This is a genomic window from Microvirga zambiensis WSM3693, assembly GCF_016735695.1.
Classification (GTDB): domain Bacteria; phylum Pseudomonadota; class Alphaproteobacteria; order Rhizobiales; family Beijerinckiaceae; genus Microvirga; species Microvirga zambiensis.
Window position 1 is genome coordinate 55097 of sequence record NZ_JAERQD010000022.1, and the last position, 57318, is coordinate 112414.

The window sequence follows — 57318 nt, forward strand, 5'->3', positions numbered from 1 at the left end:
GTAGTAGCGGTGCGACAGACGCGGATAGGCCTCGCGCACGGCTAAGACCATGGCCTCGACCACCTCGCGCTCGACCCGGTTCGCCAGATGGCGGGAATCGGCCACATCCTCGAAGCCGCGCCAGCGGTCCGAGATCTCCTTGTCCTTGGCGAGCGTGTTGGTGATGAGCGTGAAAGTGCGAAGATTGGCCTTGAAGGTCTTCGCTAGCGCGTCCGACGCGTCCTTGCGCACGCTCTCGTCCGGATCCTGCAGCTTGTTCAGGGTCGGCTCGATGGGCAGCTCCTCGCCGCGCACCGTGAAACGCAGGGACGCGATGGTCTCGTCGAACAGGCGGTTCCAGGCTGAGCGCCCGGTCACCGACTTCTCGTGGAAGAGCTGCTCGATCTTGTCCTCGAGCTGGAAGGGCTTGTCCTTGCGCAGGTCCTCGATCCAGGGCCTGTAATGGGCGAGCGGCCCATCGCTCATGGCCTTGTTCATGACCTCGTCGTCGAGGCGGTTGAGCTCGAGCGCGAAGAACAGCAGTTCGGTCGAGGCGGCGGTCAGGCGCTCCTGGGTGTCGCCATAAAACTTCGCCCGCACCGGATCGGTGGTGTCGCCGGAATAGACGAGGCCCGCATAGGACATGAGGCGGCCGAGAAGATCTTCGAGCGCCTCGTAGCGCTTCACCACCTCGTCGAGCCGCTCCGAGGCCTGCTCGCCCCGCGCCATCTCATCGAGCTTGCCGCGATAGGCGGCGGCAAAGGCCTTGCATTCGGCCTCGGCCTTCGCGAGATCGCTCTTGTACGCCTCGCTGTCCATGCCGGGGTAGAGATGGGACAGGTTCCATTCGGGCAGGGCCCCGAGTTCGGCCTGCGCAGTGCCGGCACTGGTCGGATGGTAGAAGGGAGAGGCTGTCTGAGTGGTCACGGGCGAATGCCTGCCTGAGGTCGATGGGAAAATCGTTCCACACATATTGGCCGTCGCGCTCTCCGGATCAACCCATTCCCGCAGAAGGCGGGCAGGCCGCGTTAACGGACGGTTTACCCTTTCCCGACCAGCATCGTCCGACCGATTCCCGAAAGCGTCCCACGGCCCCATACCCCTCCCATGGGGCTTTTGCAGACGATCACCACCGCATCTGGGGATCGGACGCTCGCCCCTTTACAGAAAATTGAAAGAACTTGGCCTAGACGATGAAGCCGCATGGCCGTTTCGCGCGTTAAGCGTAACAGAACGTGCGCGCGAACACTGACGACATTCATTTGATGGAGGAATCTCCTGTCCTCCACTTTCATTGCGATGAGGAGCAAGGTCATGCGTGACTTGCGCAAGGCGGCCATTTGGCTCGGTTTGTTTGGGTCGGTCTCCCTCCTTCCCCTTTCTGCCCTCGCGGAAGATGCCGGCATCCCGAAGACCGATTCCTCTGCACCCGTCCTTGCCGATGCGCCCGCGGAGCCTTCCTTCCACGACGTCGCCGTCGAGACGCCCGCACGGGCCGACCTCGCCTCCGATGCGATCCCGGCGATCGACCCTGCCCCTGTCGCCATCGATGCGGCGGCGGTGAAGCCGGCTCCGGCGATTCAGCTTCCTCTGCCGGAGGCCGCGCCGGTAACGGCGCTGATGCAGGCGGACGTCTTCCGCATCGCGGTCGACGGGCTTTTCGCGGACGACGCCGCCATGCGCGAAATGCGCGTGAGCGGCAAGGACCGGGAAGCGCTCTCCGCCTATTATGCGAAAGCCGAGCGCCCGCTGGTCTGGGCGCAGGGTGGTGTCTGGTCGCCTGCCGCCTCCGGCGCGATGGAGCGTTTGAGAGCCGCCGACGATGATGGCCTCGATCCCGCCGATTATCCCCTACCCGACCGGGGCCTGCGCAAGGAGGCCTCGCCCGCGCAATGGGCCAAGGCCGACGTGAAGCTCTCCCTGTCGGTGATCCGCTATGCCCGCGATGCCCGCGGGGCGCGCATCGATCTGCCCCGGCTTTCCGCGCTGGTGACTCCGAAGCTCGATCTGCCGGCGGCCGACGAGGTGCTGAGCAAGGTCGCCGCCGCCGGCGATGCCGGCGGAGCGCTCGAATCCTACAACCCGCAGCATGCCGGCTATCGCGCCCTGAAGGAGCGCCTGGCGAAACTGCGCGAGACCCATCCCTCGCAGCCGAGCGTGCGCCTGCCCAAGGGCCCGACCCTGCGTGTGGGCATGACGGATCCGCGCGTGCCGCTGATCCGCGCGCGCTTCAACCTCGCGAAGGATTCGAAAAACCAGACCGTCTATGACGAGCGCGTGGCCTCCGCGGTCGCCGCCTTCCAGAAGGAGAAGGGCCTTCCGAATACCGGAATCCTGAATCCCCAGACGGTGGCGGCTCTCTCGGGCCCGTCCGTGGCCCAGCGTCAGTCGGAGCTGATCGCCAACATGGAGCGCTGGCGCTGGTTGCCGGCCGATCTGGGGCAGCGTCACATCATGGTGAACGTGCCGGAGTTCCGCCTGCAGGTGGTCGAGGGCCGCAATGTGGTGCATCAGGCCCGGGTGATCGTCGGCAAGGAGCAGTCTCAGACGCCGATCTTCTCCGAGAACATGAAATATCTCGTGGTGAACCCGTCCTGGACGATCCCGCCTTCGATCATGAAGAAGGAGATCCTGCCGGCGCTCGCGACCGACCCCTATTACGCCGCGCGCAAGGGCTACAAGATCATCCGCCGCGGCGACCGGATCACGGTGCAGCAGCCGCCCGGCGAGCGCAATGCGCTCGGCTTCGTGAAGTTCATGTTCCCGAACCAGCATGCGGTCTATCTGCACGACACGCCGAACCGCAATCTGTTCTCGGCCAGCAAGCGCGCCTTCAGCCATGGCTGCGTGCGCGTCGACAAGCCCTTCGAGCTCGCAGAGGAGATCATGGGCAAGGACGGCAAATGGACCGAGGAGAAGTTGCGCGGGCTCATCGGCAAGGGCGAGCGCTATGTGAACCTCACCAATCCCCTGCCCGTCCACCTGACCTACTTCACCCTCGCTGTCGACGACAAGGGCGAGGTGAAGCATTTCGACGATATCTACGGCCTCGACCGCAAGGTCCGCGCCGCCCTGAACCTGTCCGAATAGTCTCCTCGTCCCACCGCATTTTCAGCCGATTTCTTATCCCCACTTAACGCGAAGGTAACCGTCTTCGGCAAAGATCCTTTCACTATAAGGATTTGCCGCATCTGTACGATGCGGACCGGTAAAGACGAGTATCACAGTGAGAGTATTGCGTACGGGCCGCGCGGCGCAGGGCGTCGGCATTGGTCTTGCGGCCTTTCTGGCCGTCATGATGGGCGGGGCACGCGGCACGCAGGATGCCGTCGCCAATGGCGATACCCGCACGCTCAGTCTCTACAACAACAACACCAAGGAAAGCCTCACGGTCACGTTCAGGCGCAACGGGCAATACGACTCAGGCGGCCTGCAGCAGCTGAACTGGTTCCTGCGCGACTGGCGGCGCGACGAGCCGACGCGCATGGATCCGCGCCTGTTCGATACGGTTTGGGAGGTCTACCGCGAATCCGGATCGAGCGAGCCGATCCGCGTGAATTCGGGCTACCGCTCGCCGAATACCAATTCCATGCTCAGGCGGCGCTCCAGCGCGGTGGCGAAGAACAGCCAGCACATGCAGGGCAAGGCGATGGACTTCTACCTGCCCGACGTGTCCACCGTGCGCCTGCGCGCCATCGGCATGCGGATCCAGAACGGTGGCGTCGGCTATTACCCCAACGCCTACACGCCCTTCGTCCATCTCGACGTGGGCAGCGTGCGCGCCTGGCCGCGCATGACCCGCGCTCAGCTCGCCAACATTTTCCCGGACGGCAAGACCGTCCATATCCCGTCCGACGGCCGTCCTCTGCCGGGCTATGACGAGGCGCGGGCCGAGGTGCTTGCCAAGGGCGGCACGGTTGCCGGCTACTCGACCTATGCGGAGGCCGAAGAGGCCGTATCGCAGCCGCGCCGCAGGAGCTTCTGGGCCACCCTGTTCGGCATCGGCGAGGACGAGGAAGAGGATGCGGAGGAGATCAGGGTCGCCTCGCGTCCCGGCCGCGCGCTCATGGCCTCCCGTCAGCAGGCGCCGCAGCCGGCCTCGAACTATTACGCCAGCGATTCGAACTCGACGGTGTTCGCCGCGCTCCAGCCAAACCAGGCTCCCGAGCCGGCGCGCCGGGCGCCCGTCGCGATCCAGCCACGGCCTGAGCCGCCGGCACCCGCCGTGGTGGCCGCCATCGCCCCTGCCCTGCGTGAGGATCTGACGCCCCCTCAGGCCGCTCCGCTGCCCCCGACCCGGATCAACGGCGCACCGAGCACGGTCCAGACCGCGTCCGGACCGGCCCTTGCCTGGCAGCAGGGACCGGAAGCGCGTGATTCCGACCTCTCCATCGCCAAGGGCATGGCCTTCGCGCCGATGCCGCCCCGCCGTCCGGATGCGGACGACGCGGACACCGAAGTCGTCGCCGGCACCGTCGCCCTCGCCTATGCGCCGCTGCCGCCGGCCCGCCCCGGCTCGCTTGCGGCCACGAACCCGATCCCGGGAATTGCGGAGCTGCGCGGCTCCACGGAGGTGGCAGCGATCCAGCACCCGCTGCCGCCGCCGAGGCCGGACCTGCGCCCCGTGGTGGTGGCCTCGGCCGCGCCCATCGACATCCCGGTCACGGGCTCGACGCCGAAGGATCTTGGGAAGGCGAAGCCCGCCCCGGAGACCAAGGCCCCGCCTGCAGCGAAGAAGCCTCCGGCCACGGCCCTGAGTGCCATGATGTCGGCGGAGCCGAGCCTGCATATGGGGTTTTCGAGCAAACCCGTAGGCGATCTGGCCACAAACCGCTTCACCGGGCCGGCGGTCAAACCGCTGAACGTGGTGAGATAGAAGAAGGGCTCCTTTCGGAGCCCTTCTTGTTTTTAGTCCTCGTGCCTGCGGCTGTAGCCGTTGCGCGCGGGCGAGGCCCATCCCAGCGGCGCCGCCTTCGGCCTGTAGATCTCGACCAGCAGCGGATGGCAGACGGCCACATCGCTTGAATGCTCGGCGCTGCAATCGCCGCCGGGGCAGGCGGAGAGCGCGCCTAAGAGATCGATCTCGGCGAAGAATTCCAGGTAATCGCCCGGCCGCACCGGGCTCGCCTTCATGAAGTACTGGCCCGTATCGCGGGTGAAACCGGTGCACATGAACACGTTGAGCACATCGTGCACCGCAGGCTCGACCTCGCCCTTGGGACGCTGCAGGCGATGCGCCAGCGCACGGGTCAGGTTCGAGTGGCAGCAATGATGATATTCGTCGCCCGAGAGGAGCTTGTGGGTATAGGGATCGCACCGGGTGCCGATCACGTCATGGACCGAGCCGCCATAGTCATCGAAGCCGTACCAGTCGAGGGTGTCGTGGGTGATCGTCGCCATCGGCCGGAGGTAAGGCAGGCATGACCAGAGCTGGTCGCCGGTCGACAGATGCGTGCCGTGCAGGGCCCGCGTCTTGCCGGAGAAGAAGCGCTCGCCGATGTCTTCCGCAGCCCAGAGATTGAGGTCGCCCACCTGCGGGCCGTCGATGCTGACGATCCTGAAAAAGCAGCCGGCCGGCACGTTGAAGCTGCGCGCATCCCGGGGCGGCACGATCACCTCGTCCACCTTCTGCCAGCCGTCGCGCGCGGCGCGATAGGAGGCAAGATCCGGCCGCGGCAGGGTCTCGACGGGATAGCAGATGACGGGAGCGACCGTCCGGCGCGCGTCGGCATCGGCAGGTTCGGAGACTTGGTCCCGGGCGAGCTTCATGAATCTCTCCAGCGTTTCGCAATCGGGTCCTTATAGGAAACCGGATCGCTCAGGGCGAGCGGGGCCCACGTCTTTTCGCTTGAGAGCTGCGTCGCAACGTATTCTATGGCCGCATCGCAAGGACGGCCCGATGAAAGACCTGAGTACTCGACGCATTCTGGAGGACTACCCGAGCCGCACCTCCACCGATATCCGCTTCGCGGATCTCGACCGGCAGGGTCATGTCAACAACGCCGTCTTCGCCACGTTTTCCGAAGTGGGCCGCGTCGCCTTCATGTACGATCCGGAAAGGCCCCTGGTGAGCGAGGGCCGGAGCTTCGTGATCGCGCGCCTGCTGATCGATTTCCGTGCGGAGGTGTTCTGGCCCGGCACGGTGGATATCGGCACGGGCGTCGTGCGCGTGGGACGCAGCTCCTTCACCCTGGCGCAAGGCATCTTCAACGACGGGCGTCTCGTGGCAACCGCCGAGGCCACGATCGTCATGGTGGACAAGGAGAGCCGGCGCGCCACTCCCTTGCCGTCCGAGACGCTTGATATTTTGCAGGGGCTGATGCTCGCGGACGTGTCCGACTGCCTGCGAGATACAAACTAAGCCCTCATCCTGAGGGCCGCCGAAGGCGGCGTCTCGAAGGACGAGGGCGTCTCCAGTGCTCTCTGGAGCCTCCTTCGAGACGGCCGCTCCGCGACCTCCTCAGGATGAGGCTAAGAGTGAAGCCCAGCACCCAAATAGAAAAGGCCTCGCAGCATCACGCTGCAAGGCCTTTGAAACCTCCGACGGGCAGACGCTTCGCGTTATCCCACCATCCCGAGCGCCTGCATGTAGAGCTCGAGGATCGCCTCCTCTTCCTGGCGCTCGGCGTAGTCGCGCTTGCGCAGGGAAATGATCTTGCGCAGGACCTTGGTGTCGAAGCCGTTGCCCTTGGCCTCGGCATAGACGTCCTTGATGTCGCCGGCGATGCCGGCCTTTTCCTCCTCGAGGCGCTCGATGCGCTCGATGAAGGCCTTCAGCTGGTCGGCTGCGACGGATTCGGTGTTGAAAGCTGCGTCATCCATGAAGGAAGCCCCTTAAATTGTGGCGTTGGCGCCAGTGTTATGGCCATTTGGTTGAAGCCGTTTTAATGCCCTGGCTTCGATTTCTCAAAATCGGCGAGCTGCGATGGAGAGGCCTCGCCCTGATGAAGCGCCTTCCATTCCTCGTAGGGCATGCCGTAGACATGCTCCCGGCTGTCCTCCTTGGAGAGGGGAATGCCACGCTCGTCGGCGGCCTCCTTCAGCCAGTTGGACAGGCAGTTCCGGCAGAAGCCCGCCAAATTCATGAGGTCGATGTTCTGGACGTCCGCGCGCTCGCGCAGATGGCCGACGAGCCTGCGGAAGGCAGCAGCCTCCAGCTCGACTTCGGTCTTGTCGTCAATGTCCTTCATCGGCTTGATCCTCCGTGCTGACGCAGACGGTCGCGGGTGCGGGTGCCGAAGATTGCCGGCTGGCGTAAGTTCGCTCGGGCGGCCAAGGGCTCGAGGAGCCGGGCGAAGCGCTCGGCCCATTCCTCGGCGCCCTCCTCCGAGTCGATCAGGTCCTGCCGGATCTCGATGAGAGCATTGGCGAGCCCGCGGGTCGTGGCATGCCGGTCGACCGTATCGCCGGCGAGTGCCCCATCATAGGGCTCGTTGTCCCCGACGACGAGTCCGTCCTCGGCCTGCAGGGCCTCCAGGAGCGGTACCGCAAAGCGGTCGTCCGCGTCCCACAGGATTCCCACATGCCAGGGCCGCGGCCAGCCGCGCCAGACCGGTGTGAAGGAGTGCAGCGCCACGATGACGGGCGGGTGGCCGGCTACCATCGCCCTGTGGATCGCGTCCGCGATGGCGTCGTCGTAAGGGTCGTAGAACCGGGCGATCCGCCGCTCCACCTCCGCCTCGTCCGCCCTGGCATTGCCCGGCACGACGGCGCCATCGGAGAGGCGCATGGCGAGCGTCGGATCGTCCCGGCCCCGGTTGGGATCGATGATGAGCCGCGAGAACCGGGTGAGAATCGCCGGAGCCCCGAGGCGTCTGGCGAGCGACCGGGTCACGGCCGCCGCGCCGATGTCATAGGCGATGTGGCGCTCGAACTCGGCTTCCGGCAGCCCGAGATCCCCCAGATCCGGCGGCACCGCATTGGAAGCATGGTCGCACAGGATCAGGGTGCCCGATTCGACCGGTCCGGGAACGATCTCGACGGGACAGGGCTCAAGGGAAGGGTCGTCGAGCTTGAGCGCGGCGGAAGCGGACATGGGCTAGAATTTCAGGGGATTGGGATTTCAGGACGGATGGATTGAACGACGGAGGAAAAGCCTTACCCTGCCCCTCCGACCCTGACAACGCGACGTTACGCGCAACAGACTTTCACGACCGACATGTCCCCGACATCCACCACGGCCCGCACCGATTCGGGCTTCGCCTCCGCTTTTGCTGCGCTGTGCCTCGGCGCCGTGGCCATGGGAATTTCCCCGATTTTCGTGCGTTTCGCCTCCGCCGACATGGCCGGGGCGCCGGCCGATGTGGGTCCCTTCGCCAGCGCCTTCTGGCGCGTCTCGCTCTGCCTGCCCCTGCTCTATGCCTGGATGCGAATCGAGGAGAAGCGCGCACCCGCCGGCACTGTGAGAGTGCGTTTTTCCAAAGCCAGCATCGTCGGCGGCATCGTCTTTGCCGGGGATCTGTTCTTCTGGCACCTGGCGATCCTCAAGACGACGGTGGCCAACGCCACCTTCTTCGCCACCATGGCGCCCCTCTTCGTGGTGCTGACCGTCTGGCTCGTGTTCAGGCAGCAGGTCGCGCGGGCCACCTTCATGGGCCTCGCCCTCTGCCTTCTCGGCGGCGCGGCGCTGATCGGCCAGAGCATGCAGGCCGATCCCGGCCGGATCGTGGGCGATCTCTACGGGATCGCCACCGCCTTCTTCTTCGGCATGTATTTTCTGGCGGCGAGCCGGGCCCGCAAGACGGCCGGCGCCGCGCGGGTCACCTTCGAGGCGGGCCTGATCACCTCGGCGATCCTGCTCGTGATCGCGGTTCTCTTCGACACGCGGGTGGTTCCGCATACCGCTCAAGGCATCGCGGCTTTGCTCGCCATGTCCTACGTCAGCCATGCGGGCGGCCAGGGGCTTCTCGCCATCGCGCTCGGACGCCTGCCGGCGACTTTCTCGTCCCTGGTGATCTTTCTCGAGGCCATCGCTGCGGCCTTGTTCGGCTGGGCGATCCTCGGCGAGGAGCTGACGCTGATCCAGAGCCTGGGCGGAGCACTCATCCTCTTCGGCATCTGGATCGCCCGACCGAGGGCCGATCAGGCCCCGATGCACTCCTCGAACGGAGAGTGAAAGCCGCGCAAGAGCGCTGCTTTTGCGTGGGAGAGACCATGCGGAGCGCAAATTCTGCAACGGGCGTGCTGGAAAGCCTTGCTCCGGGCACGCTTCTGACCGACAAGGATTCGCCAAAGTTGTCCCGGCATTGTGCGATTTCATTCCTCCGAATTGACCAAACCATATCCATGAGCGCCGCATTTCTCACATCGTCTGCATTTCGGCGGCGAAGCCTTGCAGTCGCGACGTTTCTCGTCGGCGGGCTCCTGCTGGCAGCCTCGCCTGCCAAGGCGGACCTGCGCCTGTGCAACATGACGTCGAGCAGGGTCGGCATCGCTCTCGGCTATCGGGATGCTCAAGGGTGGGTGACGGAAGGCTGGTGGAACCTCACCTCCCGCGGCTGCGAGACCTTGCTCAAGGGCCAGCTCGGCGGGCGCTTCTATTATATCTACGCCATCGATTACGACCGGGGCGGCGAATGGAGCGGACGCTCCTTCATGTGCACCCGGGAGCGCGAATTCACGATCCGTGGAACGGAAGATTGCCTCGCCCGAGGCTTCGACCGCAGCGGCTTCTTCGAAGTCGACACGGGTGAACAGAAGAGCTGGACGATCCAGCTCACCGAAACGAACCGGCCAGGGGGCCCATGATGATGAGACGCGCACGGCGCACGAAGATTCTAGCAACCTTGGGACCGGCTTCCGAGAACCCGGAGATGATCGCCAAGCTGTTCCAGGCCGGCGCCGACGTCTTCCGCCTCAACATGAGCCATCTGCCCCGCGAGCGCCTGAAGGAGCGGGTCGAGATGATCCGCGCCGTCGAGGCCAAGTTCAAGCGCCCGATCGCCATCCTCGCCGACCTGCAGGGCCCGAAGCTGCGCGTCGGCACGTTCGACGGCGACAGCGCCATGCTGACGCCGGGACAGACCTTCGTCCTCGACGCCGACAAGGCACCCGGCAACACGGAGCGCGTGCACCTGCCGCATCCCGAAATCCTCTCCTCGCTCGAGCCCGGCCATACGGTGCTGATCGACGACGGCAAGCTGCGGCTGCGCGTGAAGAGCGTGAAGGAAGGCTCGGCCACCACCATCGTCGAGGTCGCCGGCAAGATCTCCAACCGCAAGGGCGTGAGCCTGCCGGATACGGTGATCCCCGTCGCCGCCATGACCGACAAGGACCGCTCTGATCTGGAAGCCGCACTCGATGCCGGCGTGGACTGGATCGCGCTGTCCTTCGTGCAGCGTCCCGAGGACGTGGCCGAGGTGAAGAAGGTCGCCCGTGGCCGGGCGCTCGTGATGTCGAAGCTCGAGAAGCCGCAGGCCATCACCCGCCTCGACGAGATCGTCGAGATCTCCGACGCGGTCATGGTCGCCCGCGGCGATCTCGGCGTGGAGATGCCGCTCGAGAAGGTGCCCGGCATCCAGAAGCGCATCGTCCGCACCGCGCGTCAGCTCGGCAAGCCGGTGGTCGTGGCAACCCAGATGCTGGAATCGATGATCACGTCGCCGGTGCCGACCCGCGCCGAGGTCTCGGACGTGGCAACCGCGGTCTATGACGGCGCCGATGCGGTGATGCTCTCGGCCGAGAGCGCCTCCGGCCAGTACCCGATCGATGCGGTCGCCACCATGAGCCGGATCGCGGAGGAGGTCGAGCAGGACCAGAATTACTGGTCGATCATGCGCACGCTCAATCCGGAACCGGAAGCGACGGGATCGGACGCGATTGCGGCCGCCTCGCACCAGATCGCCGATACGCTCAACCTGAAGACCGTCGCGGCCTGGACCTTCTCGGGCTCGACCGCGTTCCGCATCGCCCGCGAGCGGCCGAACTCGACGGTCATCGCGCTCACCCCCAGCATCAACACCGCCCGCCGACTGGCGCTGGTCTGGGGCGTGCACTCGATCCGCACCAAGGATGCGAGCGACATCGACGACATGGCGTTCCGCGCCTGCAAATTCGCCCTGCGCGAAGGCTTCTCGAAGGTGGGCGAGCGCATCATCATCGTCGCCGGCATGCCCTTCGGCACGCCCGGCGCCACCAACATGGTGCGCATCGCCTTCGTCAATCAGGAGCACGCCGCTCAGGCGTGATGAACAGAACCACAAGGCTCGGCATTCGCCTCGATGAAGGTGCCGAGGCCTTCCCTCCCCCTTATGGGGAGGGATTTGAGGGTGGGGTCGCAAAGTCCGGGCGATGTGTTTCGTAAATCTCTCGACGTCATCACCGGCCCTGTGCCGGTGATCTCGATCGGGAGAGCGCAGCGTTTCACAGTATCGGGATGGCCGGCACAAGCCCGGCCATGACGTGGCGGGTTTGACGGTCCTGTGCCACCCGGTCGAACCACCCCGCCCCTAACCCCTCCCCGCAAGGGGGAGGGAATCCATAGGCGAAACACTTTCCGCCAGGGCCTCGATGGCGGAGAGGACCTTCTCCCCCTCGGCATATTGTGGCATGTGGCCGATGCCCGGCAGCAAGATCAGCTCGGCGCCAGGCACCTCGCGGGCGAAGGCGCGGCTGTGAAGATCCGTCCAGACGATCTGGTCCTCGTCACCCGCGATCACGATCGTCGGCAGACCGATATCCCCGTAGCGCGCGCTCTGCTTCACCACCGCGTCGTACATGACGGCGAAGTCCTGCATGTTGGCCTCAAAAGTTTCGGGCCGGAAGGCCAGCGGGATCGAAGCCTTCTTCACGATGCCCCGCGGGGCGGCCTGAGGCCGGAACGTCTTCGTCTTGATCCAAGGACGAAGCATGAGAAGGACCGGCACTGCGAGAGTGCGGAACATCAGCCAGCCTATCCATGAATCGATCAGGCGCCTGTACCAGCCGATGGTGCCGCCCGGCCAGGGCGAAGTGATGCCGGAGAGCACGACGATCGCCCCCGTCACGTCGGCATGATCGAGGGCGAGGTTGGGAACCACGGTTCCAGCCCAGGAATGTCCCACGACGACCGCGTTGCGAACGCCCAATTGCCTCAAGGCACCCGCGATGAGCGCAGCCTGCCGGGCGGGCTCCGCCTCTCTCAATCCGGGCCTGCGCTCGCTCCAGCCATGACCCGGGCGGTCGAAGGCGATGATCCGATAGCGTTTCGAGAGTTTGGAGCCGAGGCCCAGCATGGATTCGACGAGATTGGACGAGGCCCCATGCAGCAGGACGATCGTCCCGCGCGGTTCCCGGCGCTCGGGCCCGTCCTCACGGTAATGGATCCGGCAGCCCTCGACCGCGACGAACAGGCCGGACGGCGGGAAGCGCCGCTCGATGCACCAGGCATAAAGATAGGTGAACGCCGCTCCCGAGCCGAGAACGAGGAGCAGGACGACGATGGTGGAAAGCAGCAGGGACATCCCTGCAACGTGGATTTAGAGATCCTGGCCGTCAACCTCGGGGCTGAGGCGGTTCACGATGGTCTTCACGTCGGACATCTGCGGATTGATCGTGAGCACCCGGCGATAGGCCTGCAAGGCCCGCGCCTTGTCGTCCGAGGCCATCAGGATGTGGCCGAGGCCGGTCCAGGCATTGAAATGCCGCGGCTCGATCTTGAGCGCCCGGCTCAGGTCGGCCATGGCGGCGACCGGATCGTCGAGCTGGTAGAACACGGTCGCGCGCTTGTACCAGGCCTCGGCCCAGTTGGGCTGGAGCGCCAGAACCCGGTCGATCAGCTCGATGGCGAGGGGAAAGTCCTTCTTTCCGTAAGCCTCGGCCGCCCGGTTCAGGAGAAGGTCGGCCGTATCGGAGCCGGAGCGGGCGAAGCGCCGCTCGATCAGGGAGGCAACGCCCTCTGCCTCCCGTTCCGTCTGGGCCTTGCCGAGACGCTCGAAGAGTTCATCCAGGGTGGATGCACGGGGTCGGGCCTGGGGCGGAGCGGCCTGCTCCTTCGGATCCTTCGGCCGCGCGCGCTCCTGCGCCTGAAGCGGGAGGGCGGCAAAGCTCAAGGTGAGGGCCAGCAGGCACGCGAAAAAACGCATGCCGGGATTTTAGGGTCCCGGCATGCGCGGTCAATTCAGATTATCGTGTGCGGCAACGCCGCAGCGCGACTCTAGGGTCGCATCGCTTTTTCCGGGGAACCGGTATCCACTTCCCCGCGCGATGCTTTAGCCCTGGCGAGCCTTGTAGCGCTTCTGGGTCTTGTTGATGATGTAGACCCGGCCCTTGCGACGAACCAGCTGGTTGTCGCGGTGACGGCCGCGGATCGACTTCAACGAGTTACGGATCTTCATATCCGGTCTCCTGCGGCCCTTCGGGAAGGCCGGAAAAAGAAAATGGTGGGCGCGGCTGGGATCGAACCAGCGACCCCTACGATGTCAACGTAGTGCTCTCCCGCTGAGCTACGCGCCCGGGAAACGGTGATTTTGACGTCCCGCTTCGGCTGTGGGGGCGATATACCCACAAGCGGGCCCTGGCGCAAGCCTTGAGGCGCCCTTTTTTAGGCCGCCATCATTTTATCGACTTCGCTCACCAGGTCCCGCAGGTGGAACGGCTTCGACAGAACCTTGGCGTCCCGCGGAGCCTGGGAATCCGGATTGAGCGCGACGGCGGCAAAGCCGGTGATGAACATCACCTTGATGTCCGGATCGAGCTCGGTGGCCTTGCGGGCGAGCTCGATGCCGTCCATTTCCGGCATGACGATGTCCGTCAGGAGGAGCTCGAACGGCTCCTCGCGCAGGCGGTTATAGGCAGAAAGCCCGTTGTCGAACGAGGCGACGTCGTAGCCCGCGTTCTCCAGCGCCTTCACGAGGAAGCGGCGCATGTCGTTGTCATCTTCGGCAAGTAGGATCTTCATCGGTTGCCAGCCCCGAATCGTGGCGAAAGTGTTCACACCTTCATGAGGGATCGGGGTAAACAAGCCGTGAAAGAACGACGCAGCTTTGCTACGATATTGTCATGGACAGTGAACTGCCCATCCTTACACTGATCCGAAGACCTGCTTCGTTTTTCCAAGACAGCCAATATCCTGATGCGGCCAGCCATCGTCGATGAGTTCGACCCTCCCTTCACCGTCACCGAACCTTCGGCGCAGACGATCCCCTTCGTCTTCAACGTGCCGCATGCGGGAGCGGTCTATCCAGCCTCCTTTCTGGCGTCGTCGCGGCTCGATGCCGTCGCGCTCCGGCGTTCCGAGGATGCCTTCGTGGATGAGCTCTTCGGCTCCGTGATGGATCTGGGCGCGCCACTCATGACCGCCCGCTTCCCGCGCGCCTATCTGGATCTGAACCGGGAGCCCTATGAGCTCGATTCCCGCATGTTCGACGGTCGCCTGCCGCCCTTCGCCAATACCCGCTCCATGCGGGTGGCCGGCGGGCTCGGCACGGTGCCGCGGATCGTGGCCGACGGGCAGGAGATCTACCGCTCCCGCCTCCCCGTCGACGAGGCGCTCCACCGGATCGAATGGCTCTACAAGCCCTACCACCGGGCGCTTCGCCTTCTCGTCCGCCGCACGGCCCAGATCTTCGGTCATGCGGTCCTGATCGATTGCCATTCCATGCCCTCCACGAGCGTCAGCCGGGAAGATGGCACCAAGGCGGACATCGTCTTGGGCGACCGCTACGGGACAAGCTGCGCGCCCCTCCTGATCGATCTCGTGGAAGCGGCCCTGCGCGGACGCGGTTACACGGTGATCCGCAACAAGCCCTATGCCGGCGGCTTCATCACCGAGCATTACGGCGAGCCTGCCTTCGGGCGGCATGCGCTCCAGATCGAGATCAATCGCTCGCTCTACATGGACGAGCGGAGCATGCAGAAAAAGCCCGCCTTTGCGGTGCTGGCGGCGGACCTGACCCGCACCTTCGCGCAGGTGATCTCCGATCTCGACGGCGAGTGGGTGACGAGGCCGATCGCGGCGGAATAAGCCCTAAAGCATCGGACCCAAAAGTGGACTTGCGCTTTTGGGATGAATCCGATGCTTTCTGCTTAGAATGAGAGCAACCCTTAAACATGGCCGGGGACCGGGCCATTGTCCCGATCGGCCTCAGGCAAGAAAAAAGGCCACTGTTGCCAGCGGCCCGAAGTTTAGGGAGGAAACGCCCAAGAAGGGCTGCGATAAGGCGACGCCATCGCCATATCGCAATGCAATAATTACACCGCATCGCACAAATTGCAAGACCATTCGTTCGAATTTCTTATGCTTTAGTTGCATGCCTGCCCGGATGAGGGTCGATAGCCCTGACATAAAACGCAAGGCTGAGGAGCAGCCACCCGGCCAGGGCCGCAAAAACGAGGCGATAGCCCTCCGGCCGGTAGAGACCCTGGTCCGAGCGTCCCGCAAGATCGATCAGCATCCCGGTCACGCTTTGCGACAGGAAGGCGCCTCCCATGGTGCCGATATTCATGAGCGTGATCCCGCGCCCGGTGAGCGCCGCTGGAAAGAGCGACTTGCCGTGGCTGGTCAGGATCGGCGTATAGGCGACGCTCAGGCCGAACAGGGGGAACCAGACCATGGCGGAGGTCTGGTCGATGGGCATGGTGACGATGATGACCAGAAGCAGGATCGTGGCCGTGCTGCCGATCAGGACAGGCTTCTTGTAGCTGAGAAAGAAGCGGTCCATCGCTCCCCAGAGCAACATGCCGCAGATCTGGGCGGTCGCCCCGAGCAGTAGGACCTGTCCCCGCGTTCCGATATCGGCCCCGTGCACGTCGGACAGCCATGGTCCGCCCCAGAGCCCGATCACCGAGGCGAAGCAGCCATAGGTGGTCAGGTGCATGAAGAAGATCGGCCAGAAGGACCGCACGCGCAAGGCCTCTGCCACGCCCTGGAATGTGGCGGCCCAGGTTTCCTTAGGCTTTCCCGAGCCCAGATCCCGCGGCACCACGAAGACGATTGCGAGCGCGACGACGATCGTCAGAAGGGCGACGGCAAAGAACGATGCCCGCCAGCCGAAGGCGGCGGCAGAGGCGGCAAGCGGCGCGGTCGCGGCGAGCGTGCCGATATTGGCGAGCCCCATCTGCAGGCTGGTGAGGCTCGCGAAGCGCTCCGGCGGAAAGCGCCGGGCATAGATCACCAGCGGCGCCATGAAGAAGGTGGAGCAGCCGAGCCCCATCAGCGCCCGCGCGGCAATCAGCATGGTGGCGGACGACGCCAGCGAGAAGAGAACGGTGCCGAGGACCGTCAGCACCGCCGTGCCCAGCATGGTGCGTTTGGGACCGTAGCGGTCGATCAGGATGCCGATGGGGATCTGAACCGCCGCGAAGGCGAAGAAGAAGGCGCTCGACAACAATCCCGTCTGGGTCGCGGTGAGGCCGAGCTCGCGGGCGAGATCGTTGGCGATGACGCCGATGGAGTTGCGCAGGAACTGGCTGACCGCATAGATCGCGACCAGCGCCGCGACGAGAACGAGGGCCGCCTCGGAGCGGGTGGTGCCAAGCTTGGACGCAACGTTCATCGGCTCATGGTCCTTCGAAGTCTGTCGAACGGGCCGCTTCGAAAAATTGCGACCCACCGCTATTCCGGCGCCGCTCTCTTGCCGCACGTGAAGCGCTTGATAAAAGCTCATGGCACGCGGGCCAAGGCTGCCCGCATTAGTCTTTCAGGGGATTCGCACATCATGGGGCTCATCGACTTCACGCATTTCGTCAACGAGCTCGCAACCCAGTCAGGCCAGGCGATCCTACCCTTCTTCCGCACCGCCATCGCCACCGAGGACAAATCCCGCGGCGGCTCCTTCGACCCCGTCACCGAGGCCGACCGAGCGAGCGAGGCGACCATGCGCCACCTCATCAAGCGCAGCTTCCCCACCCATGGGATCGTGGGCGAGGAATTCGGCGCCGAGAACCCGGATGCGGATTACGTCTGGGTGCTCGATCCGATCGACGGCACCAGGGCCTTCATCGCCGGCCTGCCCACCTGGGGCACCCTGATCGGCCTGACCTACAAGCGCCAGCCGGTCTTCGGGATGATGCACCAGCCCTTCACCAGCGAGCGCTTTTTCGGCGACGGCGGCAGCGCGACCTACCGGGGACCGGGCGGCGAGCGCAAGCTCAGGACGCGCCGCTGTACCTCGCTCAAGGAAGCGGTGATCTCCACCACGAGCCCGAGACTCTTCGCCGGCGACGAGCTGCGCGCCTATGACCGGGTCGAGAGCGTCGCCCGGCTCGCCCGCTACGGCTGCGATTGCTATGCCTATTGCATGCTGGCGGCGGGCCATATCGACCTGGTGGTCGAGTCCGGCCTCAAATCCTACGATATCGCCGCCCTGGTGCCGATCATCGAAGGGGCCGGAGGCATCGTCACCACCTGGGAGGGCGGCTCAGCGGCCGATGGCGGGCGCATCGTCGCCGCCGGCGACCGCCGGGTCCATGCCGCCGCCATCGAACTGCTCAGTCGCTAGATCCCTGCGTGCCCCTGGCACCGGATCGGGCGTGCCGGGAATGAAGGCGTCGAAGGCGGCCCAGAACTGCTCCCGGATCGCATCGCGCTCCATCAGGATCTCGTGCCGGGCGCCGGGGATGACGATCACCGAGCCGGCCTTCAGGCGGGAGGCGAAGCGTTCGGTTGCGGGCGTCGCGCAGACGGGATCGGCCCCGGCCGCCACGATGAGCGTCGGCAGGCGAATTTCGATCGCATAGCGCGGATCGGCGAAGCGCTTCATCATGCGGAAGGCGCCGTCGAGCCAGGCGACCGTCGGAGCGCCGATCGCGCCGGCGCCGATGGCATGAGCGACTTCGGCATTGCGGGCGTAGCGCTTAGGGTCGCTCGTGAGACGATTGCCCTTGAACGGCATGGTGGAAATGGAAGTCTCCCCGCCGCCGGGGACGAACATGCCGCCCATCCCGAGAAAGCGCAGAATCCGCGCCAGAATGGCGGAGGCCCGCGTGCGCTTGATGATGCAGAGCGCAATCATCGGCGTGGTCGTCACGAGCCGGCGGAAGGGCAGCCAGGTCTCGTAGGCGGCGTTCAGGGCAATCGCGCCGCCCATGGAATGGGCGAGGCCGAAATGCGGCTCCGGCATATGCGGCACCAGGATCCGGTCGCGGATCGCCTCCAGATCGTGCCGGAAATCGGAAAAGCGCCGGACATGGCCCTTGCGCCGGTTGCTCACCTGCCGCCCCGAGAGCCCTTGCCCGCGCCAGTCGAAGGTAACGACGGCAAAGCCGCGGTCCAGCAGTTCGCCCACCGTCTCGAAATACTTCTCGATGAACTCCGCCCTCCCCTGCAGGACGCAGACGGTGCCAAGCGGCGCCTCGGTCTCGGGCATCCAATAGGCGGCCCGGAGCGGAATGCCGTCGCGGGTCGTGACGCTCAGCAACGTGGGATTGCCGGGCACAGGGTTGTCGGGGGTGGTGATGAATTCCACAGGAGCGGTCCAGGGTCGAAGAATTGCAACTCAATATAGGGCAAATTCCACGCTGTGAACGACCCTCTTGAAAGGTCCCGCGCCGCTTCCCAAATCGAGTTCGTGCCGGCCATGACGGCGGCACGCTAACCGGGATCCAGCCTCTCCAGGTGGATCCTCACTTCAAGCATGTTGCTTCTATCGGAGGATATGCCATGCGACAGTACGATCTTGCTCCCCTCTACCGCAACACGGTCGGTTTCGACCGTCTCTTCTCGATGCTCGACCAGCTCGTCAGCGTCGATGCGGCCCCGAGCTACCCGCCCTACAACATCGAGCGCACCGGCGAGAATGCCTATCGCATCTCGATCGCGGTTGCCGGCTTCACCGATCGCGACCTGACCATCGAGGTCAAGGAGAACACCCTCTCCGTCCGCGGTGAGCGCAAGCCCTCTGACGAGCGCAAAGTCGACGTTCTCCATCAGGGCATCGCTGCCCGCAGCTTCGACCGGCGCTTCCAGCTGGCCGACGGCGTGCAGGTGATGGGCGCAGCCCTCGAGAACGGCCTGCTCCATCTCGACCTCGTGAGGGAGATCCCCGAGGCGAAGAAGCCGAAGCTCATCCCGATTTCCGCAAGCAGCGTACAGACCATCGAAGCCAAGCAGGCTGCGTAACGGTCTCTGAAAACCTATCCCAAACGAAGAGCGCCCCGGTTCATGCCGGGGCGCTTTTTTAATTCTGGATCCTGGTCCTTGGTCGGTCCCGCTGGGGCTGGAGGGGCCCCGTTGGTTGGGTCAAGGGTCTCTGGAGATGATCAATCGCGGGTGATTGCGGCAGGGTTAGGGCAATTCACTCGGCCGCTTGGCGCGATAATCCCGAAGAGACAGCCTGCAGCAGCCTCTGCACATCGTCCTCGCGGGTCGCCCAGGAGGTGACGAGACGGATCAAGATCTCGTGATCCCCCACCTGCTCGGTCTCCGGCAAGCTCAGTTCCGTCCAGGGACTGTAGAGAATGCCGGCTGCTTTCAGGGCATGGTCGAGAGCTTTGGGGATGATCGGGAACACCTCGTTGGCTTCCGTCGGCCAAGCGAGCCGGATGCCCGGAAGCTGCGTGAGCCCGTTCGAGAGCATCGTTGCCATGCGGTTGGCATGGCGCGCATTGTCGAGCCAGTGATCGCTGCCGAAATAGCCCTCGAACTGCGCGGCGATGAGCCGGCCTTTCGAAATGATCTGGCCGGCGCGCTTTGCCCGATAGCCGAGCGATTCCGCCAGTTCCGGCCGGAACACCACGATGGCCTCGGCCATCAGGCCGCCGTTCTTGGTGGCGCCGAAGGACAGGATGTCGACACCCCGCTTCCAGGTCATCTCCGCAGGCGTGCAGCCGAGCGCCATCAGCGCATTGACGAAGCGGGCGCCGTCCATGTGGAAGGCCATGCCGTGATCACTGCAGACCTGGCCCAGGGCTTCGATCTCGTCGAGCCCGTAGACCATGCCGCACTCGCTGACCTGCGAGATCGAGAGCGCCTTCGGCGGCATCTGCTTCACCGCCTTGGGCAGGCCGCGCAGATAGGCATCGACGTCTTCGGGTTTCAGCTTGGCGCCGACGCCCGGGAGACCCGCGAGCTTCGCCCCGTGCATGAAGAACTCCGGCGCGCCGCATTCATCGTCGATGATGTGCGCTTCCCGGTGGCAGACGCAGAGCCCGTAGGGCGGCACGGCGGCGGAGAGAGCGAGCGCATTGGCGGCCGTTCCCGTCGTGACGAAGAAAACGGATACCTCGCGCTCGAAGAGCTCGTCGAAGCGCGCCCTGACCCGGTTCGAGATCTCGTCGTTGCCGTAGGCCGTCATCGCGCCGGCATTGGCGCCGAGGATAGCCTGGAGAACGGGAGCGCTGCCCCCGACGATGTTGTCGCTCGCGAAGTTCATGCCCTGTCTCGTAGACCATCGGCCCTGAAAGGGGAATGGCTCCCAGGCTCGGGTGCCATGCTTCCGCATCGGAAGAGCCAGTTGCGAGAGCCGGGCAACATGTCAAGATCATTGACCCATCGGCGGAGACTTTCGTTCCTAAGGCAAAAAAGCTGCTTTTGTTACATTCGGAGTCGCCGGCTTGTAACTTTTGTCTAAAATTTTTCTAAACCCTCTTGTGCAGTGCGGAGATCTCTGGCACTTTGCCCTCATTAGGACAGCGATGCTGTCCCTTTTGGGGTGCCTACACCCTGTCCTACGCCCTGGGGTTTTCTTGATGCTTCGCGCGACGCGAACGAAACGAGATACCACGAAAGCCGCCCGCAAAACGTGGGCGGGACGGGCGACTCTGGGCTGACGACAGCCCAAGGTGCCCGCGAGGTGCGGGCTCCCCTGCCGGACCCAACCCTCGAAAGCCTTAAAGAAGCGGCGGGCACTCCGGACGATCCGATCATCCGGCGGGCCCAAAAGCCGCCTCAAATGAACCTGAATACGCGTTCGGATGTGAGGATCTGCCATGAGCGACGAGCCGACCAAGAGCCTGGAAATCGAAGTGCCGAGCCGCACGGCCACGATGGCTGACAAAGTCCGCTTCGTGCGCGATCCAGGCCTGCCGGCCGCCCAGGGCCTCTACGATCCAGGCAACGAGCAGGATTCCTGCGGCGTCGGCTTCATCGCCGACATGAAGAACCGCAAGTCGCACGACATCGTCGAGCAGGGCCTGTCGATCCTGCACAATCTCGACCATCGCGGCGCCGTGGGCGCGGACCCGAAGATGGGCGACGGCTGTGGCATCCTGGTTCAGATCCCGCACAAGTTCTTCGCGGCTGAGTGCGCCAAGGTCGGCATCTGGCTGCCCGAGGAAGGCCAGTACGGCGTCGGCCATCTGTTCATGCCCCGCGATCCGGAAGGCTTCCAGCTCGTCGAGGAGATCGTCACCAAGGCGATCACGGACGAGGGCCTGCAGGTTCTCGGCTGGCGCGAAGTGCCGGTGGATTCGAGCGATCTCGGCGAGAGCGTGAAGGCGACCGAGCCGCAGCACCGCCAGATCTTCATCGGCAAGGGCAAGGGCATGGACGAGCCTGAGACCTTCGAGCGCCGCCTGTTCATCGCCCGCAAGGTGATCTCCAACGCCGTCTACGACATGAAGGACGCGCGGACCGCCGGCTATTACCCGGTGAGTCTCTCCTCGCGCACCATCGTCTACAAGGGCATGGTGCTGGTCACCCAGCTGCGCGACTACTATCTCGACCTGCAGGACGAGCGCTTCGAGAGCGCCATCGCCCTCGTGCACCAGCGCTTCGCCACCAACACCTTCCCGACCTGGCAGCTCGCGCATCCCTACCGCATGGTCGCCCATAACGGCGAGATCAACACGCTTCGCGGCAACGTGAACTGGATGGCCGCGCGCCAGGCCTCCGTCGATTCCGAACTCTTCGGCAACGACATCTCGAAGCTCTGGCCGATCTCCTATGAGGGCCAGTCCGACACCGCCTGCTTCGACAACGCGCTCGAATTCCTGGTCCGCGGCGGCTATTCGCTGTCGCATGCCATGATGATGCTGATCCCGGAGGCCTGGGCCGGCAACCCGCTCATGAACGACGACCGGCGTGCTTTCTACGAGTATCACGCCGCCCTCATGGAGCCGTGGGACGGCCCCGCCGCCGTGTGCTTCACCGACGGCAAGCAGATCGGCGCGACGCTCGACCGCAACGGCCTGCGCCCCGCGCGCTATCTCGTGACCGACGACGGCCTCGTGGTGCTCGCCTCCGAAATGGGCGTGCTGCCGATCCCGGAAGAGAAGATCGTCGAGAAGTGGCGCCTGCAGCCGGGCAAGATGCTGCTCATCGATTTGGAAGAAGGCCGCATCGTTTCCGACGACGAGATCAAGCAGCAGCTCTCGAACGCCCATCCCTACAAGGATTGGCTGAAGCGCACGCAGATCGTGCTCGAGGATCTGAAGCCCGTGCAGGCGCGCGAGTCGCGCACGGACGTATCGCTCCTCGACCGCCAGCAGGCCTTCGGCTATTCGGCGGAGGACCTCAAGCTGCTCATGCAGCCCATGGCCGTGACCGGCCAGGAGGCGGTCGGTTCCATGGGTTCGGACACGCCGATCTCCGCGCTCTCCGACAAGTCGAAGCTGCTCTATACCTATTTCAAGCAGAACTTCGCCCAGGTGACGAACCCGCCGATCGATCCGATCCGCGAAGAGCTCGTCATGAGCCTCGTGTCGTTCATCGGCCCGCGCCCGAACATCCTCGATCTCGAAGGCACCTCGCGCCGCAAGCGCCTCGAAGTGCGCCAGCCGATCCTCACCAACGAGGATCTGGAAAAGATCCGCTGCATCGGCCATTTCGAGGACCGCTTCGACACTAAGACCCTCGACATCACCTATGATGCCGAACTTGGCGCCTCAGCCCTCGACGGCGCCCTCGACCGCCTCTGCGATCGCGCGGAAGCGGCGGTCCATGGCGGCTACAACATCATCATCCTGACCGACCGCATGGTGGGACCTGACCGCATTCCGATCCCGGCGCTGCTCGCCACTGCCGCTGTGCACAATTACCTGATCCGCAAAGGGCTTCGCACCTCGGTCGGTCTTGTCGTCGAGAGCGGCGAGCCGCGCGAGATCCATCATTTCGCCTGCCTTGCCGGCTATGGCGCCGAGGCGATCAATCCCTATCTCGCCTTCGAGACCATCGAGGCGATGCTCGAAAACGGCGAGTTGCCGGAGGAAGTCGACGCGGACGAGGCGATCAAGCGCTACATCAAGTCCATCGGCAAGGGCCTGCTCAAGGTGATGTCCAAGATGGGCATCTCCACCTACCAATCCTATTGCGGTGCGCAGATCTTCGATGCTGTCGGCCTCAAGTCCGAGTTCGTGGCCCGCGACTTCTTCGGCACGGCGACCACCATCGAAGGCATCGGCATGGACGAGGTGGCGGAGGAGAACGTGCGCCGCCATCGCGACGCCTTCGGCGACGCGCCGATCTACCGCAACGCGCTCGATGTCGGCGGCGAATACGCCTATCGCCAGCGCGGCGAGGTGCATGCCTGGAACCCCGACACGGTCGCGACGCTGCAGCATGCCGTGCGCCTCAACGCCGAGGAGCGCTATCGCGAATTCGCGCGCCTCGTGAACGAGCAGGACAACGAGCTGAAGACCATCCGCGGCCTCTTCCGCATCAAGAATGCCGAGGAAGCGGGACGTGCGCCCGTCGATCTGAGCGAGGTCGAGACGGCGCAGGAGATCGTGAAGCGCTTCTCCACCGGCGCCATGTCCTTCGGCTCGATCTCGAAGGAAGCGCACGAGACCCTGGCGCTCGCCATGAACGCCATCGGCGGCAAGTCCAACACCGGTGAGGGCGGCGAGGAGCCTGAGCGCTTCCGCGTTCTGCCGAACGGCATGTCGAAGCGCTCCGCCATCAAGCAGGTGGCCTCCGGCCGCTTCGGCGTGACGACGGAATATCTCGTCAATGCCGACATGATGCAGATCAAGGTCGCGCAGGGCGCCAAGCCCGGCGAGGGCGGCCAGCTGCCGGGCCACAAGGTCGACGCGAAGATCGCCCGCGTGCGCCACTCGACTCCGGGCGTCGGCCTCATCTCGCCGCCGCCGCACCATGACATCTACTCCATCGAGGATCTGGCGCAGCTTATCTTCGACCTGAAGAACGTGAACCCGGGAGCCGATGTCTCCGTGAAGCTCGTCGCGGAAGTCGGCGTCGGGACTGTTGCGGCAGGCGTCGCCAAGGCGCGCGCCGACCACATCACGATCTCGGGCTTCGAGGGCGGCACGGGTGCGTCTCCCCTCACCTCGCTGAAACATGCGGGCTCGCCCTGGGAGATCGGCCTTGCCGAGACGCAGCAGACCCTCGTGCTCAACCGCCTGCGCGGCCGCGTGGCGCTCCAGGCGGACGGTGGCCTGCGCACGGGCCGCGACGTGGTGATCGCAGCTTTGCTCGGTGCCGACGAATACGGCTTCTCGACCGCGCCGTTGATCGCAGCCGGCTGCATCATGATGCGCAAGTGCCATCTCAACACCTGTCCTGTCGGCGTCGCCACGCAGGACCCGGTGCTGCGCAAGCGCTTCAAGGGCCTGCCCGAGCACGTGGTCAACTACTTCTTCTTCGTCGCCGAGGAAGTGCGCGAACTGATGGCTCGGATGGGCTTCCGTACCTTCGACGAGATGATCGGCCAGTCCGACCTTCTCGACAAGAACGCGGCTATCGACCACTGGAAGGCGAAGGGCCTCGACTTCACCAAGCTGTTCCATAAGCCGGAGGCCGGCCCGAACGTGGCGATCCGCCACCAGGAGCGACAGGCCCACCCGATCGATAAGGTGCTCGACCGCGAATTCATCGCGCAGGCTGGTTCCGCGCTGGAGAACGGCGAGAGCATCGCCATTGAATCGAAGGTGAAAAGCTCCGACCGCACGGTCGGCGCCATGCTCTCCGGCGAGGTCGCCAAGCGCTACGGCCACGAGGGCCTTCCCGACGACACGATCACCGTGAATCTGAAGGGCACCGCGGGCCAGAGCTTCGGCGCGTGGCTTGCGGCAGGCGTCACGCTCAACCTCGAGGGCGAGGCCAACGACTATGTCGGCAAGGGCTTGTCGGGCGGCAAGATCATCATCGCGCCGTCGCCGAACTCGCAGGCCGCCCCTGAGCACTCCATCGTCGTCGGCAATACGGTGATGTACGGCGCCATCGCGGGCGAAGCTTATTTCCGCGGCGTTGCGGGCGAGCGCTTCGCCGTGCGCAACTCCGGCGCCATCGCAGTGGTCGAAGGCACGGGCGATCACGGCTGCGAATACATGACCGGCGGCCTCGTGGTCGTGCTCGGTCAGACGGGGCGCAACTTCGCGGCCGGCATGTCGGGCGGCATCGCCTATGTGCTCGACGAGGACGGCACCTTCACCAAGCGCTGCAACCTGTCCATGGTCGATCTCGAACCGGTCGAGGAGGAGGAGGACCTGATGCGCCGCCTCCACCATCACGGCGGCGATCTGGAGACCAAGGGCCGCATCGACATCATGGCCAACATGTCCGGCCCCGATGAAGAGCGCCTGATGCAGCTCATCACCAATCACCACACCTATACGGGCTCGACGCGCGCCAAGGAGATCCTCGACAACTGGACGACCTACCGCACGAAGTTCGTGAAGGTCATGCCGGTCGAGTATCGCCGTGCGCTCCAGGAGATGGATCGTCTCCGGACCCTGCAGGCAGCGGAATAAGGAATTTTAAGGCAAACCCATGGGCAAGGTCACAGGCTTTCTCGAATACGACCGGCAGGAGCAGAAGTATCAGCTCGCCGGAGAACGTGTGCGCCACTTCCGCGAGTTCACGCTGCCGCTCGACGACAACGACCTGAAGAAGCAGGCGGGACGCTGCATGGATTGCGGCATCCCCTTCTGCCACGGTCCGACGGGCTGTCCCGTGCACAACCAGATCCCCGATTGGAACGATCTGGTCTGGTCCGACGACTGGGAGGAGGCTGCGCGCAATCTCCACACCACCAACAACTTTCCGGAATTCACCGGCCGCATCTGCCCGGCGCCGTGCGAGGAAGCGTGCACGCTCAACCTCGAGAACCAGCCGGTCACGATCAAGACCATCGAGCAGGCCATCGCCGACAAGGCCTGGGAAATGGGCTTCATCAAGCCCGAGCCGGCCGAGGTCTCGACCGGCAAGCGGGTTGCGGTGATCGGTTCCGGCCCTGCCGGCATGGCGGCCGCCCAGCAGCTCGCCCGCGCCGGCCACGAGGTGCATGTGTTCGAGCGCCAGGCGAAGCCCGGCGGGCTGCTGCGCTACGGCATCCCGGACTTCAAGATGGAGAAGTACCACATCGACCGGCGCGTGAAGCAGATGGAGGCCGAGGGCGTGGTCTTCCATTGCGGCGTCAACGTTGGTGTCGACAAGAGCTTCGCCTCGCTCCACAACGAGTTCGATGCGGTGCTCTTTGCCGGCGGCGCCGAGGATCCGCGCAATCCGAACCTGCCGGGACAGGACCTTGCGGGCGTGTATTACGCGATGCCCTATCTCACCCAGGCCAACCAGCGCATGGGCAGCGAGGAGGTCACCGCTGATCCGATTCTCGCGAGCGGCAAGCACGTGGTGGTGATCGGCGGCGGCGACACGGCCTCCGACTGCGTCGGCACGGCCTTCCGCCAGGGTGCGCTCTCCGTGACCCAGCTCGACATCCGTCCGAAGCCGCCGGAGCGCGAGGACAAGCTGACCGTGTGGCCATACTGGCCGACCAAGATGCGCACCTCCTCGTCCCAGGCCGAAGGCGCCGAGCGCGAGTTCCAGGCTGCGACGCTCGGGCTGGAGGGCAAGAAGGGCCGCGTCACGGGTGTTCTGTGCTCCCGCGTCGACGAGAAGCGGCAGCCGATTGCCGGATCCGAATTCGTCCTCAAGGCCGATCTCGTCTTCCTCGCCATCGGCTTTGCCGGCTCGGTGAAGGCAGGTCTGCTGGAGGAATCCGGCGTTGCCATGGACCGGCGCGGCAACGTGGTCGCCGACGACAGGAGCTACCGCACGTCGAGCGAAAAAGTGTTCGTCGCGGGCGACATGCGCCGCGGCCAGTCGCTTGTCGTCTGGGCGATCCGCGAAGGCCGTCAGGCCGCCCGCTCCATCGACATCTTCCTGACGGGCGCCAGCATCCTGCCGGCGTAGGGACGACGATAGCCCGTCAAGATGTGGCGCGTAATTGCCTCTCCCCGGCGGGGAGAGGTCGAGCGCAGCGAGGGTGAGGGGGCACAGTTCCATCCGGAGAGGGCGCAACCCCTCACCCGCGCCTCCGGCGCGACCTTTCCCTCAAGGAGAGGTTAAACAGCGCATCATCTTTTCAGGTGATCACTCATCCGGTCGGGCATTGGGTTGGCGCTTGGTCTAAGGATTGGGCCAGCGATAATCGTCGGCCCGGCCGGGCCGCGAGCCGGGCGCGATCCCGACCCTTAAGGCGCGCTGGATCGGATAGGCGTTCTCACCTGTCAGCTTGGGCGGCGCGGTGACCAGCGTCCCGCTCGGTGTCACATCCTGGCGGGTGAGCGGCAGGACCGGCCCGATCAGCGGCTTCGAAGGCAGCGATATGGGGGCTGCGGCATCAGGCGGGGACGGAATCGCCGCCTCGACGGCGGGTGTGGCCGACCCGTCCGCGGGCGTGATGTTGGCGGGGCTGGGAGCGGCAGCCGTGGCCGTTCCGCCCTGACCCAGGATGCGTTTGATTTCGGTGTCGGCGAAGAAGGCGACCTTCCGTGAACCGGCCCGCGTGAAGAAGATGCCCTCGTTGGTGCGCAGCTTGGCGGGCTCGCCGTCCACATCGGGGCCGTCGGGCGTGTAGCGGTTCTCGTCGTCCACGAAGCCCGGCCAGATATCCACATAGGCGCCGCCGTTGCGCTGGACGCTCTCCTTGTAGATCTCGTTCATGGCGACGAGGTCGTCGGAGATCTTGCTGTTCTTCATGGGCGGCAGGCCGATCCAGACCAGAGGCACCCCGCGTTCCTTGAAAACGGCCGTGATCGCATCGACCCGCTTGCGATAGAGATCCTTCCAGCGGTCGGACAGGGGCTCGATCGTCTCGTCGCCCTCGCGGATCGACTGACGGTCGCTCGTCCCGAGCATCATGACGGCAACGGAGGTCTTCTGTCCGCCATCCAGGGACGTCTTCACGAAATTCGGCCAATCGGCCGGGTCGGCGCGCACAAGGTTGACGTCACCTCTCACCTTCGCAACCACTTCCACGTCCGGGTTCTCGGCGAAATGGGCGTCGAGCCCCTGGCGGGCGAAACCTGCGAGCGAATCGCCGAACACCACCACATGCGTGCTCGGGTCGACCTTCGGCTTCTCCTGCCTGGCGACGGCCGTCGCCGGCGGGGCGGTCCGGCGCGGCCGCACGACCGGCACCTGCGCGGGCGGCGGCGGAGTGTCCGGAACGCCGAAGAAGCGCCTCAGGCTGAAGCCCTGCTGCTGCTGCGGTGCCGGCTGCACCAGCTTGCCGGGATAATAGCCAGGCGGATAGGCCCGCAGATCGCGCCGCGGCTGCTGCTGTTGCTGGTATTGCTGCGGGGAATAGCCCGACTGAGCCAGGGCCGCACCGCTTCCCAGGCCGGCGAGCAGCACGGCCAGCGTCAATCCGCGAATATTCGGCATCAGGGTCATAGGCGGTTCCAAGCAGATCCGGACCAGCCTGGATTATAGAGCCTTGCGGAAGCTCCGTCAGCGGGTCGCACGCAATTCGCGCAAGACCGCATAATCGGCATAGCCGTCGGGGATCAAGCCACGGCGCAGCTGGAAGTTCCGCACGGCGTCGCGGGTCTTGGAGCCGAGTTTGCCGTCCGTGGTGCCCTCGTAGTAGCCGAGGCCGGCGAGGCGCTCCTGCAGCTCCTGGCGCTGATCCTTGTCCAGCATCGGCTGATCCTTCGGCCAGGCCCCCTGGATCGGCATGCCGCCGAGGAGCCGGTCGCCGAGATGGGCGACGCCCATGGCATAGGCGTCGGAGGAGTTGTAGGCCTTGATCACGTCGTAGTTGCGGGTCACCAGGAAGGCCGGTCCGCCGGCGCCGCCGGGCAGGAACAGGCTGGCCTCGCCGGAGCGCGGCATGGCCCCGCCATCGACGCGGCGCAGGCCCACCGCCTGCCAGCGGGCGAAATCCTGCCGCAGGTGACGGAAGTCGAAGCCTTTCGGCAATGCCACCTCGAAGCCCCAGGGCAGGCCCGGCTGCCAGCCATGCTGGCGCAGGTAATTGGCCGTCGATGCCATGGCATCCGGCACCGACGACCAGATGTCCCGCACCCCGTCGCGGTTGCCGTCGACGGCGAATTTCATGAAGCTCGAGGGCATGAACTGGGTCTGCCCCATGGCGCCGGCCCAGGAGCCCAGCATCTTGGAGCGGTCGATATGCTCCCCTTCCAGGATCTGCAGCGCGGTCAGCAGCTCCTCTTTGAAGAAATCGCCGCGGTAGCCGGTATAGGCGAGCGTCGCCAGGGCCCGCACCGCATAGATCGAGCCGGTGAAGCTGCCGAAATTGGTCTCCATGCCCCAGACGCCGAGCACCACGGATCGCGGTACCCCGTAGGTGCGCTCCACCGAGGCCAGGGTCTTCGACCATTCCGCCGCCATCTCCTGGCCGCGCTTCAGGCGCTGGGCCGAGATGGCGCCGTTGATGTAGTCCCAGATCGGCCGGACGAATTCCGATTGTTTTTTCGTGAGCGCGATGATCTTGGCGTCTGGCTCGACGCCGCGGAAGGCTTCCTCGAAGGTCGCCCGCGACACGCCCCGCGCCTTGGCCGCCGGCCAGAGTCCCTGGACGAAGCGCTGGAACCCGGCCTGCGACACCTCCTGCGCCAGCGCGGGAGAGGGCATGGCCCCCACGCCGGCTGTGAGGCTCAAACCGAGAAGGAGTGCGCCGGAGAGGCGGCGCACCAGGGACAGCTTCTGGCGCATGGAAGTCGCTCACGGAAACAGGACAGATCTGTTCTGCTATTGCGACACTATGCAGGTTAACAGGCGGTTGACAGCTAGCCTTGTTGCTACTGCGTCGTTATGTGCCGCGCCCGATCGATCGGTTTCGAATTCGGCCTGTGTCGCAAAACTGCCGTTGTTCCCGGCTTAACCGCAATGGCCGGGCGGGATGTTCAGGAAACCGAAGCTTGACAGTTATCGGTTTCCTTTTCCCGGACCTGGCTTAGATTACCCTTCCCTTCCGATGCTCAATCATGGCCCCATCAATGAAGCGTATCCGCAAAGCAGTCCTGCCCGTCGCCGGTCTCGGCACCCGGTTCCTGCCGGCCACCAAGGCCGTTCCCAAGGAGATGCTGTGCGTCGTCGACCGCCCCGTCGTGCAGCACGTTGTTGATGAGGCGCGCGCCGCCGGCATTGAGCATTTCATTTTCGTCACCGGCCGTAACAAGGCGGTGATCGAGGACCATTTCGACATCGCCTACGAGCTCAACCGCACGCTCGAGGGCCGCAACAAGACCAAGGAGCTGGAACTGCTCGCCAAGGACCAGCCCCAGGCCGGCCAGACGAGCTTCACGCGCCAGCAGGAGCCTCTCGGCCTCGGCCACGCGGTCTGGTGCGCCCGGGAACTGGTCGGCGACGAGCCCTTCGCCGTGATCCTGCCCGACATGCTCAGCCGCGGCTCCATGGAGCAGATGATCGCGGCTTACGACAAGCATGGCGGCAACATCATCGCCGTCGAAGAGGTGCCCGCGGACCAGACGCACCAATACGGCATCGTTTCGGTGGGCCAGGAATTCGGCCAGACCTTCGAAATCACCGGCATGGTCGAAAAGCCGCCGAAGGGCACCGCGCCCTCGAACTACATCATCTCCGGCCGCTACATCCTGCAGCCGGAGGTCTTCGACCTGCTCTCGACCCAGGAGCGCGGCGCAGGCAACGAGATCCAGCTGACGGATTCGATGATCCGCCTGATGAAGGACCAGCCCTTCTTCGGCATGAAATATGAGGGCAGGACCTACGACACCGGCTCCAAGATCGGCTTCCTCATGGCCAACGTGGCCTATGCCCTGGAGCGCGAGGAGCTTTCGGCCGAGTTCCGCCGCGAGCTCGAAGCCCTGCTGCGGCAGAAGTAGGTAGCGACTTAAGTTTTGGCCCCACGCTGTCATTCCGGGGCGCCGTAGGCGAGCCCGGAACTCATAACCGCTGAGGATGCAGAAAGAGGCGCAACGCCGCTCATCTCTATCCTGAGCTGTCGTGGCTATGGGTTCCGGGTTCCGCTGCGCGGCCCCGGAATGACAGTCTGCCGGGGCCATCAGCACTCAACTGAGTCACTACCCAGAAGTAAAGTGGGTTCCTCGTGGCCGCCTCTCCGTGCTAGAGGGGCGGTCATGGCACTTGCACAACAAGCCCCCCATTCGCTCGACGCTTCCGTCGAATCGGCCCTGCGCACCCTCGAAACCGAGCGCGACGGCCTGACGATCCTGATGGAAGCCATCGGCAACGGCCTCGGCTCCTATTTCACGGCTGCGGTCGAAACCCTGGCCGCCGCCAAGGGCCGTGTCATCGTGACCGGCATGGGCAAGTCGGGCCATGTGGGCCGCAAGATCACCGCCACCTTCGCCTCGACCGGCACCCCCGCCCATTATGTCCACCCGGCGGAGGCGAGCCACGGCGATCTGGGCATGATCCAGACCGACGACGTGATCATCGCCCTGTCCTGGTCGGGCGAGACGGCGGAGCTCGCCGACATCATCGCCTATTCCCGCCGCTTCCGGGTGCCGCTGATCGCGCTGACCTCTAATGCCGGCTCGACCCTCGGCCGCGCGGCCGATATCTGCCTGACGCTGCCGAAGGCCAAGGAAGCCTGCCCGAACGGGCTTGCCCCCACCACGTCCACCACGATCCAGCTGGCGCTCGGCGATGCTCTCGCGGTTGCGCTGCTGGAAAAGCGCGGCTTCACGGCGGAGCACTTCAAGGTGTTCCACCCGGGCGGCAAGCTCGGCGCGCGCCTCAAGCTCGTGCGCGACATCATGCATACGGCTGAGCGCCTGCCCGTCGTCGGCGTCGAGGCCCGCATGGACGAGGCCATCGTCGAGATCGGCCGCAAGGGCTTTGGCGCCGTGATCGTGATCAATCCGGACGGCACGCTCGCCGGCATCGTCACCGACGGGGATCTTCGCCGCAACCTGACGTCGGACCTCATGACCCTGCCGGTGACGGCGATCATGACCAAGACCCCGCGCACCATCGCGCCGGATGCCCTGGTCGCCTCCGCCCTGGAAATGGAAGAGGCCTCGCGGATTACAGCCCTCATCGTGGTCGAGAACAGCCGCCCCGTCGGCCTCGTGCACTACCTCGACCTGCTGCGCGCCGGCGCTGCATGAAGATCTTCGCCTGAGAAGTCTGGCTCGAAAAGGGTTTTTGCCCCCTAGCCCTCATCCTGAGGAGCGAAGCGTCTCGAAGGACGAGGGCGTCTCCAGTGCTCTCTGGAGCCTCCTTCGAGACGCCACTTCGTGGCTCCTCAGGATGAGGCGAGAGATTGACGAGCCAGGCTCCGAGGCATGCTCAGGGATCATCCACCACCAGCGTCGATCCCTCGACCCGCACGACGCGGACCTTGGCTCCGGCGAAGCGGTCGGCACCGGTGACGCGCCAGGAGCTGTCGTCGACGCGGATGCGCCCCTCTCCGTCCTTGATCGGCGTCTCGAGGGTGAAGACCCGTCCGACGAGGGATTGTCCGCGCTGATTGAGCGGCGTGGTTGCCGCATCGGGCTGCGTCTTCGAGCGGGTGACGAAGCGCCCCAGGATCACGGCCCCGACGGACAAAAGCGCGAAAAGCAGCGCCGCCGCCTGCCAGGACAGGCCGAGCAGTGCGTCCACCAATCCGGTGACGATGGCGGCGAGGCCGAGCCAGACGAAGAAGGCGCCCGGGGCCAGCAGCTCGATGCCGATCAGGATGACGCCGAGGATGATCCAGGCCCAGGCGCCGAGGCCGATGAATGTATCGGCGATCATGGGCGCTCGGTTCCTTTCGTGACGGTGGGCACGCTGCGCGACGGCTTCACGCCGGCTCCGCCCTCCCCGAATACGGACCTGGTCAGCTCCGCGATGCCGCCGAGCGTTCCGGCAAGACCGGCCGCCTCGATGGGCACGATCACCACCTTCTGGTTCGGCGCCGAGGCGAGCGCGCGGATCGCGTCGATGTATTTTTCCGCCACGATGAAATTCGCCGCGTTGAGATCGCCCTTGGTGATGGCATCGCTCACCATGCCGGTCGCCTTGGCCTCGGCCTCCGCCTGACGCTCGCGCGCCTCCGCATCGCGGAAGGCCGCTTCCTTCCGGCCCTCGGCGGCCAGGATCTGCGCCTGCTTCTGGCCCTCCGCCCGCAGGATTTCGGATTGGCGCATTCCTTCCGCTTCGAGCACGGCGGCGCGTTTCTCGCGCTCGGCCTTCATCTGGCGCGCCATGGCGCCGGCGAGATCCTGCGGCGGGATGATGTCCTTGATCTCGACGCGCGTGACCTTGGCGCCCCAGGGCGAGGCGGCGGCGTCGACGACGCGCAAAAGGCGCTCGTTGATCTCGTCGCGATGCGAGAGAAGCTGGTCGAGATCCATGGAGCCGACGACCGTGCGGATATTGGTCATGGTCAGCACCAGGAGCGCCTGGTTCAGGTTCGAAACTTCATAGGACGCCTTGGCCGCATCGAGCACCTGGAAGAAGGCGACGGCGTCGATGGTGACGCCCGCATTGTCCCTGGTGAAGGCCTCCTGGCTCGGAACGTCGAGCACCTGCTCCATGACGTTCACCTTTTTCCCGATCTGATCGATATAGGGCACGATCAGGCCGAGGCCCGGCGTGAGGGTGCGCGCATAGCGCCCGAACCGCTCCACCGTATAGGCATAGCCCTGCGGGACCGTCCGGATGCCCATGGCGATCGTCACGACGACGACGAGCACCAGAACGATGACGAAGATGTCGAAACCACTCAGCGGCATGATCCCCTCAAGGCAACCTCGTTGCAGAGGGCTCACGCTAACGCAAACAGGCTTGGAGTCCTAGAGCGGGGCCTCATCGGCCGGTCATTCGCGGCTTGGATAACCCTCCACCTTAATCCTGAGAGGCTGATCTATTCACCTATGTCATCAACGGCCTTGTGCCGGTGATCCCGATCGATCGAGGCAGCGCTCTTCCTGATCGGGATGGCCGGGACAAGCCCGGCCATGACACGCGAGACTCGTCCAAACAGGACAATCAAATCCACCCCTGAAGCTCGCGCTCCACGACGTGATTGATGACGCGCATGCCGTCGTCGCTGTCGTTGAGGCAGGGCAGATAGGCGAAGTCCTCGCCGCCGTGATGCATGAAGATCTCGCGGTTCTCGACGTTGAGCTCTTCGAGGGTTTCCAGGCAATCGGCCGAGAAGCCCGGCGCCACGATGGCCAAGCGCTTCACGCCGCTGGAGGCCAGCGCTTCCACCGTCTTGTCCGTGTAGGGCTGCAGCCATTCGGCCTTGCCGAAGCGGGACTGGAAGCTCATGCGGAACCTATCCTCGGACCAGCCGAAGGCCTCGCGCATGAGGCGCCAGGTCTTCACGCACTGGCAGTGATAGGGATCGCCTTTCAGCAGGTATTCCTTCGGCACGCCGTGGAAGGAGACGAGGATCACCTCCGGCTCGAAGGTAAGCCTCGCCAGCTCCTTCTTCATCGAGGCGACGAGAGCATCGATATAGACCGGATCGTCGTGATAGGGCGGCGAGACGCGCACGCTCGGCTGCCAGCGCATGTCCATCAATGCGCGGAAGGCCTGGTCGCAGGCGGTGGCCGAGGTGGCGGCGGCATATTGCGGATAGAGCGGCACCAGAAGAATGCGGTCGCAGCCCTGGTCGAGGAGCGCCTGGATGCGCTCGCGCACCTCCGGCTTGCCGTAACGCATCGCCCAGTCGACCGTGACCCTGTCGCCGGCGATGGCCTTCAGGTGCTCGGCAACCCTTTCGGCCTGGTTGCGGGTGATGGTCTTGAGCGGGCCTTCATCGCGCTCGTTGTTCCAGATCGACGCGTAGTCGCGTCCTTTGGGGCCGGGGCGCTTGGTGAGAATGATGAGGTTGAGGATCGGCCACCAGATGAGGCGCGGCGTCTCGATGACGCGTCGGTCGGAGAGGAACTCCTTCAGGTACCGCCGCATGGGCCAGTAGCCGGTTCCTTCCGGCGTTCCCAGGTTCATCAGAAGCACACCGATCCGCCCAGACCTCGCAGGCGGGTGGTCCACCGGGCGGACGCCCTGGCGCAGATCGGTCAGTTTCACGCTCTCGTTCATCAAAAGCCCCTTGGCCGCAGAATTCTCGGCGAATCCCGCTCTTGGATAGGGCCTAGATAAGAGGTTGCGGCGGTTCCGCCAACAGGACGCCTCAGCGCATTGGCTGGGCCGGTAAAGCGCGTCAGACGCTCATCTCGGGGAACTGGGCCTGCTTGAGGACGGTATCGATGGCGACGCGCAATCCTTCCGGATCGAAATCCATCTCGACCTTCGCGTTGAGCTGTGTCGCCAGAACCCGGTGCAGCAGCCGGGAGCCGAAGCCCTGGCGGGCGGGAGGCGAGACCTTGGGCCCGCCCCGCTCCTGCCAGACGAGCTTGAGCCGCGTGCCCTCCTCGGCCGGCTCGGCCTGCCAGGACACCGACACCTTTCCGCGAGGAACCGACAAGGCGCCGTATTTGGCGGCATTGGTGGTCAGTTCGTGGATCGCCATGCCGATGGGAACGGCAGCTTCCGAGGGCAGTTCCACCGCAGGACCTTCCAGCCTGATGCGCTCGCCCCTGGTGTCGTTGTAGGGGCGCAGCTCCTTCTCCATGATCTCGCGTAAGGATGCGGTCTGCCACACCGCCTCGGTGAGCAGCGAATGGGTGTTGGCGAGCGAGATGATGCGCCCGACGAAGGCCTGGTAGAAATCGTCGATGCTCAACGCCGAGCGGGCGGTGGCGCCGACCACAGCCTGGACGGTGGCGAGGGTGTTCTTGACCCGGTGATGCAGTTCGCGGATCAGCAGCGATTGCTGCGTCTGGGCCTGCTTGCGCTCCTCGATCTCGCTCTGGGCATTGCGATAGAGGCGGCTGTTCTCGAGCGCGATCGCGGCCTGAGCCGTCAGGCCCGCGAGCAGACGTTCAGCGCGAGAGTTGAACATCTGCGCTCTTTCGTGCCCGAAGACGAGAATGCCGTGGATATCGCCTGTCCGCAGCAGCACGGGAACAGCCATGAGGCTGCGGATCACGGGCGAGCCCGGCATGGCATCGACTGTGAACGGCGTTCCGTCATAACCTTGCTCGATTGCGATGTTGTCGAGGCGGACCGTTTCGCCGTCCTTGAAGGCGGGAGCTGCGATCTCCCGCACGTTCAGGGCGGAAAAGGCCTCGCTCAGACCACCCGCATTGGACTTCGCATAATGCTCCTTCCCCTCCTGTGACAGGCCGCAGAAGAAGGCTCCGAACTGCGCTCCGGTCAGCTCGATCCCGGCATGGACGACATTCTCGATGATGCGGTCGAGATCGAGTTCGGCCGCGAGAGCAGAGCCCGTCCGGTTGAGGATTTCCAGCGCCGCCGTTTCGGTGCGCAGCTCGTTCGTCCGCAAGGATACCTGGCGCTCCAGCAGCGCCGCATTGGCGGCCTGCTCGTGGAACTGCTCGGACGCGAGCGCGGTCAGCGCCAGCAGGGCCAGAAGGGCGATGAGCGCGAAGGCGCCGTAGAGCCGCGTCTGGACATACCAGGGCGTCCAATAGGCATCGGCCGGCATGCTCACATTCATATAGAGGGGCATCGTGCCCACCTGCCGATAGGCGCCGGTCCGCTCCCTGCCTTCGGCGATGTACGAGTACAGGCCTGCCTGAGCGGCCGTCCTCAGCGCCCCGTCGAAGGCTGCCTTGTCGATGGGCGCGAACGAGAGCGCGTCGGGCGGCGGCGGAGATTGCGCGATGACGGCTCCGTCGGAGGCCCGCATCAGGACGACCCGGCTCCCCCTCGGCAGCCGGACCTTCGACCAGTAATCGTAGAAATAGGACAGGGAAACGGTAACGGAGGCAATGCCGCCGAATTCCGCATTCGCACTCGACAGGCGCCGGCTGATCATGAAGGTCGGCACCTTCGTGGCCCGCCCGAGAATCGGCTCGCCGACGAACAACCCGCGATCCCCGCCCAGCTGTGCACTGAACACATCGCGCCCGGAGATATTCGAGGACGGAGGCGGAAACTGTGCGGATGTCAGGCGCAGCCGACCGCTCGCATCGTTGAGCCAGACATCCTCGATATAGGGCAGGGAATCCTGGATCGCGTGGATCTGCTGCCAGAGCGGCCGCGATGTTTCGATCTCGTCCCAGTTGCGGCCCTGCACCAGGGCCGTGGTCTGCTTGAGCGTCAGATCCGTGACCTCGAGAAGCCGCGCCGTGTGATCGGCCAGGAAGAAGGCCGCATTCCCGAGATCGTCCTCGTTACGCTGGATCAGCCGGTTGCGCTGCTCCCAGGCGATATAGCCGAAGGTCAGGAGAATGAACGCAACGCCGAACAGCCCCATGAACAAGGTCAGCCGCCCGCGCGCAAGGGAGCGGCGGCGGCGCTTTTGAGCCAGGCTGATGTGGTCCGAGCGCGATGAGATTTGCAAGAAATATGGCCGTATTGAAATGCAGATTCGCCGGATACCGCCAAGAATGGCACAGCAACGGCCGTTGATGGAGAGGGAAATTGCATCTCCATCGGTCCGATCTACCATGAAAAACGCCGGAGCCCTCGCAGGTTCCGGCGCAAAGACGTGAAAAAGGCGCGTCCGCTCAGCGAAGGACGACGCGACCCTCGACCTTGGGCGCGACCTTTCCGGCCTTGGAGACGTACTCGATCACCTGGCTCGCCATGAGCTGGCTCGCCGCGACGTCGATGAGCGACTTGGCACCGATGAACGAGCGATAGCCGTCACCGCCGCGGGACACGAAATCGTTGGTCGCAAGCTTGTAGGTCTTCGCCGGATCGAGCGGCTGGCCGTTGATCATGACCGACTTCACGCGGCTGCCGACCGGCTCCTTCACCTCGACCTCGGCCACGATGCCGGAGACCTGCGGGAAGCGGCCGCCGAGTTCGCGGATCTGGCTGACGCCGTTCTCGAGCGCGTCCTTGATCTGCGAGCCCTTCACCTCGATCAGCACGGTGGTGTTGCCGAAGGGCATTTCCGAGAGGATGTCGCGGCGGGTCAGCTTCTGGCCGGCCTGATACTGCTTGTCGGCGCGGATGCCGCCGCCGTTGGTGAGAGCCACATCGGCGCCGACGGCCGATTTCAGCGCATCGGCGATCAGGTTGCCCATGGCCGCTTCGCCTCCGCGCACGGTGGCGCGGCGGCTGTCGAGCGCCGTCTCGGTCACGCCGATCTCGACGTCGAGCTCCTTGGAGAGCTTGTCCTCATAGCCCTTCACCACCGCCTCGATATCCGGATCGGGCTTCACGGTGGCGCTGTCGACGATGCGGAAATTCGGCGACCAGGTGACCGTGGCCTTGCCGTCCTTCACCGCCTTGGTGACGGCCAGTTCCGTGATCACCACGTAATTGGCCTGAGATTCCGACTCCGTCAGCGCGACCTTGCCGTCATAGAAGGCGAGCAGGTGCTCGTCATGGCCGCCGATGATCAGGTCCACCCCGGCGGAGCGGGCGATGATCATGTCGACTTCGAGCGGCGTGTGGGCGATGGCGACGACGAGGTCGGCGCCCTTCTCGCGCAGCTCCTTGGCCTTGGCGCGCGCCGTGTCGATGGTGGAGGAGAACTTGATGGTGCCCGGGCTCGACGCGATCGGAGTGTCCTCCGTGGTGAGGCCGAAGAAGGCGACCTTCACGCCCTGCACGTCGATCGTCTTGTCGGGCTTGGTGTTGGCCGGCAGGCCGGCGCCATCGACGATGTTGGTGGCCAGCACATCGAACTTGGCCTCCGCCATGCGGGCGCGGAAGGCTGCGTCGCCGAGATCGAACTCGTGGTTGCCCGGCGCCATGGCGTCGACGCCCATGCGGTTCAGGATGTCGATGACGTGGGCGCCCTTGTCGAAGCCCGACAGGAGCGAGGGCGAGATCGTGTCGCCGGCATGGATGAAGAAGGCATTGCCCTTCGCCTTCTCCTCCTTGATGACGGTGGCGAGCTTGGCGAAGCCGCCGCGGCCCTTCTCGGGGCTCATGCGGTCGATGTCGTTGGTCTGGACGAAACGGATCGTGACGGCCTCCTGCGCCAGGGCCGTGCCCGACAGCAGCATGGACAATCCAAGGAACCCGGCGCGTAACGCAGCGGAAGGGCGGCTCTGAAACATCATGAAGGTCCTCGTAGAAGGTTGGATCCGTGGTTGAAGGCCATGGAACCTAGACCGGCAACGTGTCACAGAAGTAACACTCTGTCGACGGATTCCACGCCCGGAATCGCGGCATTCCTGACGCCTTTTTCACCGGCCGTCGCGAAATCCCTTAGCCGGCGCACCGATCGTACCCGAATGACCGAAAGGCATGCTGTTCCATGACCGGCCCCATCAGCCAGGCGCTTGCCAGGTTCCGCTCCGCCCCCCAGGCCAAGGGCTGGCTCGGCCTGCCCTTTTTCCAGGACGGCAGCGCCGACAATGTCGCGGCGAAGGTCGACGCGGTCGTCGCCTCGGGCACCGAGGTGCTGCCGCCACCGGAAGCGGTGTTCGCCAGCCTCGGTCTCACCCCGCTGGAGGAGGTCAAGGTGGTCGTTCTCGGACAGGACCCCTACCCGACGCCTGGCGATGCCCACGGGCTCGCTTTCTCCTATCGCGGCGCGCGGCTGCCGGCCTCCCTGCGCACGATCCTTGCCGAGATGGCGGATGACCTGGACGTCCCGATGCCGAAATCCGGCGACCTGTCGAAATGGGCCAGGCAGGGCGTGCTCCTCTTGAACACGGCGCTGACGGTCGAAGCCAGGCGATCGGGCGCGCATATGAAATTCGGCTGGTCTGCCCTGGTCGATCAGGCCATCGCCGCGATCTCGGCCGAGCGGCCCGCCGTCGTCTTCCTGCTCTGGGGCGGCCCGGCCCGCAAGCGGGCTTTGCTCATCGACCGGGCGAAGCATCTCGTGATCGAGGCCGGTCACCCCTCCCCGCTCAACCGCCTCAATGACTTCCGCGGCACGAAGCCCTTCAGCCGGACGAATGCCTGGCTCTCGGAGAAGGGGCTGGAGCCGGTGGATTGGCGGCTGGATCGCTGAAGAACCTTGCGAAGCGGCCGCCTCCGGGTCTAGGTCTGCCGGCACGTAATCGATGCGGCCGACGGCCTTGGAGATCAACATGACGGAATCCCTGTTCGGACAGGTCGAGGCCTTTGCCGGCGACCCGATCCTCTCCCTCAACGACAGCTTCAAGGCCGACCCGCGCACGGAGAAGGTCAATCTCAGCATCGGCGTCTACACCGACGAGAACGGCCGGATTCCCGTGCTCGGCGCGGTTAAGGCCGCCTATGAGCGGACCGGCTTCGCGGAGCGGCCCTATCTGCCCATGGAGGGGCATGCGCTCTACCGCGAGGGCGTGCAGAAGCTCGTCTTCGGCGACAGGCATCCGGCCCGCACCGAGAAGCGCATCGCGACGATTCAGACGCTCGGCGGCACCGGAGCGGTGGGCATCGCGGCCGACTTCCTCGCCAAGCATTGCCCCGGGCGAACCGTTCTCGTCAGCGATCCGACCTGGGAGAACCATCACGGCCTGTTCCAGCGCGCGGGCTTCAAGACCGCGACCTATCCCTATTGGGACCGCGTCAATCGCTCGGTCGATTTCGACGGCATGGTCAAGGCGCTCGAAGCGGCCGAGAACGGCTCCATCGTGGTGCTGCAGCCGGTCTGCCACAACCCGACCGGCGTCGATCTCGACGAGCGCCAGCAGGCGGCCATCACCGACGTGCTCGTCGCCAAGGGCCACATCGTGGTGTTCGACATGGCCTATCAGGGCTTCGGCACCGATCTCGATGCCGACGCGGCCTTCGTGCGCCGCTATGCGGAGCGGGCGAGCTGCGTCGTCGCCAATTCCTTCTCGAAAAACTTTTCGCTCTACGGCGAGCGCTGCGGCGGCTTGAGCATCGTCTGCCGGAATGCGGACGAGGCCGAGCGCGTGCTGGGACAGTTGAAGCTTGCGGTCCGCCGCAGCTATTCGAGCCCGCCGATGACCGGTGGCCTTCTGGTCGCAACCGTTCTCGGCGACGACAGCCTGCGCGCCGAGTGGGCCCGCGAGGTCGGCATCATGCGCGACCGCATGGACGCGATGCGCAAGCGTCTCGCCGACGCGATCCGCGCCCTGTCGAACGAGATCGACGTGGATTTCCTCACGACCCAGCGCGGCATGTTCAGCTACACGGGATTGAGCGCAGAGCAGGTCGACGCCATGCGCGAGCGCGACGGCGTCTATCTCGTGGGTTCCGGCCGCATGTGCGTCGCGGGTCTCAACGAGGCGAATGTGCCGAAGGTCGCGAAGAGCTTCGTCGAGGCGATTCAGGCGCAGAAGTAACAGAAGCGGTCATCCCGGACGGCGTGAGCCGATCCGGGATCGGCTTCAGGACAGAGCGCAACAGGCCCTCTCCCCCCTTGTGGGGGAGAGTTGGAGAGGGGGGGTGTGAGCGATAGCCTATGAGGGTTCGGCGCCAGCACCCCCCTCCCTACCCTCCCCCACAAGGGGGGAGGGAACACCCGCGCTAAACTTTAGTCTTGCGATCCCGGATCTCGCTTCGCTCGTCCGGGATGACGCGTTTCACTTACTCCGCCGCGATCGCCATCGGCTGCGGCCCGGCGCGGAACTTGGCGAGGAGATCCGCCTCCTCCGCCTTCGCGCTTTTAAGGTTGCGCTCCTTCACGTGGCCGTAGCCGCGGATCTTCTGCGGGATGCTGGCAAGACCAACCGCCACAGCGTGATTGCCGGCATCGAGCCTCGTCACGATCTCCTCGATCAGCCCTTCGAAGTCGCGGACGAGCTGGCGTTCGGTGCGGCGCTCGTGGCTGTAGCCGAAGACATCGAGCGGCGTGCCGCGAAGCCGCTTGAACCTCGCCAGAGCGCCCATGGCTTTCAGCATCCACGGCCCGAAGCTCATCTTCTGCGGCAGGCCGGTAACCGGATCCTTCCTGGCGAGGACCGGCGGCGCCATGTGGAATTCGTAACGCAGGTTCTCGCCCTCGAAGGCCGAGGCCACCTGTTTCTCGAAATGGCCGTTCGTATAGAGCCGCGCCACCTCGTACTCGTCCTTGTAGGCCATGAGCTTGAACAGCGAGCGCGCCACCGCGTCGGTAAGCGCGGTCGAGCCTTGCACAGCTTTCTCCTCCGCCGCGCGCACGCGCTCGACGATGCTGCGATAGTGCCGGGCATAGCGCCGGCTCTGGTACTCCGACAGAAAAGCCGCGCGCCGCTCGACCGCCTCGTCGAGGGTCTCGGAAATCTTGCGCGATTCCGTCGGCGCCTTCAGTTCGCTCATCATCGATGCAATCAACTCGGGCTCCGCAGCCGCGCGGCGGCCCCAGGTGAAGGCGGCGAGATTCATCTTCACCGCCTCGCCGTTGAGCGCGATCGCCTTCTCGATGGCAGCGCCGGAAAGCGGCACGCGGCCGGTCTGGTAGGCATAGCCGAGCATGAACATGTTGGCGGCGATCGCATTGCCGAGAAGCGCGGTGGCAACCGCCGTCGCGTCGACGAAGGAGACGCCTTCCGCGCCCGCCGCCGATGCGATGGCCCGCTTGAGGCGCTCGGTCGGCAGCGAGAAATCGGCGTTGCGGGTGAACTCGCCCGGCATCACCTCCGCTGTGTTCACCACGAGCGCGGTCTGCCCTTCCTTCACGGAGGCGAGCACCTTCTTCGTGCCGGTCACAACGAGATCGCAACCGAGCACGAGATGCGCCGATTCCGCGCTCACGCGGATGGCGTGGATGTCGTCCTGGTTGTTGGCGAGCCGCACATGGCTGTAGACCGCCCCACCCTTCTGGGCGAGGCCGGCCATGTCGATCATGCCCAGCCCCTTGCCTTCGAGATGGGCCGCCATGCCGAGGATCGCGCCGATGGTCACGACGCCCGTGCCGCCGACGCCGGTCACGATCACATTGAAGGTACGGTCGATGGCAGGGACGATGGGATCGGGCAGCGGCTTGAACGTCATGCCTTCCGTCGAGGCGGTCTCAGGGACAGCTTTCCTGATCTTGGCGCCGTGCACGGTGACAAAGGACGGGCAGAAGCCGCTGACGCAGGAAAAATCCTTGTTGCAGTTCGACTGGTCGATCTGGCGCTTGCGGCCGAACTCGGTCTCCACCGGCTGCACGGCGACGCAGTTCGATTGCACCGAGCAATCGCCGCAGGCCTCGCAGACGAGGTCGTTGATGATGACGCGCTTGTCCGGATCCGGGAACTCGCCGCGCTTGCGGCGGCGACGCTTTTCCGAGGCGCAGGTCTGGTCGTAGATCATCACCGTGACGCCGGGGATCTCGGCGAGAAGGCGCTGCACGGAATCGAGCTCCGAGCGATGATGGATCGTCATGCCCGACGGCCAGCGCATCTCCTTGGGATATTTGTGCGGCTCGTCGGTGACCAGCGCGATGCGCTCGACGCCCTCCTCGCGCACCTGGCGCGCGATCATGTCGACGGTGAGCTTGCCCTCATGCGGCTGCCCGCCGGTCATGGCGACCGCGTCGTTGAACAGGATCTTATACGTGACGTTGGTCTTGGTGTGGATCGACCAGCGCAGGGCCAACACGCCGGAATGGTTGTAGGTGCCGTCGCCGAGATTCTGGAACACGTGGCCGCGCTTCGAGAACGGCGCCTCGCCGATCCAGTTCGCGCCCTCGCCGCCCATCTGCGTGAAGCCCTCGGTCGAGCGGTCCATCCACTGCACCATGTAATGGCAGCCGATGCCCGCATAGGCACGCATGCCCTCCGGCACCTTGGTCGAGGAATTGTGCGGGCAGCCGGAGCAGAAATGCGGCGTGCGGGTGGCCACGTCGCGGGTGGTGACAAGCACGTCCTGCGCATGGCGCAGCCGCGCCACGCGGCCGCGCAGATCGTCGTTGTTGTGATAAGCGAGCAGCCGCTCGCCGATGACGATGGCGATGTCGTTGGGGTCGAGCGCACCCTTCACCGGGAAGAGCCAGCGGCCCTCCTCGTCCTTCTTGCCGATGCAGAGCGGCTGATTGGCGGTGCCGTAGAGTTCCTCGCGCAGCTGCACTTCGATGAGGGAGCGCTTCTCCTCGACGACGATGACCTTGTCGAGGCCGCGCGCGAAATCGACGAGCTCGCGTTGCGAGAGCGGCCAGGGGCAGGCGACCTTGTAGAGGCGAAGCCCCATGTCGTTCGCCTTGACCTCATCGAGGCCGAGCTCGTCGAGGGCCTGGCGAACGTCGAGATAGGATTTGCCGACGGTGATGATGCCGATCTTCGGATTGCGCCCGCCGGAGAGGACGATGCGGTTGAGGTTGTTGGCGCGAACGAAGGACAGCATCGCGTCGCGCTTGAAGTCCTGCAGCCGCGCCTCCTGGTCGAGCACGCCATCGCGGTTGCGGATGTTGAGCCCGCCCGGCGGCATGGTGAAATCGTCGGGGATGACGATCTTCACCCGGTCGAGCGAAGCATCGACGGAGGCGGTCGATTCGATGTTGTCCTTCACGCATTTGAAGGCGACCCAGGTGCCGCAGAAGCGGCTCATGGCATAGCCGTAGAGGCCGTAATCGAGAATCTCCTGCACGCCCGCCGGATTCAGGATCGGGATCATCACGTCGACGAAGTGGAACTCGGACTGGTGCGCAACGGTGGAGGATTCCGCCGTATGGTCGTCGCCCATCAGCGCCAGCACGCCGCCATGCGTCGAGGAGCCGGCCATGTTGGCGTGTCGAAACACGTCGCCGGAGCGGTCGACGCCGGGACCCTTGCCGTACCAGAGGCCGAAAACGCCGTCATACTTGCCGTCGCCGCGCACTTCCGCCTGCTGCGAGCCCCAGATGGCGGTGGCGGCGAGCTCCTCGTTGAGACCGGGCTGGAAGACGATGTTGGAGGATTCCAGCCATTTCCGCGCGCGCCAGAGATTCTGGTCGAGGCCGCCGATGGGGGATCCGCGATAGCCGGAGACGAAGCCAGCCGTGCTGAGGCCCGCCAGCCGGTCCCGCTCGCGCTGCATCAGCAGCATGCGGATGACCGCCTGGGTGCCGGTGATGAAAACGTGATCCTTGGAGATATCGTATTTGTCGTCGAGCGTAACGTTACGGAGTGCCACCTGACCGTCGGCCATGACCCGTTATCCTCCTGGAGCTTTTGTCCATCGCCGGTGATCCGGTCTTCTTGTCGCGAAATATGTCAGTATTGCTGACATATCTTCCGGCGCCCGTCAATCGAGCAGCCCTTCACGCCTTCGTTTCGCCTCTGTTAACCATGAAACCCCCATATCGCTCCATGGCCCGGCCTCCGCCGGAAGCATCGCTTTTCCAGGGTCAACGCATGATACGCCATCTCGGTCTGAAATCTGTCCTGGCGGCCCTGTGTCTGGCCTTGGCCTCGCCAGCTTTGGCCCATCCCCATGTCTGGGTGACAGCCAGGGCGGAAATCGTCTTCGCGCCCGACGGGAAAGTGACGGGCGTTCGCCACCACTGGACCTTCGACGAGGCCTATACGGCCTATGTGACGCAAGGCCTCGACACCAACAACGACGGCAAGCTCTCCCCGGAAGAGCTCCAGGATCTCGCCACCGAGAATGCCGCTTCCTTAAACGAGTTCGACTATTTCACGGTGCTCAAAGCCCGCGGCAAGCCGCAAGCGTTCGATTCGCCGCGCGAGGCCCGGATGAGCATGGAGAAGACTCAAGTTTCCATGTCGTTCTTCCTGCCGCTGAAAGTACCGGCCTCCTCCTCGGGTGCCGTCTCCATCGAGATCGAGGATCCGACCTTCTTCGTCTATTTCAGCCTCTCGGAGGGCCAGGCGGCCGTTTCGCTCGCCGGTGCTCCTCAGGGCTGCGTCACCAGCATCGCCAAGGCCAAGCCGCTCGATGCCTCCATGCAGCAGATCCTGCAGAACGAGGGCGCCATCCAGACCCAGGACATCGGCATCGAATATTCGAACAGGGCCATCATCGCATGTCCCTGATATCCGATACCGCTGCACTTCCAGGTGCCGGACAGGCCTCGCTGTGGCGACGGCTCGCCGTCATGCTGGCGGCCATCGCCGTGATTGCGCTTGCGACGGGGCTGATCGGCCTGTGGCTCGGACCGCTGAGCAAGCCGCCGCCGCGCAGCCCCTTCGGCATGGGCCTGCGCGAGGCGTCGCCTTCGGGCAGCCTCGGTGTCTGGATCCTGTCGGTGCAGTCCGGCTTCTACGGCAGCCTGCAGGCGGGCGTGCGCGCGATGAAGGAGAACGGCTCGGCTCTCTGGTCGCTGCTCCTCGTCGGCTTCGCCTACGGAATCTTCCATGCCGCGGGCCCCGGACACGGCAAGGGCGTGATCTCGGCCTATCTCGTGGCAGACGAAAGGGCCCTGCGCAAAGGTTTCGCCTTGAGCCTCGCGGCTGCCCTGGTGCAGGCTCTCGTCGCCATCGCCCTCGTCTCCCTCGTCAACATCGCGCTGCGGTCTACCGCCTCCACCATGAACAAGCTCGCCATGAATGTGGAACTGGCGAGCTTCGTCGCCGTAGCGCTGCTCGGCGCCGTCATCACCTGGCGCAAGGCGGGCAAGCTTTTGGGCGTCATGGCGCTCGCGCGAAATCCCCATGCGGCGGTCCAGGAGGATTGCGATCATGTCCACATGCCGCCGCCGGAAGAGCTCAGCCGCATGACGCGCCTGCGCGACATGGCGGGCGTCGCGATCGCCGCCGGCATCCGGCCCTGCGCGGGCGCCCTCATCGTCCTGGTCTTCGCCCTGTCGCAGGGCGTCTTTGCGGCCGGCATTGCCGCGACCTTCGCCATGGCGCTCGGCACGGCACTGACCACCAGCGCGATTGCGGCGCTCGCGGTGTTCTTCAAGGCCATGGCTTTGAGGGTGGCGGGCGGACGCGGCGCCTCGGGCGCCATTGCCATCGCAGGGATCGAGCTTCTGGCAGCCGCCTTCGTTCTGATGCTCGGAGCAAGCCTTCTCTACGGCCTCTGGATGGCCGGATAGAACCCGCTATCGCCGCGATTCGAACGCCATCCGCACGGCAAGGCCGCCCAGCACGGTGCCCATGAGCCAGCGCTGCATCACCATCCAGCGGGGGCGGGTCATCAGGAAGACCGCGATCGACCCCGCCATGACGGCGATGACGGAATTCACGCTGACGCTGATGACGATCTGGGTGAAGCCGAGAACGACGGACTGCATCAGCACGCTGCCCTGCTCAGGATCGATGAACTGAGGCAGGAGCGACAGATACATCACGGCGATCTTCGGGTTCAGCAGGTTCGTAAGAAGCCCCATCATGAACAGCTTGCGCGGGCTGTCCTTGGGAAGGCCCTTGACCTGAAAGGGCGAGCGTCCGCCCGGCCTCACCGCCTGCCAGGCGAGATAGAGCAGATAGGCAGCCCCGCCGAAGCGCAACGCATCATAGGCATAGGGCACGGCGAGCACGAGCGCCGTGATGCCGAAGGCCGCGCAGAGCATGTAGACGACGAAGCCGAGAGCCACGCCCGCGAGCGAGATCAGGCCGGCGACGCGCCCCTGCGAGATCGAGCGCGATACGAGGTAGATCATGTTCGGTCCGGGCGTCAGCACCATTCCGAGAGCGATCAGGGCGAAGGCGACGAGACTTGCGGTTTCGGGCATGCAAAAACTCCCTGCGCCACCCTGTATCGAACTTCGCTCCTAAAGTCCCAGCGATCCGCCATCCGAGCGCGGATCGTGCACAGCCTCGACGCGTCCGTTGCGCGGATGCTTCACGAGCATGCCCGCATGGCCCATGGCATCGGCATAGGGCTTGCCCAGCTCCTGCACCGGGTGACCCAGGCTCGAAAGCGCTCGCAGCAGGCTCGGATCGAAGCGATCCTCCACCTTCAAGGTCGCAGAGGACGCGCCCCAGGATTTGTCGAAGCGCCAGCGCGGCGCATCGACCGCGTCGGCGAGGCTCATGCCGAAATCGGCATAGCGGGTGAAGATCTGACCCAGGGTCTGCGGCTGCCCGTCGCCCCCCATGGTGCCGTAGGACAGCACGCGCCCGTCATTGAAGACGGCAAGGCCCGGATTGAGCAGATGAAACGGCTTCCGTCCCGGCTCCAGGGCTCTGAAGCTTTTGGGATCGAGCGAGAAGCCCAAGCCCCGGTTGTGCCAATGGATGCCGGTCGCCGGCAGCACGCAACCGGAGCCGAAGGCCCAGAAGACGGACTGGATGTAGGATACCGCGAGCCCGTCCTTGTCGATGCAGCCCAGCCAGACCGTATCGCCCTCCGCGGATCGTGGCGGATAGGGCGCGGCGCGGCGGCTCTCGATCATGGACGCCTCCCGCTCCAGCGCGGCGGGAGTGAGGAAGTCGGCCGGATTGAGGGTGAGTTCTCGGGGATCGGTCACCACCCGGTCGCGGATGGCGAAGGCGCGCTTTACCGCCTCGATCAGGCCATGGTGATGCTCCGGGGTCTCGCCGCGCGTCACGTTCAAACGCTCGAACATCCCAAGGATCAGGAGCGAGGCGAGCCCCTGGCTCGGCGGCGGCAGGTTGTAGACCGTCGAATGTCTCAGCCTGACCGAGAGAGGCTGCACAACACGGGCACGATAGGTTTCCAGGTCCTTGCGGGTGATCGGAGCGCCGATGCGCTCCAGATCGGCGGCGATCTCGCGGCCCACATCGCCACGGTAGAAATCCGCCAGACCCGCATGGGCGAGCTGGGCCAGGGCATCGGCGAGCTTGGGGTTCTTTCGCTGCGTGCCGGCCTCCGGGAGCTTGTCCTCGACGAGGAAGGCCTCGGCAAAGCCGGGGGCGGAAAACAGGGCTTCCTGCTCCAACGGCGCATTGCGCCCCTCCGCCGCACCGATCGCATAGCCCTCGCGGGCGAAGCGGACGGCATCACCGAGCAGGAGGTCGAGGGGCATCTGTCCGCCGAGCGCCCGGGCGAGCTCCAGCGCCAGCCCCCAGCCGCTCACCGCCCCGGCGACGGTCAGCGCAGCATCCGGCCCGCGCGGCGGAATGGAGTCGTAATCCTTGTCGCGATAGCGGCGGATGGTGGCGAGAGAGCCCGCGGGCCCCGAGGCATCGAGGGCGTGGATGCGGCCTCGGGGCTCCCGGACGAGCCAGAACCCGTCCCCGCCGATGCCGTTCATGTGCGGGTAGACCACCGCAATGGTTGCCGCCATCGCCACCATGGCCTCGACCGCATTGCCGCCGGCGGCCAGGATCATCTGCCCGGTCTCGGCTGCCAGGATGTGAGGGGCCGCAACGGCGGCGGTCGAGAAGACGGGGGTCTCGGGCATGGGCCTTGAATGTGGGGCGCGACAGAATGAGATTCGGGGAGACCTTGCACCGAGGGGGGCGTTTAGGGTAGTCCCATCTCCACGGAAAGAAGTGAGGCAACCTTGGCTCAGGCGAAAAGCACCAACTGGCGCAACGTGATCACCATCATGAGCATCATGATCCTGGTGGGCGCGGAAGTCTTCGGCGTGGCCATCGCCGCCGGCTGGGCCATCGCGGGCCTGTTCGAGCTCGGGGATTACGTCGGCTACGCGCTGATGGTCCTGTTCAGCCTCTTCGCCATCTATATCCTGGTCCATCTCTGGCGCCGCTGCATCGCCGTCGAGCCGCTGACCGGACGGGCTTAAGAGCCCTCGCACGCCTTCATCACGACGGGATCGGCCTCAGGCGGCACATAGGCTTCCATCGGGCGGCATAGGCCTGCGATGCAGATCCGCCAATCCGCCGTCGCGCCTGAGCGGCGCATCGTCACCTGCGCCTGCGGCGGCAGGTTCGGCTTCCACGACCAGACCCCATGCGCGAACTTGGCCTCAGGCGGCGGCTCCATGCCGGCCCCGGAGCCGCGCACCCGCGCCTCGACGAGTTCGAGCCCGGCGGGCGTCGAGCGCCAATCCTCCTCCCAGACGATCTTCTCGACCGAATGGGTCCAGGCGAGCGTGATCGCGCCCGCCATCAGGGGCGCGACCGTGGAGCCGGCGAGCAGGCAGATCATCGGCTGACGGCGGGCGTGGCGATCCGGCGCGTCTGCCAGACGTGGTACCCGACGAAGAGGGCCGAGAGCACGAAGCCGACCTCATCGGTGAGCGGAATCGCCGCGACGAGAAGGGCCGCCGCCACCGTCGCCCAGAGGCGCTCCCACCAGGACAGGGGCTTCAGGAAATAGCCGATGGCGGCGGTTCCCCAGAGCGTCATGGCGAGCGTCGCCTTCATGACGATGTAGGCCACCGCAAGCCAGTAGCTCACGCCTTCGAGACCCGGAACCGGCTGCAGCATCAGGGTCGGGTCATAGACAGCCATGTAGGGGATGACGAAGCCCGGCAGCGCGATCCGCACCGCCTGCATGCCGATCTTCAGGCCCGATTCCTTCGCCATGGGGGCTGCCGCAAAGGCGGCGAGCGCCACCGGCGGGGTCAGATCCGCCATGATGCCGAAGTAGAACACGAACATGTGCGAGACGATGAGCGGCACGTCGAGCTGCAGCAGGATGGGGGCTGCGAGCGACGAGGTGATGATGTAGTTCGGGATCGTCGGAATGCCCATGCCGAGGATCAGGCTGAAGATCATGGTGAGCACGAGGGCGGCAAAGATGTTCTCCTTGCCGATGGAGATCATCCACGTGCCGACGATGGTGCCGAGCCCCGTGAGCGTCATGGTGCCGATCACGATGCCGACCACCGCGCAGGCGAGGCCCACCGGCAGCGCCTGGCGCGCGCCGTCCGCCATGGCCTCGACGCAGGCCTGCAACGTCGTGCGTCCGCGGCCGGAGAAGGCGTTCCACAGAGACAGAGCGGCGACGACGAGCACGACGAGGGTCACGGTCGAGGCCAGCGAATAGGCCGAGAGCAGGGCAAGCCCGATCCAGAACGCGATGCGCAGAGCAGGCGTGGCGAAACCCGCGACGATGGCCGTGCCGAGAATCAGCGCCACGGTGAGCGAGAGACCCACCGCACCGGCGAAGAGCGGCGTGTAGCCGGTGAAGAGCAGGTAGACGAGCACGCAGAGCGGCGCGAGGAGGAACCACTTCTTCCGCATCTCGGTCCAGGCGTTCGGCAGTTCGGCTTTCGGCAGGCCGCGCAGGTTGCGCTTGCCGGCGTCGAGATGCACCGCGAGATAGCAGGCCGCGAAATAGAGAATGGCCGGAATGATCGCCGCCTCGACGATCTTCGAGTACGGCACGTCGATGGTCTCGGCCATGATGAAGGCCACCGCTCCCATGACCGGCGGCATGATCTGGCCGCCCATGGAGGATGTCGCCTCGACGCCGCCGGCGAAGGCGGAGGTGAAGCCGAAGCGCTTCATCAGCGGGATCGTGAACTGGCCCGAGGCCACCACATTGGCGACGCCGGAACCGGAAACGGTGCCCATGAGCGCGGAGGAGGCCACGCAGACCTTGCCGGGCCCGCCCTGCTTGTCGCCGAACACCGCCATCGAGATATCGTTGAAGAAATCGATGACGCCGGCCTTCTCCATGAAGGCGCCGAACAGGATGAACAGGAAGATGTAGGTGGCGGACACCAGCGTCGGCGTGCCGTAGATGCCCTCCGTTCCGAAGGACATGTGCTCGACCACCTGCTCCAGCGAATAGCCGCGATGATCGAGGGGCGCGGGCAGGAGGTGCCCGAACAGGCAATAGGACAGGAACAGGCCAGCCACGATGGGAAGCGCCGGCCCCATGACGCGCCAGATGAGATAGATCAGGATCGCGAGCCCGGCGATGCCGACGACGAGATCGAGCGTGGTGAGTTCGCCCGCGCGAACGATCAGCTCCTCGTAGAGCGCCCAATGGTACAGCCCGACCAGAAAGCTGGCTACGCCGACGATCCAGCCGACAACTCGAAGGGACGACGAGCCGGAGCGGTGGTTGGCGATCATCGCTCCCGCGACGAGGCACAGGAAGCCCACATGGATGGTGCGCGTGACCTGGCTCGGCATGCTGCCGCCGAACCAGAGGACGAGCCCGAAGGCGCCGGCAACGGCGAGCCAGGCCAGGACACCATCGACAACGCTGCGGCGGCGCAAGGCAAGCCCGATCATCCAGGCCGCCCAGGCCACCATGGTGACGGCCCAGAGATGCGTGAGGCTCAAGGACGCGATGAAGGGCTGATCGAGGGGAATGCCGAAGGAGGTGATGATCTGGAAGGTCGAGAAAGAGACCGCGATCCAGAACAGGAGCCGGCCGAGGAAACCCTCGCCGAAGCTTTCCGGCAGCCCGTGCTCCGGATTCACGGTTTCAGCCGGCGCCTCCATTTGGGCGAGTTCGGACTTGTTCACACCCTGGCTCATGGCGCAGCGTCTCCTTGATCATCGGTCTTCGTTCTCAGGTAGCGACTTAAGTTTGGCCCCGCACCGTCATTCCGGGGCGCCGCAGGCGAGCCCGGAACCCATAGCCACGACGGCTCACGATAGAGATGAGCGGCGTTGCGCCGCTTTCGGCAAGAGTGGCGGCTATGGGTTCCGGGTTCCGCTACGCGGCCCCGGAATGACAGTGTGCCGGCCCCCATCAGAGCTCAAACTTAAGTCATTACCCGTTCTCATGAAAAAGCCGGAGCAGTTCACCTGCCCCGGCTGGCATGTAAATCGGCCGAAGGGTTTAGGAACCCTGCTTCTTCACGCCCTTCTCGTCGAAATAGCGCTGCGCGCCCGGATGCATCGGGACGGGCATGCCGGAGAGCGCGCTTTCGAGTTTGATGTCCTTGGCGGCGGCATGCGCTGCCGCGAGATCCGGGAGGCTGTCGTAGATCGCCTTGGTCATCTGGTAGACGGCCTCGTCCTTCATGCCGGAATGCGTCACGAGGTAGTTCACGACGGCCGCCGTCTGCACGGGAGCGGTCTGACCCTGATAGGTGTTGGCCGGGATCGAAACCTTCACGTAGGGGGATCCGACCTTGTCCACGACGCTGGCGGGGATCTCCACCACGACGATCGGCACGGACGTGGCGAGATCGCGGATCGAGGAGACGCCGAGGCCTGCCGATTGCAGGGTAGCATCGAGCTGGCGGTTCTTCATCAGTTCGACGGATTCACCGAAGGGCAGATACTCGACCTTGCCGAGATCCTTGTAGGACAGACCCGCGCCCTGGAGAATCGCCCGGGCATTGAGCTCGGTGCCGGATTTCGGCGCGCCGACGGAGAGGCGCTTGCCCTTCAGGTCCGCCAGCGACTTGATGCCGGATTCCTGGGTCGCGACAACCTGGATGTAGTTGGGATAGATCGCGGTGATGCCGCGCAGCTTGTCGAGTTTACCCTTGAAGCCGGCTTCCTCATCGCCCGCCCAGCCCATGGCGAGGCTGTCGCCGAGGGTGAAGCCGATCTCGCCCTTGCCCTGCTGTAGGAGGGTGAGGTTTTCGACCGAGGCCTTGGTGGCCTGAACGGAGGGGCGAGAGCCCTGCACCTTGTCGGTGAAGACCTTGGAAAGCGCGACGCCGAGCGGATAATAGACGCCCGAGGTGCCGCCGGTCAGGACGTTGATGAAGTCCTGGGCCTGGGCCGGCACGCTTGCCCCCGCAAGCACAACGGCGGCCGCGGCGCCGATCGCGCGGCGCATGACTTTTCGATACATGGCGTACTCCCTATTTTACGGCGCAGTTATTCCTACACCTGTGTGTGGGCCTACATTGACCGCTGACGGCAATTTCTCAAGAGGCTAAGAGGGACTTAATCCTGCCACCTTGGTCGGTAGGGGTGCGTCCCTCCCGGAAATCACATGCGCTCATCCATGATCAATCGCCGCCGCTTCCTCCAAACCGCAACCGCCACCGCCGCCCTTGCCGCGCAAGGCTTTGCCGGCCAGGCCCTGGCGCAGCAGGGCCTGAAGATGGCAGCCCCCGCCCCCTTCTCCTTCGAGGAACTGAAGCGGCGTGCGCAAGATATGTCGCGCATGCCTTACGTGGCGCCGCCGAGCCCCTCTCCGGAAATCCTGCAGCGGATCGACTACGACGCGCACGGCAAGATCCGGTTCAAGACCGACCTCGCGCTCTGGGCAAACGGCCCGAGCGAGTTCCCGGTCACGTTCTTCCATCTCGGCCGCTTCTTTCAGAAGCCGGTGCGCATGCATGTGATCGAGAATGGCCAGGCACGCGAGATCGTCTACGATCCCGATTATTTCGACATGCCGGCGGATTCCCCGGCCCATGGCCTGCCGGCCAATTCCGGCTTTGCCGGCTTCCGCTTCCAGGAAGCCCGCAACGGCAAGCTCGACTGGAAGAAGAACGACTGGGTCGCCTTCCTCGGCGCCTCCTATTTCCGCGCCATCGGCGAGCTCTTCCAATACGGCCTGTCCGCCCGCGGGCTCGCCGTGGACGTGGCCGTCTTCGGCAAGAACGAGGAATTCCCCGACTTCACCCACGTCTATTTCGAGACCCCTCAGGCGGGTTCGGACACGGTCACGATCTACGCGCTCCTCGACGGCCCCAGCGTCGCCGGCGCCTACCGCTTCGTCATGCAGCGGGCGGCCGCCATCGTCATGGACATCGACAGCAACGTCTTCATGCGCCAGGACGTGAGCCGTCTCGGCATCGCGCCGCTCACCTCCATGTACTGGTATTCGGAAAAGGCGAAGACCACCGCCATCGACTGGCGTCCGGAGATCCACGACTCGGACGGGCTGGCGCTGTGGACCGGCAGCGGCGAGCGCATCTGGCGCCCCCTCAACAATCCGCCGCGCATCATCACCTCGGCCTTCACCGACGAGAACCCCAAGGGTTTCGGCCTGCTCCAGCGCGACCGGAACTTCGACCATTATCTCGACGGCGTCTATTACGACCGCCGACCGTCGCTGTGGATCGAGCCGCAGGGCAACTGGGGCCGGGGCGCGATCCAGCTCGTCGAGATCCCCACCGACGACGAGATCCACGACAACATCGTCGCCATGTGGGTTCCGGCCGATCCGGTGCGCGCCGGACAGGCGCTGGAATTCCGCTACCGCATGCACTGGTCGGCGGAAGAGCCCTATCCGACACCCCTCGCCCGCGTGGTGGCCACCCGCCTCGGCAATGGCGGCCAGGCCGGCACCGCCCGTCCGAAGGGCGTGCGCAAGTTCATGATCGAGTTCCTCGGAGCGCCCCTCACCAAGCTTCCGAGCGGCGTGTTTCCGAAGCCCGTGCTCACCGCCTCCCGCGGCGAGTTCTCGAACATCCTCACCGAGGCGGTGCCCAACAACGTGCCCGGCCACTGGCGCACTCAGTTCGACCTGTCGGTCACAGGCACCGACCCGGTGGAGATGCGCTGCTACCTGCGCAACGAGAACGAGGTCCTGAGCGAGACCTGGCTCTACCAATACCACCCTCCGTTTTGAGTGACTGGCCGAGACGAGCATGGCCCGTGCCTCCCTCCCCCTTGCGGGGAGGGATCGAGGGTGGGGGTCGAAAAGTCAAAACGCTGCGCCTCGTCATGGAAGCATGAAGTCGATACAGCGCCATTCTTACCTGACCGCTCGCCCGGTCGAACCACCCCCACCCCTACCCCTCCCCGCAAGGGGGAGGGAAAGGCCTGTAATCGCTCGCGGCCAATTCCGGGATTGATCTTGCAAACCATAGGTTTGATAGGGGCGTATAAAATACTATACGCCCCTGGAAATCACGTCCGATCCGGTCTATGTAGAAGGCCATGTCGCATGGCCACCACCATCACACTCACGACCACACGCACGCCCATGAGCATCGGGCGATCGCCGCGGCTCCGACCTTCTCGCTGCTGCGCCTGTCGGTCGGGCAGCGTCTGATCGGTGCCGCCATCGTCCTCTCCGGCCTGTGGCTGCTGGTCTTCGCGGTGATGAGGTAGCCCATGAAACCCATCTCGACCGCCATCCGCTTCGACGAGGTCACGTTAGGCTATGACCGCAGGCCGGCCGTCCACCACCTCGACGGCGAGATCCCGTCGGGGAGCCTGATGGCCGTGGTCGGGCCGAACGGGGCCGGCAAGTCGACCCTGCTCAAGGGCATCGTCGGCACCCTGACGCCCCTCGAGGGCCGGATCCGCCTCGACGGTGCCTGCGGCATCGCCTATCTGCCGCAGGCCGCCGAGATCGACCGCTCGTTCCCGCTCTCGGTCTACGACCTCGTCGCGATGGGCCTGTGGTCGCGCTCCGGTCTCTTCGGCGGTATTTCCCGGCACGACCGCACGCGGATCGAGCAGGCGCTGGCGGCCGTGGGCCTGCTCGGCTTCGAGCGGCGCCCGATCTCGACCCTGTCCGGCGGCCAGATGCAGCGGGCGCTCTTCGCGCGCCTGCTCCTGCAGGACGCTCCGGTGATCCTGCTCGACGAGCCCTTCACCGCCATCGACGCCAAGACCACCGCCGACCTGCTCGATCTCGTCCGCCGCTGGCACGACGAATCCCGCACGGTGGTCGCCGTCCTGCACGATCTCGACATGGTCAGGCGCACCTTCCCGCAAACCCTCCTGATCGCCCGGGAGCCGGTGGCCTGGGGCGAGACGGAAACGGTGCTGCAGCCTGAGAACCTGCTGAAGGCCCGGCGCATGGTCGAGGCATACGATCCGCATGCGGATATATGCCATCGCAAGGTCGCATAGGGACGCCTGTTCATGCTCGACCTGTTCTATACGCCATTTGCCGAATTCGAGTTCATGCAGCGCGCTCTCGTGGGCGTGATCGCCATCGCGCTCGGCGGCGGCCCCGTCGGCGTGTTCCTGATGCTGCGCCGCATGAGCCTGACCGGCGACGCCATGGCACACGCGATCCTGCCCGGTGCGGCGGTCGGTTATCTCGTCGCCGGCCTCTCGCTTCCGGCCATGACCATCGGCGGTTTGTTCGCCGGCGTCGTGGTCGCGGTCGCCGCCGGCCTCGTCTCGCGCTTCACCGCGCTGAAGGAGGATGCATCGCTCGCGGCCTTCTACCTGCTCTCCCTGGCGCTCGGCGTCACCATCGTGTCGCTGCGCGGCTCGAACGTGGATCTGCTGCACGTGCTCTTCGGCACGGTGCTGGCGCTCGACGACAACACGCTGCTGCTCATCGCCTCCATCTCCACCATCACCGTGCTCGCGCTCGCAGCGCTCTACCGCCCGCTGGTGCTCGAATGCGTGGATCCGGTCTTCCTGCGTTCCGTCAGCCGCGCCGGAACGCCGACGCATCTGATCTTCGTCGGCCTCGTCGTCATGAACCTCGTCGGCGGCTTCCATGCGCTCGGCACCCTGCTGGCGGTGGGCATGATGATGCTGCCGGCAGCAGCGTCACGATTCTGGAGCAATGACATCACCGTGATGATGATGCTGTCCGTCGTCATCGGCATCGCCTCGGGCCTATGCGGCCTGCTGCTCTCCTTCCATGCGGAACTGCCCGCGGGACCGGCGATCATCCTCTCCGCCGGGGCAGCCTATGTGCTCTCGCTCCTGCTGGGGCGCGAGGGCGGCGTGCTGTGGCTGGCATGGCCCGGCAAGCATCTGGAAGCCTGACCTCTCAAAAGGATCGAACCATGCTGACGAGAAGAGCTGCCG

At 65.2% G+C, this 57318-nt stretch carries 48 protein-coding genes and 1 tRNA gene (2 of these 49 only partly in view); 23 read left to right on the forward strand and 26 right to left on the reverse strand.

The genetic code is table 11. The features are described from left to right. Positions 1–951, reverse strand: partial view of a M3 family oligoendopeptidase gene (locus tag JKL46_RS17675; RefSeq protein ID WP_210381390.1) — the 5' portion only. 945 nt of this gene lie to the left of the window's left edge; the window shows 951 of its 1896 coding nt (coding positions 1–951); its start codon is at positions 949–951; its stop codon lies off the left edge, out of view. Positions 952–1293: 342 nt separating this feature from the next. On the opposite strand from JKL46_RS17675, the gene JKL46_RS17680 reads away from it, so the two are divergent. After that, positions 1294–3069 (forward strand): L,D-transpeptidase family protein, encoded by a 1776-nt coding sequence (locus tag JKL46_RS17680; RefSeq protein WP_201835302.1) that lies wholly within the window; start codon positions 1294–1296, stop codon positions 3067–3069. Positions 3070–3205: 136 nt separating this feature from the next. After that, the gene (locus JKL46_RS17685; RefSeq protein WP_201835305.1) at positions 3206–4855 is read left to right on the forward strand and encodes a peptidoglycan L,D-endopeptidase MepK; all 1650 of its coding nucleotides are present in this window, start codon (positions 3206–3208) and stop codon (positions 4853–4855) included. Positions 4856–4887: 32 nt separating this feature from the next. On the opposite strand, the gene JKL46_RS17690 is transcribed toward JKL46_RS17685, so the two are convergent. Further along, positions 4888–5748 (reverse strand): urea carboxylase-associated family protein, encoded by an 861-nt coding sequence (locus tag JKL46_RS17690; protein WP_201835307.1) that lies wholly within the window; start codon positions 5746–5748, stop codon positions 4888–4890. A gap of 130 nt (positions 5749–5878) precedes the next feature. Between JKL46_RS17690 and JKL46_RS17695 the strand changes: the two genes are divergently transcribed. Next, positions 5879–6340, forward strand: a complete 462-nt coding sequence (locus JKL46_RS17695) for an acyl-CoA thioesterase (protein WP_201835310.1) — start codon at positions 5879–5881, stop codon at positions 6338–6340. Positions 6341–6540: 200 nt separating this feature from the next. Here the strand turns inward: JKL46_RS17695 and JKL46_RS17700 are convergent, their stop codons facing one another. The 3 genes from JKL46_RS17700 to JKL46_RS17710 form a co-directional block, all read right to left on the reverse strand. Further along, the gene (locus tag JKL46_RS17700) at positions 6541–6801 is read right to left on the reverse strand and encodes a DUF2312 domain-containing protein (protein ID WP_099509346.1); all 261 of its coding nucleotides are present in this window, start codon (positions 6799–6801) and stop codon (positions 6541–6543) included. Positions 6802–6863: 62 nt separating this feature from the next. After that, positions 6864–7169: a DUF1244 domain-containing protein gene (locus tag JKL46_RS17705; RefSeq protein WP_201835312.1), complete on the reverse strand. Its 306-nt coding sequence runs from the start codon at positions 7167–7169 to the stop codon at positions 6864–6866. After that, the gene (locus JKL46_RS17710) at positions 7166–8014 is read right to left on the reverse strand and encodes an N-formylglutamate amidohydrolase (protein WP_201835313.1); all 849 of its coding nucleotides are present in this window, start codon (positions 8012–8014) and stop codon (positions 7166–7168) included. The genes JKL46_RS17705 and JKL46_RS17710 overlap by 4 nt, the downstream gene beginning before the upstream one ends. A gap of 123 nt (positions 8015–8137) precedes the next feature. On the opposite strand from JKL46_RS17710, the gene JKL46_RS17715 reads away from it, so the two are divergent. The 3 genes from JKL46_RS17715 to pyk all read left to right on the forward strand — a co-directional run bounded on the left by JKL46_RS17715 (position 8138) and on the right by pyk (position 11165). Beyond that, on the forward strand, positions 8138–9094 hold the full coding sequence (locus JKL46_RS17715) for a DMT family transporter (RefSeq protein ID WP_201835316.1): 957 nt from the start codon (positions 8138–8140) through the stop codon (positions 9092–9094). Between the two features lie 170 nt (positions 9095–9264). Next, positions 9265–9726 (forward strand): DUF1036 domain-containing protein, encoded by a 462-nt coding sequence (locus tag JKL46_RS17720; protein WP_201835318.1) that lies wholly within the window; start codon positions 9265–9267, stop codon positions 9724–9726. A 2-nt stretch (positions 9727–9728) separates the two neighbouring features. Next, positions 9729–11165: a pyruvate kinase gene (gene pyk, locus JKL46_RS17725; protein WP_201835396.1), complete on the forward strand. Its 1437-nt coding sequence runs from the start codon at positions 9729–9731 to the stop codon at positions 11163–11165. A gap of 261 nt (positions 11166–11426) precedes the next feature. Here pyk and JKL46_RS17730 read toward each other — a convergent pair whose 3' ends face one another. From JKL46_RS17730 to cpdR, 5 genes are all read right to left on the reverse strand, one after another. Beyond that, complete coding sequence (locus tag JKL46_RS17730; protein WP_201835320.1) at positions 11427–12419, reverse strand: alpha/beta fold hydrolase; 993 nt, start codon at positions 12417–12419, stop codon at positions 11427–11429. A gap of 15 nt (positions 12420–12434) precedes the next feature. Then, positions 12435–13040, reverse strand: a complete 606-nt coding sequence (locus JKL46_RS17735; RefSeq protein ID WP_201835323.1) for a tetratricopeptide repeat protein — start codon at positions 13038–13040, stop codon at positions 12435–12437. 126 nt (positions 13041–13166) lie between these two features. Further along, entirely contained in the window at positions 13167–13292 is a 126-nt protein-coding gene (gene ykgO / locus JKL46_RS17740) for a type B 50S ribosomal protein L36 (protein WP_009763379.1), read from the reverse strand. A 43-nt stretch (positions 13293–13335) separates the two neighbouring features. Beyond that, a tRNA-Val gene (locus JKL46_RS17745) sits at positions 13336–13410 on the reverse strand. Positions 13411–13498: 88 nt separating this feature from the next. Continuing rightward, complete coding sequence (cpdR, locus tag JKL46_RS17750; protein WP_099509351.1) at positions 13499–13855, reverse strand: cell cycle two-component system response regulator CpdR; 357 nt, start codon at positions 13853–13855, stop codon at positions 13499–13501. A 174-nt stretch (positions 13856–14029) separates the two neighbouring features. On the opposite strand from cpdR, the gene JKL46_RS17755 reads away from it, so the two are divergent. Continuing rightward, positions 14030–14920, forward strand: coding sequence for an N-formylglutamate amidohydrolase (locus JKL46_RS17755; RefSeq protein WP_201835325.1), 891 nt, complete (start codon positions 14030–14032; stop codon positions 14918–14920). A 271-nt stretch (positions 14921–15191) separates the two neighbouring features. Here JKL46_RS17755 and JKL46_RS17760 read toward each other — a convergent pair whose 3' ends face one another. Further along, entirely contained in the window at positions 15192–16451 is a 1260-nt protein-coding gene (locus tag JKL46_RS17760) for an MFS transporter (protein ID WP_201835327.1), read from the reverse strand. 162 nt (positions 16452–16613) lie between these two features. On the opposite strand from JKL46_RS17760, the gene hisN reads away from it, so the two are divergent. Further along, on the forward strand, positions 16614–17396 hold the full coding sequence (gene hisN / locus JKL46_RS17765) for a histidinol-phosphatase (RefSeq protein ID WP_201835335.1): 783 nt from the start codon (positions 16614–16616) through the stop codon (positions 17394–17396). Here hisN and JKL46_RS17770 read toward each other — a convergent pair. Further along, positions 17316–18362, reverse strand: a complete 1047-nt coding sequence (locus JKL46_RS17770; RefSeq protein WP_201835337.1) for an alpha/beta fold hydrolase — start codon at positions 18360–18362, stop codon at positions 17316–17318. The genes hisN and JKL46_RS17770 overlap by 81 nt on opposite strands. Positions 18363–18556: 194 nt before the next feature. Between JKL46_RS17770 and JKL46_RS17775 the strand changes: the two genes are divergently transcribed. Then, on the forward strand, positions 18557–19015 hold the full coding sequence (locus JKL46_RS17775) for an Hsp20 family protein (protein ID WP_201835347.1): 459 nt from the start codon (positions 18557–18559) through the stop codon (positions 19013–19015). Between the two features lie 175 nt (positions 19016–19190). Here the strand turns inward: JKL46_RS17775 and JKL46_RS17780 are convergent, their stop codons facing one another. Beyond that, a complete protein-coding gene (locus JKL46_RS17780) occupies positions 19191–20267 on the reverse strand; it encodes a threonine aldolase family protein (protein ID WP_201835349.1) in 1077 nt (358 codons plus the stop codon). Positions 20268–20823: 556 nt separating this feature from the next. Between JKL46_RS17780 and gltB the strand changes: the two genes are divergently transcribed. Both gltB and JKL46_RS17790 read left to right on the forward strand, forming a co-directional pair. Further along, a complete protein-coding gene (gene gltB / locus JKL46_RS17785) occupies positions 20824–25542 on the forward strand; it encodes a glutamate synthase large subunit (RefSeq protein WP_201835351.1) in 4719 nt (1572 codons plus the stop codon). Positions 25543–25561: 19 nt separating this feature from the next. Continuing rightward, positions 25562–26983, forward strand: a complete 1422-nt coding sequence (locus tag JKL46_RS17790) for a glutamate synthase subunit beta (protein WP_201835353.1) — start codon at positions 25562–25564, stop codon at positions 26981–26983. Positions 26984–27199: 216 nt separating this feature from the next. On the opposite strand, the gene JKL46_RS17795 is transcribed toward JKL46_RS17790, so the two are convergent. Both JKL46_RS17795 and JKL46_RS17800 read right to left on the reverse strand, forming a co-directional pair. After that, positions 27200–28468: an SGNH/GDSL hydrolase family protein gene (locus tag JKL46_RS17795; protein ID WP_201835355.1), complete on the reverse strand. Its 1269-nt coding sequence runs from the start codon at positions 28466–28468 to the stop codon at positions 27200–27202. Positions 28469–28525: 57 nt separating this feature from the next. Next, the gene (locus tag JKL46_RS17800; protein WP_201835357.1) at positions 28526–29752 is read right to left on the reverse strand and encodes a lytic murein transglycosylase; all 1227 of its coding nucleotides are present in this window, start codon (positions 29750–29752) and stop codon (positions 28526–28528) included. A gap of 284 nt (positions 29753–30036) precedes the next feature. Here JKL46_RS17800 and JKL46_RS17805 point away from each other — a divergent pair, with 284 nt between their 5' ends. Both JKL46_RS17805 and JKL46_RS17810 read left to right on the forward strand, forming a co-directional pair. Then, positions 30037–30903, forward strand: a complete 867-nt coding sequence (locus JKL46_RS17805; RefSeq protein ID WP_201835398.1) for a UTP--glucose-1-phosphate uridylyltransferase — start codon at positions 30037–30039, stop codon at positions 30901–30903. 255 nt (positions 30904–31158) lie between these two features. After that, the gene (locus JKL46_RS17810; protein ID WP_201835360.1) at positions 31159–32154 is read left to right on the forward strand and encodes a KpsF/GutQ family sugar-phosphate isomerase; all 996 of its coding nucleotides are present in this window, start codon (positions 31159–31161) and stop codon (positions 32152–32154) included. A gap of 181 nt (positions 32155–32335) precedes the next feature. On the opposite strand, the gene JKL46_RS17815 is transcribed toward JKL46_RS17810, so the two are convergent. The 5 genes from JKL46_RS17815 to JKL46_RS17835 form a co-directional block, all read right to left on the reverse strand. Further along, positions 32336–32785: an NfeD family protein gene (locus JKL46_RS17815; protein ID WP_201835362.1), complete on the reverse strand. Its 450-nt coding sequence runs from the start codon at positions 32783–32785 to the stop codon at positions 32336–32338. After that, the gene (locus tag JKL46_RS17820; protein WP_201835364.1) at positions 32782–33765 is read right to left on the reverse strand and encodes an SPFH domain-containing protein; all 984 of its coding nucleotides are present in this window, start codon (positions 33763–33765) and stop codon (positions 32782–32784) included. Before JKL46_RS17820 ends, JKL46_RS17815 begins: the two co-directional genes overlap by 4 nt. Positions 33766–34021: 256 nt before the next feature. After that, entirely contained in the window at positions 34022–35083 is a 1062-nt protein-coding gene (gene hemH / locus JKL46_RS17825) for a ferrochelatase (RefSeq protein WP_201835366.1), read from the reverse strand. A 121-nt stretch (positions 35084–35204) separates the two neighbouring features. Next, complete coding sequence (locus tag JKL46_RS17830) at positions 35205–37412, reverse strand: sensor histidine kinase (protein WP_201835368.1); 2208 nt, start codon at positions 37410–37412, stop codon at positions 35205–35207. Between the two features lie 166 nt (positions 37413–37578). After that, a complete protein-coding gene (locus JKL46_RS17835) occupies positions 37579–39090 on the reverse strand; it encodes a bifunctional metallophosphatase/5'-nucleotidase (protein ID WP_246529369.1) in 1512 nt (503 codons plus the stop codon). A 197-nt stretch (positions 39091–39287) separates the two neighbouring features. Here JKL46_RS17835 and ung point away from each other — a divergent pair, with 197 nt between their 5' ends. Both ung and JKL46_RS17845 read left to right on the forward strand, forming a co-directional pair. Continuing rightward, positions 39288–39992, forward strand: coding sequence for a uracil-DNA glycosylase (gene ung, locus JKL46_RS17840; RefSeq protein WP_201835370.1), 705 nt, complete (start codon positions 39288–39290; stop codon positions 39990–39992). Positions 39993–40071: 79 nt separating this feature from the next. Further along, positions 40072–41277: an amino acid aminotransferase gene (locus JKL46_RS17845; RefSeq protein WP_246529370.1), complete on the forward strand. Its 1206-nt coding sequence runs from the start codon at positions 40072–40074 to the stop codon at positions 41275–41277. A gap of 244 nt (positions 41278–41521) precedes the next feature. Here JKL46_RS17845 and JKL46_RS17850 read toward each other — a convergent pair whose 3' ends face one another. Then, a complete protein-coding gene (locus JKL46_RS17850) occupies positions 41522–45022 on the reverse strand; it encodes an indolepyruvate ferredoxin oxidoreductase family protein (protein ID WP_201835372.1) in 3501 nt (1166 codons plus the stop codon). 206 nt (positions 45023–45228) lie between these two features. Here JKL46_RS17850 and JKL46_RS17855 point away from each other — a divergent pair, with 206 nt between their 5' ends. Then, on the forward strand, positions 45229–45870 hold the full coding sequence (locus tag JKL46_RS17855; RefSeq protein WP_201835375.1) for a DUF1007 family protein: 642 nt from the start codon (positions 45229–45231) through the stop codon (positions 45868–45870). Continuing rightward, a complete protein-coding gene (locus JKL46_RS17860) occupies positions 45861–46877 on the forward strand; it encodes a nickel/cobalt transporter (RefSeq protein WP_201835377.1) in 1017 nt (338 codons plus the stop codon). Before JKL46_RS17855 ends, JKL46_RS17860 begins: the two co-directional genes overlap by 10 nt. 6 nt (positions 46878–46883) lie before the next feature. Here the strand turns inward: JKL46_RS17860 and JKL46_RS17865 are convergent, their stop codons facing one another. Next, positions 46884–47516 carry a LysE family translocator gene (locus JKL46_RS17865; protein WP_201835379.1) on the reverse strand — a complete coding sequence of 211 codons (633 nt, stop codon included), beginning with the start codon at positions 47514–47516 and terminating at the stop codon, positions 46884–46886. 39 nt (positions 47517–47555) lie between these two features. Continuing rightward, the gene (locus JKL46_RS17870) at positions 47556–49151 is read right to left on the reverse strand and encodes a gamma-glutamyltransferase family protein (RefSeq protein ID WP_201835381.1); all 1596 of its coding nucleotides are present in this window, start codon (positions 49149–49151) and stop codon (positions 47556–47558) included. A gap of 147 nt (positions 49152–49298) precedes the next feature. On the opposite strand from JKL46_RS17870, the gene JKL46_RS17875 reads away from it, so the two are divergent. Further along, positions 49299–49496, forward strand: coding sequence for a hypothetical protein (locus tag JKL46_RS17875; protein ID WP_201835404.1), 198 nt, complete (start codon positions 49299–49301; stop codon positions 49494–49496). Here the strand turns inward: JKL46_RS17875 and JKL46_RS17880 are convergent. The 3 genes from JKL46_RS17880 to JKL46_RS17890 form a co-directional block, all read right to left on the reverse strand. Beyond that, positions 49493–49861: a DUF1850 domain-containing protein gene (locus tag JKL46_RS17880; protein WP_201835382.1), complete on the reverse strand. Its 369-nt coding sequence runs from the start codon at positions 49859–49861 to the stop codon at positions 49493–49495. The two genes, JKL46_RS17875 and JKL46_RS17880, sit on opposite strands and share 4 nt — an antisense overlap. Next, entirely contained in the window at positions 49858–52152 is a 2295-nt protein-coding gene (locus tag JKL46_RS17885; RefSeq protein ID WP_201835383.1) for a TRAP transporter permease, read from the reverse strand. The genes JKL46_RS17880 and JKL46_RS17885 overlap by 4 nt, the downstream gene beginning before the upstream one ends. A 307-nt stretch (positions 52153–52459) precedes the next feature. Then, positions 52460–53413 carry a TAXI family TRAP transporter solute-binding subunit gene (locus JKL46_RS17890; protein WP_201835406.1) on the reverse strand — a complete coding sequence of 318 codons (954 nt, stop codon included), beginning with the start codon at positions 53411–53413 and terminating at the stop codon, positions 52460–52462. 171 nt (positions 53414–53584) lie between these two features. Between JKL46_RS17890 and JKL46_RS17895 the strand changes: the two genes are divergently transcribed. From JKL46_RS17895 to JKL46_RS17915, 5 genes are all read left to right on the forward strand, one after another. After that, positions 53585–55162 carry an OpgD/OpgG family glucan biosynthesis protein gene (locus JKL46_RS17895; protein WP_201835408.1) on the forward strand — a complete coding sequence of 526 codons (1578 nt, stop codon included), beginning with the start codon at positions 53585–53587 and terminating at the stop codon, positions 55160–55162. A 311-nt stretch (positions 55163–55473) separates the two neighbouring features. After that, positions 55474–55647, forward strand: coding sequence for a hypothetical protein (locus tag JKL46_RS17900; RefSeq protein WP_246529371.1), 174 nt, complete (start codon positions 55474–55476; stop codon positions 55645–55647). A 3-nt stretch (positions 55648–55650) separates the two neighbouring features. Further along, the gene (gene aztA, locus JKL46_RS17905; protein WP_201835384.1) at positions 55651–56397 is read left to right on the forward strand and encodes a zinc ABC transporter ATP-binding protein AztA; all 747 of its coding nucleotides are present in this window, start codon (positions 55651–55653) and stop codon (positions 56395–56397) included. Between the two features lie 12 nt (positions 56398–56409). Continuing rightward, positions 56410–57276: a metal ABC transporter permease gene (locus tag JKL46_RS17910; protein WP_201835385.1), complete on the forward strand. Its 867-nt coding sequence runs from the start codon at positions 56410–56412 to the stop codon at positions 57274–57276. Between the two features lie 20 nt (positions 57277–57296). Further along, on the forward strand, positions 57297–57318 hold the 5' portion of the coding sequence (locus JKL46_RS17915; protein ID WP_201835386.1) for a metal ABC transporter substrate-binding protein. Its footprint extends 902 nt past the window's final position; the window shows 22 of its 924 coding nt (coding positions 1–22); its start codon is at positions 57297–57299; its stop codon lies off the right edge, out of view.

Excerpts from the sequence above, each read along its gene's own strand:
- JKL46_RS17680 (WP_201835302.1), top strand. The coding sequence starts at position 1,294 with ATGCGTGACTTGCGCAAGGCGGCCATTTGGCTCGGTTTGTTTGGGTCG.
- JKL46_RS17690 (WP_201835307.1), bottom strand. The coding sequence starts at position 5,748 with ATGAAGCTCGCCCGGGACCAAGTCTCCGAACCTGCCGATGCCGACGCG.
- JKL46_RS17695 (WP_201835310.1), top strand. The coding sequence starts at position 5,879 with ATGAAAGACCTGAGTACTCGACGCATTCTGGAGGACTACCCGAGCCGC.
- JKL46_RS17700 (WP_099509346.1), bottom strand. The coding sequence starts at position 6,801 with ATGGATGACGCAGCTTTCAACACCGAATCCGTCGCAGCCGACCAGCTG.
- JKL46_RS17705 (WP_201835312.1), bottom strand. The coding sequence starts at position 7,169 with ATGAAGGACATTGACGACAAGACCGAAGTCGAGCTGGAGGCTGCTGCC.
- JKL46_RS17710 (WP_201835313.1), bottom strand. The coding sequence starts at position 8,014 with ATGTCCGCTTCCGCCGCGCTCAAGCTCGACGACCCTTCCCTTGAGCCC.
- JKL46_RS17715 (WP_201835316.1), top strand. The coding sequence starts at position 8,138 with ATGTCCCCGACATCCACCACGGCCCGCACCGATTCGGGCTTCGCCTCC.
- JKL46_RS17720 (WP_201835318.1), top strand. The coding sequence starts at position 9,265 with ATGAGCGCCGCATTTCTCACATCGTCTGCATTTCGGCGGCGAAGCCTT.
- pyk (WP_201835396.1), top strand. The coding sequence starts at position 9,729 with ATGAGACGCGCACGGCGCACGAAGATTCTAGCAACCTTGGGACCGGCT.
- JKL46_RS17730 (WP_201835320.1), bottom strand. The coding sequence starts at position 12,419 with ATGTCCCTGCTGCTTTCCACCATCGTCGTCCTGCTCCTCGTTCTCGGC.
- JKL46_RS17735 (WP_201835323.1), bottom strand. The coding sequence starts at position 13,040 with ATGCGTTTTTTCGCGTGCCTGCTGGCCCTCACCTTGAGCTTTGCCGCC.
- ykgO (WP_009763379.1), bottom strand. The coding sequence starts at position 13,292 with ATGAAGATCCGTAACTCGTTGAAGTCGATCCGCGGCCGTCACCGCGAC.
- cpdR (WP_099509351.1), bottom strand. The coding sequence starts at position 13,855 with ATGAAGATCCTACTTGCCGAAGATGACAACGACATGCGCCGCTTCCTC.
- JKL46_RS17755 (WP_201835325.1), top strand. The coding sequence starts at position 14,030 with ATGCGGCCAGCCATCGTCGATGAGTTCGACCCTCCCTTCACCGTCACC.
- JKL46_RS17760 (WP_201835327.1), bottom strand. The coding sequence starts at position 16,451 with ATGAACGTTGCGTCCAAGCTTGGCACCACCCGCTCCGAGGCGGCCCTC.
- hisN (WP_201835335.1), top strand. The coding sequence starts at position 16,614 with ATGGGGCTCATCGACTTCACGCATTTCGTCAACGAGCTCGCAACCCAG.
- JKL46_RS17775 (WP_201835347.1), top strand. The coding sequence starts at position 18,557 with ATGCGACAGTACGATCTTGCTCCCCTCTACCGCAACACGGTCGGTTTC.
- JKL46_RS17780 (WP_201835349.1), bottom strand. The coding sequence starts at position 20,267 with ATGAACTTCGCGAGCGACAACATCGTCGGGGGCAGCGCTCCCGTTCTC.
- gltB (WP_201835351.1), top strand. The coding sequence starts at position 20,824 with ATGAGCGACGAGCCGACCAAGAGCCTGGAAATCGAAGTGCCGAGCCGC.
- JKL46_RS17790 (WP_201835353.1), top strand. The coding sequence starts at position 25,562 with ATGGGCAAGGTCACAGGCTTTCTCGAATACGACCGGCAGGAGCAGAAG.
- JKL46_RS17795 (WP_201835355.1), bottom strand. The coding sequence starts at position 28,468 with ATGACCCTGATGCCGAATATTCGCGGATTGACGCTGGCCGTGCTGCTC.
- JKL46_RS17800 (WP_201835357.1), bottom strand. The coding sequence starts at position 29,752 with ATGCGCCAGAAGCTGTCCCTGGTGCGCCGCCTCTCCGGCGCACTCCTT.
- JKL46_RS17805 (WP_201835398.1), top strand. The coding sequence starts at position 30,037 with ATGAAGCGTATCCGCAAAGCAGTCCTGCCCGTCGCCGGTCTCGGCACC.
- JKL46_RS17810 (WP_201835360.1), top strand. The coding sequence starts at position 31,159 with ATGGCACTTGCACAACAAGCCCCCCATTCGCTCGACGCTTCCGTCGAA.
- JKL46_RS17815 (WP_201835362.1), bottom strand. The coding sequence starts at position 32,785 with ATGATCGCCGATACATTCATCGGCCTCGGCGCCTGGGCCTGGATCATC.
- JKL46_RS17820 (WP_201835364.1), bottom strand. The coding sequence starts at position 33,765 with ATGCCGCTGAGTGGTTTCGACATCTTCGTCATCGTTCTGGTGCTCGTC.
- hemH (WP_201835366.1), bottom strand. The coding sequence starts at position 35,083 with ATGAACGAGAGCGTGAAACTGACCGATCTGCGCCAGGGCGTCCGCCCG.
- JKL46_RS17835 (WP_246529369.1), bottom strand. The coding sequence starts at position 39,090 with ATGATGTTTCAGAGCCGCCCTTCCGCTGCGTTACGCGCCGGGTTCCTT.
- ung (WP_201835370.1), top strand. The coding sequence starts at position 39,288 with ATGACCGGCCCCATCAGCCAGGCGCTTGCCAGGTTCCGCTCCGCCCCC.
- JKL46_RS17845 (WP_246529370.1), top strand. The coding sequence starts at position 40,072 with ATGACGGAATCCCTGTTCGGACAGGTCGAGGCCTTTGCCGGCGACCCG.
- JKL46_RS17850 (WP_201835372.1), bottom strand. The coding sequence starts at position 45,022 with ATGGCCGACGGTCAGGTGGCACTCCGTAACGTTACGCTCGACGACAAA.
- JKL46_RS17855 (WP_201835375.1), top strand. The coding sequence starts at position 45,229 with ATGATACGCCATCTCGGTCTGAAATCTGTCCTGGCGGCCCTGTGTCTG.
- JKL46_RS17860 (WP_201835377.1), top strand. The coding sequence starts at position 45,861 with ATGTCCCTGATATCCGATACCGCTGCACTTCCAGGTGCCGGACAGGCC.
- JKL46_RS17865 (WP_201835379.1), bottom strand. The coding sequence starts at position 47,516 with ATGCCCGAAACCGCAAGTCTCGTCGCCTTCGCCCTGATCGCTCTCGGA.
- JKL46_RS17870 (WP_201835381.1), bottom strand. The coding sequence starts at position 49,151 with ATGCCCGAGACCCCCGTCTTCTCGACCGCCGCCGTTGCGGCCCCTCAC.
- JKL46_RS17875 (WP_201835404.1), top strand. The coding sequence starts at position 49,299 with ATGAGCATCATGATCCTGGTGGGCGCGGAAGTCTTCGGCGTGGCCATC.
- JKL46_RS17880 (WP_201835382.1), bottom strand. The coding sequence starts at position 49,861 with ATGATCTGCCTGCTCGCCGGCTCCACGGTCGCGCCCCTGATGGCGGGC.
- JKL46_RS17885 (WP_201835383.1), bottom strand. The coding sequence starts at position 52,152 with ATGAGCCAGGGTGTGAACAAGTCCGAACTCGCCCAAATGGAGGCGCCG.
- JKL46_RS17890 (WP_201835406.1), bottom strand. The coding sequence starts at position 53,413 with ATGCGCCGCGCGATCGGCGCCGCGGCCGCCGTTGTGCTTGCGGGGGCA.
- JKL46_RS17895 (WP_201835408.1), top strand. The coding sequence starts at position 53,585 with ATGATCAATCGCCGCCGCTTCCTCCAAACCGCAACCGCCACCGCCGCC.
- JKL46_RS17900 (WP_246529371.1), top strand. The coding sequence starts at position 55,474 with ATGTCGCATGGCCACCACCATCACACTCACGACCACACGCACGCCCAT.
- aztA (WP_201835384.1), top strand. The coding sequence starts at position 55,651 with ATGAAACCCATCTCGACCGCCATCCGCTTCGACGAGGTCACGTTAGGC.
- JKL46_RS17910 (WP_201835385.1), top strand. The coding sequence starts at position 56,410 with ATGCTCGACCTGTTCTATACGCCATTTGCCGAATTCGAGTTCATGCAG.